This is a genomic window from Epilithonimonas sp. JDS, from assembly GCF_021261315.1.
Taxonomy (GTDB): domain Bacteria; phylum Bacteroidota; class Bacteroidia; order Flavobacteriales; family Weeksellaceae; genus Epilithonimonas.
This window is the reverse complement of the sequence record NZ_JAJSAX010000001.1, coordinates 1,326,107-1,383,777: the sequence shown is the minus strand read 5'-3', so window position 1 is coordinate 1,383,777 and position 57,671 is coordinate 1,326,107. Positions and strand designations below refer to the sequence as shown.

The window sequence follows — 57,671 nt, the reverse complement described above, 5'->3', positions numbered from 1 at the left end:
TATCAGGATCTGTTCCGCTTCCGGGAACTTGAACAAGTAACTCTTTTGGTGTATCCGCTGTCGCCACATTTCCGTTGATGTCATAACTGGCGTAAGAACTCTCCTGCCCTTTTATCAAATTGAATTTTTCATAACGGAATTCTGTCCCCATCGCAAGATTAAAACCTTCCAAAAAGTCAAATGCTTTGCTTGTGCTGATTCCGGTTACATTTTGAGAAAGCGAATGTCCGCCCGCATCAAAACTAGTCGGAGAATTCACTCCCAGCGTTGCATTGATGGTATTATCGATCTGATAAATGAATCTATTGTTGCCAAAAGCATTGTAGAAATCAAAGTCCCAATCGCCCAGTTTGAACTTCAAACCGTTATCAAATGTAAAATCTGAGATCTTTGTATTCTGGATCGGGTTAAAACCATCCGGATAAATTTCCGGAATATTCCCGTCTGCATCCGCCGATCTCGTCCAGGCATAAGCTTTTGTATTACGGTAAGAGAATCCGGGTTGGGAATAGAACGTCAATCCGTCTGTTAATGGCACTTCAATATTTCCAAAGAAATAGATATTGTTCGATTTTGCATCTCCGAAACGCTGTCTCGGTGCGTCGTATTTCTCCGGATTCGCATTTCGGATTGCATAATCTTTATTTATTAATTCTAATGTAAAGTTACCGAAACCGCCTTTGGTCCCGATTTTTGTCCCAAGATTTCCGCTGAAATCGAATGTGTTTCCGTCTAATTTTTTATCAGAAACAACGTCATTATCTCCAGGACTTTTAAAAAGATTGGCGCCATAGAAAGCACTGCCTTCGAAACCGTGATTTCTGTCATTAAGAACTACATTGATCACACCGGCAATCGCATCAGAACCGTATTGGGCAGAAGCACCATCTCTTAAAATCTCAACTCTTTTGATGGCTGCAACAGGAATTGTGTTCAGATCCGAACCGCTATTTCCACGACCTCGCGTTCCAAATATATTGACCAATGAGGATTGGTGGTATCTTTTTCCATTAAGTAAAAGTAAAGTCTGATCTGGTCCCAAACCTCGTAGTGTTGCAGGATCTACGGCATCTGCGCCATCAGAACCTGATTGTTTATTAGAATTAAAAGAAGGTGCAGCAAATTGCAAAAGCTGATTCACATCTACCTGCCCTGTTGACTGGCTGATTTGCTTAACGTCTATCACATCTACCGGGACAGCAGTATTGGTGACGGTTCTTTTTTTGTTTCGGGTTCCTATGATATTTACCTCATCTACGGTCGTTTCTCCAGAGAGGCTGTCTTTTGTTGTTTGTGCAAAATAAAGCGTGCTTGCTCCAAGGAAAAAAACAACACTTATTTTTTTGATTCGCATATTCATTTGTTAAATTTTAATCAAAAATATAATAATTTTAAATACATATTAAATAAATCATACACATCACTCCAATTTATATCAAATATTAATAATAGACCCCAAATAAAACAAGGTTGCGCATAATAAAATATGATTTTATATAACACAAACCCCTATAATCAAATAATTAAACAGTATTATCTGGTGGCATTATTTTTTCATTGACCTTAAAAATAAAAGTTATGATAAAATCCACATTACCAACTCTTTTCTGCTCCTTCTTTCTTTTTTATTCGTGCCAATGGAAAGGCCAGCCAAGCAAACCGACCGCACAGGAAGAAACGCCAAACACCGATTACAAACCTGCTTTCCCAGGACAAACCAGAATTACTCCCGTAAAAACAACAACACCTTTTAATGTCGAAGTTCTGAATACATCATTAGGTAAACCTTGGGGAATTATCAATTTGCCAGACGGAAGATTCTTGATCACAGAAAAATCTGGATTTATGAATGTTGTTTCTGCAGACGGAAAACAGGTTTCTAAAATTAATGGATTCCCAAAAGTAGATGACAAAGGACAAGGCGGAATGCTGGATGTGGCTTTGGATCCGGATTTCAAAACAAACAATATTATTTATTTTAGTTTTTCTGAACCGTATGAAGGAGGAAATCATACCGCTGTTGCAAAAGGGAAGTTATCAGCTGATCTGAAAAACATGTCTGATGTAAAAGTCATTTTCCGGGCGACACCAACTTATGATGGCGATAAACATTATGGCAGTCGACTGGTTTTTGATAAGGACGGAAACCTTTTCGTGAGCACAGGCGAAAGATCCGATAAGCAGACTCGAGTTTATGCCCAGAAAACGGATAATTATTTAGGCAAAATCCTGAAAATCACAAAAGATGGGAAACCAGCTCCAGGAAACCCTTTCATCGGGAAAGTAGGTTACAAACCTGAGATTTTTGCTTACGGAATCCGCAGTCCGCAAGGTTTGGCTTTGGACGAAAAAGGACAACTTTGGGATATTGAAATGGGACCAAGAGGCGGCGATGAAATCAATCTCATCCAAGCAGGAAAAAACTACGGTTGGGGCGATGTAAGTTATGGAATTGAATATACGGGTGGAAAAATCAATAATGGAACTACGCAGAAAGCAGGAACAGAACAGCCCGTTTATTATTGGGATCCCGTGGTTTCACCAAGTGGCGTGACCTTTTATACTGGAAACATTGAGGAATGGAAAAACAACTTATTCATCGGCTGTCTCAGTGGTGAACACATCAACAGAATCGTCATCAAAGACAACAAAGTGGTTGGCGAAGAACGCTTGTTGCTTGACCAAAAAGAAAGGTTTCGTGATGTCTTGAACGGAATGGATGGGAATCTGTATGGAATTACTGATAGTGGAAAACTTTACAAAGTTTCGAAGAAATAAAACTTAAAAATCCTGTTCGTTCAGGATTTTTTTATGCGGTCTACTTTCTTAATCCCTTGAAAATCTTTCAAATAAAATGGTTCGAAATAAGCAGTATCTTCAAAATCTTTTTGATTGAATTTCTCAACAGATTTTTTGATCAAACCTTTTGCTGATGGATAAATATCGGATTTGAATTCTGCATTTGGAAGTCCTCCTCCAGCTCCTCCAAAGGAGGAGAGCAAATCTTGGAATTTTTTTGCGCCATCACCGATAAACAAAACTTTCTTGTCAGCCAGTTCTGAAAAAGAATTTTCATCGAGTATCTTGGCTTCAGTTTCCTTTATCATTTCGCCAGAAGTTCCATCAAAAAATGCGGTGTAAACTTCCATTCTTCTAGCGTCAATCAAAGGGATAATCAATTCAAAACCTTGATTGACATATTCTTCCACCATAGAATCCAAAGAATTGATGGCTATCAATGGAAGCTTTAAACCATAGCAAAAGCCTTTTGCGGAAGCGGCGCCAATTCTAAGTCCCGTGTAAGAACCAGGACCTTTTCCAAGAGAAATTGCATCCAGATCCTTCAAAGAAATTTCTGCGCCTTCCAAAGCCCATTCTACAAAGGAATGTAAACTTTCGGACTGTTTGTAATTATCGGAAACTTCCTCACAAAGACAAAGGATTTCTTCGCCATCCGAAATGGCAACTGAACAGTTTTTGGACGAGGTTTCTATATGGAGGATTTTCATAATTGATAGTAATTCTAAGAATTAATTTTAAATTTTCTTTCCTAATTTCTTAACCTGTTTATCAAAATCAGAAACTATTTTTTGCGTTTTGTTGAATGTATCATACTCTGTGACGGCTTTTTTATCTGCAACAACTTTTGCTACTTTTCCATTTCCTTCCAGCACTTTATATTCATTAAAGTTCAGAAATTTGTTGACGCTTTCCGCTAGAGATTCCATTGTGAATGTATTTTCTCTTTCAATCAAACCTTCGATATAATCAAAATAGCCTGTCACGGTTCTTTCAAGTTGCTGGATTTCTTTTTCTTCCAGATAATTTTTAGCAACCACGACATCAGACTTCAAAATCCTGCCGTCTGGAGAATGTTTCCAAGTCGTCAAGCCCATATTTTCCTTTTCGCTGTCTGCTTTTTTATAAATAATTTCTGCAGCTGTGCTTCCAGTAATCGCAAAATGGAATTTGTTCTGAATCGAGGCGTAAAAGTTTTTTGTCACATCAGAATTCTTATTATAATCAATGCTGCATTCTGCAAAAATGTCTGTCACTTGCTGATAAATCCGCCTTTCACTTGCTCGAATCGAACGAACTCTCTGCAATAACTCTTTAAAATAATCTTTGCCGAAAACCGTTTGTCCTTGCTTCAATCGTTCATCGTCCATCACAAAACCTTTGATGATAAATTCTTTCAAAGTTTGCGTTGCCCAAATCCTAAACTGCGTTGCCTTCGCAGAATTCACGCGGTAACCGACAGAAATAATAGCATCTAGATTATAGTATTCTACATTTCGTTTTACACTTCTATTGCCTTCCTGTTGAACTGTTTCCAAAATGGAAATAGTTGCCTCGGGATTTAGTTCATTCTCTTCAAAAATATTGGAAAGGTGCTTGCTGATTGCAGGAACATTCACATCAAACAAAGCGGCCATCGCTTTCTGTGTGAGCCAAAGCGTTTCGTTTTGCAAAAAAACATCTACCCGAACTTCATCGTTGGGCAAATCGTAAATTAAAAATTGTTTAGCTTGATTTTCCATTTTTGTGTCTTATAAATCTTAAAACAAAAATATAATAATATTTACGATTTCAAAGTCACACTTTGCCGGCTCCATAGTTTCCAAATCCCTTTTTGTCGAATCCAAAATTCCAGGACAGAAAGTTTCATTTCGAAGATTTCGTTTTTGTAAAGTCCTTTTACCGCGATGATTCTTCTGATGTTTGCAAATTTATTTTTAATTTTAAATTCTTTCAATTCAGTTTGATTGACGGATTGATATTTCACTTTTCCGGATTCAAAATCTGTCTTGAAATCTTGATAATTCTGAACCCAACCGTTGGAATGTCCAAATGAAACATCATCAGAAAACAAAGTCAGAATTTTTGAATCGTTATTTTGCATCAAAGAATCAAGCTTCGAAACTTGCGTTATTAATGCTTTTTCTTTTTTGGAATAAGTCTGCGAAAACCCAAAAATAAAGTTGAGTGAAAGAATAAGAGTTATAAATTTCATTCTTAAACTAAACATTTCGGTAAATCGTTCTTGGTTCAGCCTGCGCTTTCGGATAAATGGTGAATTCCGCGATTGAAACTCTTTCCGGAACATTGATGCAATAAGCAATCGCATCGGCAATATCTTCCGCAATCAATGGCTCGTAACCAGCATAAACAGTTGCTGCTCTGTCACCATCTCCTTTAAATCTCACTTTGGAAAAATCAGTTTCCACAGCACCAGGCTGGATATTCGTCACACGAATTCCAAATTCTGTCAGCTCAATTCTCATCCCTTCCGAAATAACATCAACTGCTTTTTTGGATGCGCAATACACAACACCATTTGCATAAGTTTGTCTTGCCGCGACCGAACTGATATTGATGATTTGTCCGTTCCCTTTTTCTTTCATTAGTTTAATGATTGGCTGAGAAACATAGAGCAAACCTTTTACATTGCCGTCCATCATTGCGTTCCAGTCATCGGGATTTCCTTCTGCAATGGAATCTAATCCGTGAGCATTTCCAGCGTTGTTGATGAGAACATCAATAGTTTTCCAATCTTCGGGAAGTGAATTGATGGCTTCAAAAACCTCATCAGAATTTCTGACATCAAAACTTAATGTGAAAATTTCTGTTTCTTTTGATAATTCTGATTTCAATTCCTCGAGAACGGTTTTATTTCTTCCGCAGAGAATAATTCTGTTTTTTTGTTTTGCTAATAGAACTGCAGTGGCTTTTCCTATTCCGGAAGTGGCTCCGGTGATGAATATTGTTTTCAATTTACTTTTGATTTAGATGTACAAAATTAAACCAAAGTCGCAAGTATTTTTGAATTTGAGCCTAAAAAAAGTCGCAAATAAAACTATGCGACTTTCTTAAGGTTTTTATTGAAATAAATTTATGCCTCTGCGATAAATCCTATTTCTGACTATCAGCCTGGAAATCCAAACTCACAGAATTCATACAGAATCGCGTTCCAGTCGGAGGTGGACCATCATTGAAAACGTGTCCTAAATGCGAATCGCATCGTTTACAAAGAACTTCGATACGTTCCATTCCGTGGGTGGAATCTCGCTTGTAGCTCACGCCTTCTTTGTCCGCCTCGAAGAAACTTGGCCAGCCACAAGTGCTTGCAAATTTAGAACTTGAGCGAAACAAATGATTGCCACAAACGGCGCAATAATATTCGCCGAGTTCATCGAATTCATTGTATTTTCCGGTGAACGGATATTCTGTATTGGCTTCTCTTGCGATGGCGTAAACTTCTGCCGGAAGGATTTTTTTCCATTCTTCGTTGGAGACGTTTAGTTTGGTTCTATCGGTTCTTGAATAGTAAGGATTGTTTGTGTGTGTATTATCTTCCATTGTCTTTTGTTGTGGTTGTTTGGTTAAGTCCACTTTTTTCTGCGCACATTGTTGCAAAAATAAGGTCATTAATATTAAAAAAACTAATTTTTTCATTTGAGTAAATTTACGAAATCAAATATTAGATTCCATTATCATAAGTTAGTTAAACAAACGCACTCATCCCCGTAATCGAACGTCCGACAATCAACGAGTTGATTTCTTTGGTTCCTTCGTAAGAATAAATGGCTTCTGCATCGGCAACAAATCTGGCGACATCGTGTTCCAAAAGAATTCCGTTTCCGCCCATTACTTCTCTTGCCTGAGCGACAACATCACGCGTTCTCAAGCTACAGAAAACTTTTGCCAATGAAGCGTGCTCGTCTTTCAAAATATCTTGGTCCTGCATTTCCGACAATCTGAAAACCAGAGTTTGCATCGCTGTAAGATTTGACAACATCTCTACCAAATGTCCCTGAATTAACTGGAAAGACGCAATCGGTTTTCCGAATTGTTCACGTTTTCTGGTGTAGTCCAAAGCGCTTTCATAAGCACCTCTTGCGCAACCAGTCGCCATCCAAGCAACGCCAGCTCTTGTCATTTGAAGGACTTTCGCAGTGTCTTTGAAACTGTTGGCGTGTTCCATTTTTTGAGAATCTGCAACGAAGCAATCTTTCATTGTAATCAATCCGTTTTGGACGATTCTGAGCGCCATTTTTCCCCGGATTTTTTCGACGGAGAATCCAGCGGTGTCTTTTTCAACAATGAAGCCTTTGACCTGATTATCTTCTACATCTCTTGCCCAAATAACCGTCACGTCTGCAAACGTCGCATTCCCAATCCATTTTTTCTGTCCATTTAGAATCCAGCCACCTTCTACTTTTTGACAAGTCGTGGTCAATCCGCCGGCCGCGCCGGAACCAACTTCTGGCTCGGTCAATCCAAACGCGCCGATCAAATCGAATTGTTGCATTCCTGGGAGGTATTTCTGTTTCTGTTCTTCGGAGCCGCACATATAAATTGAACCCATTGATAATCCGGATTGAACACCGAAAAAGGTTGCCAATGATGCATCAACTCTGGCAATTTCCATTGCGATAACGCCTTCCATCAGGAAAGGTAAATTTGGGCAACCGTAACCTTCATAAGTTACACCGCAGAGATTTAGCTTTTTGAATTTTGGGATGAGTTCGTGCGGGAAATCGTCTGTCAGCCAATATCTGTTGACCAAAGGTTTGGCTTCTTTTTCCATAAACTCACGCACTTTCAGTTGGATGGCTCGCTGTTCGTCTGTCAGTTTCAAATGCAGTTCGTAAAAATCGCCGTTGATGGGTGGCAATTCTCTTTTCTTGCCAGAAGAATCCAGCATTTTGGTCAAACTATTCAATTGATTTTTATCGAGTTTTGAAAACTGATGCATCAATTTTGGAAGGTCGACATTTTGTGAGATTTGGGAAAGTTGGTCTATGTCGATATTTTTTAAAAGGTTGAAAACGCCCTTAATCTTGGAGATTGTGCTGTTCATAGATTCTGTTTTTATAATTAATGCAATTAATATTCCTAAAAAGAACTTAGAATTCTAATCTTATCGACTATTTTCTGAAAATCTATTTTACAAAAACCTGATTGTCAATATTTTAAAATCTGGATTGATTTACAATTAGTTTCGGATTGATTTGCAGAATTACTTTCATTTTAATTATCAATTTTGGGAAAGAAGGTTTCAAACCATTGGCAAAACTTGATTTGGAAACGAATCCCGCAACCCGACTTGAGTGGATCCCGATGTAAAATCGGGAGGGAAAGGAATGCGGATAAAGCTGCCCAAATCAATATCAATAATTAACTCAAAAATAATCTATTATGAAAACGAAAATCTTATCAATAAGCCTAATGGCCTTACTTTTAATCGGATGTAAAAAGGGCGAATACGCAGAATCAGCTTACGCAACTGCAGATAGCGCGGCGGTTGTTTCTGATGAAGTTTCTGTTGCTGCAACGCAAACCGTGGAAGGCAAACAATTTGTGAAAACGGCGGAAGTGGATATGGAAGTGAAGGATGTCTATGGCGCGACGATATCAATCGAGAAACATTTGATTTCGCTTGGTGGATTTGTGACGCAGAGCCGAATGGAAGCGCAGACTTTGTCGGAAAACACTTATAACATTTCCGATGAATCGTCTATGTTGATTAGGAAATTTCAGAATCAGAATAGAATGCAAGTGCGCGTTCCGACCGAGAAATTGGGAGAATTTTTAGATTTCATTAATGATAAAAAAGTGTTCCTGAATTCCAGAATTATTTCTGCCGAAGATGTGACAGCAAATATCAAACTGTCTAAAATGGAAGCTGAAAGACAAGCGAAAACCAGCACCAACATTTCTCAATTGAAAACCGGAAAAGACAAGGTAAAACTTGATGACGACAATATGTCTCAAGCCAATTCTCAAAAATATTCTGACGAAATCCTTGCCGACCAACTGAAATATTCTACGGTGGATATTTACATCAAAGAACCAAGTACAAGTGTGGCGAAAATCCCAATTGTCAATACCAAAAACATTGATAATGAGTACAAATACAATTTCTTCTTCGATGTTAAAAATGCTTTTGTGGAAGGCTTCTATTTGATTCAGCAGATTTTTGTTTTCCTGATTTCTATCTGGCCGATTGTTTTGCTTGGCGGATTGATATTTTATTTTTGGAGAAGGAGAAAACCTACTATCAAACCATAATTTTGTCATTCCGTAGGAATCTCAACAGTTTAGATTCCTACGGAATGACAAATTGTATGTTATTTTTATTTCCTAATTTTGCAAAACGATGTTGAGAAAACTGCAACTTTTTTTTATGATTTTCTGTTTGGGGATTTTTGTATTTCCGAAGCAGAATTTCAATGCGCAAGTGGCTCAGAGTTCTTGTTGCGAATCTCAATCCAATAATTCTGACTGTTGCGAGAAAGAAGATGCATCATCTAAATCTTGCAGTCACGATTCGAAAAAGGAAAAAGACTGCAAGGATAATTGCACGACTTGCAAAACCTGCAGTTCTGGATTCGTATTTTCTGTTGTGTTGAATAACTTCGACAACAAATTGAGAACGCCAATTTTCCAAATCGAAAATCAATATTCTTACTATTCTCAATCGCCGTTGGCGCGAGCATTCATTATTTGGCAACCGCCTAAACTTGGTTAATTTTTATTGAATTTTATCTTTATAAAGTCTTCGAGAGCCTCAGACTGACAGGTTGATGGCTTCAAACGCAGGACTGACAAGTACAATTTTAGAAATGTCACTCTGAGCGGAGTCGAAGAGCTTCTCATCAAACAAATTAAAATTAATCAAAATGAATTCTATCATAAAATCAGGAATTTTGTTCCTATCTATATTTCTATTTTCAAATTTTTCTGCACAGACAAAAACCTTCAAAGCCAAAGTAGAAGGCAACTGTGGAATGTGCAAAGACCGCATCGAAACGGTTGCAAAATCCGACAAGAACGTAAAATCTGCTGTCTGGAGCGTGAGCAAAAAAACCTTGACTGTTAGTTACGACGCTTCCAAAACCGACAAAAAAGCAATCCTAAAAAGCATTGCCGAAGTTGGTCACGACAACGAAATGTTCCGTGCGTCCAACAAAGTCTATGACGATTTGGAAGTTTGTTGCCAGTACGACCGTCCGGACAACAGCAAAAAGTTGGCGAAAAACTGCGACCCAAAACAAGTTTGCGAACTTAAATAATCCATCAAAATTTTTGACGATGAACAATTTAAGTAAAAAACTGATGTTTTTTGTGCTGTTGCTGACGTCTGTTTTTTCCTTTGCACAAGCTGTTACAGAACAGTTTTTGGTAAAAGGAAACTGCAATATGTGCAAAGCCAGAATAGAAACTACTGCGACAAAAGCAGGTGCAATCTCCGCCAATTGGAGCGCAGAAACCCAAACCTTGACAATGGTTTTGGACGAATCCAAAGTCACTTGCGACACAATTCTAAAACAAGTGGCAGAAGCCGGACACGACAACGAGAAATTCAAAGCGTCGGAAGATGCGTACAAAGCTTTGCCTGCTTGTTGCCTGTACACGAGAGGTTCTGATAAAAATGAAAATGTCCACACAGATTCTGACTCGGATGCAAAGCAAATCGAAGGTGTGAAAATTACCCGAGAAAAGGAAGCAACCGCAATCAGCAAAAAGGAAGCAGGCTTGATTTTCAATATCAGTTCCAAGGAATTGTTGAAAGCGGCGTGTTGTAATCTCTCCGAAAGTTTTGAAACCAACGCCACTGTGGATGTTTCTTTCAGCAATGCGGTTACCGGAACCAAACAATTGAAAATGTTGGGATTGGACCAAAAATACACGCTTCTGACCAAAGAGCAATTGCCGGAAATCCGTGGTTTGGCTTCGGCTTATGGTCTGAATTTCATTCCTGGAAAATGGATTGGCGGAATCCAATTGACGAAAGGTGGAAGCACAGTTGTGAACGGCTACGAAAGTATCACAGGACAAATCAACACCGAACTTTTGAAAAGTCACGACGATGATAAAAAATCGGAAACAGAAATCAATTTATTCTCCGATAACAACGGACGAGTTGAAGCGAATGTGACCAGCACTTCACCAATTTCTAACAAATGGAATCAAAGTGTTTTGTTACACGGAAACGGAACTTCTGGTGACACAGATATGAACGATGACAACTTTCTTGACCGACCAAAAGGAAGTCAGCTAAATGTAGCTTATTTGTTGAATTACAATGACTTGGAAAGCTCTGGATTCGCTTCGCATTTTGGAATTAATTTTTTGCAAGATGAGCGAACTGCCGGACAAATTGGATTTAACAAAAGGATTCCGCAGAAAGACCAATCGCTTTACGGGGTTGGTATTGATATTTCGAGGTTTCAATTGTGGAACAAGACGGGTTATATTTTCAAAGGGAAACCTTACCAGAGTTTGGGTTGGATGAACCAATTGACTTATCATCAGCAAGATAGCTTTTTCGGATTGAGAAATTATTATGGAAAAGAAACGTCTTATTATTCCAATTTGATTTTCGAAAGCATCATCGGAAATACAAATAATAAATATAAAGTTGGGGCAAGTTTTCTTTATGATAAATACGATGAAGATTACCTTTTGGACAATTACAAAAGAACCGAAACCGTTCCAGGATTGTTTGCAGAATACACTTTGACCGGCGAAAAATTCACTTTGGTAACGGGCGCTCGTGTGGATTTTCACAATCTTGCAGGAACTCAGTTTACGCCGAGAATGAATTTCAAATATGATTTGACGCCGACAACGATTTTCAGAATTTCGGCCGGAAGAGGTTTCCGAACTGCGAATATCTTTGCAGAAAGTCAGTCTTATTTTGCTTCGAATCGAGAAATTCAAGTCATCAATAATGGTGGCGAAATCTACGGTTTGAAACCAGAAATCGCTTGGAATTATGGTGTGAGTTTGCAACAGGAATTCAAATTGTTTGGAAGAAAATCAACTTTATTAACTGATTTTTTCAGAACAGATTTCCAAAATCAAGTCGTGACGGATTTGGATGAATCGGCTCAGAAAATTTTATTTTATAATCTTGAAGGAAAATCATTTGCGAACAGTTTCCAGACGCAATGGGATTTTCAGCCAGTGAAAAACTTGGAATTCAGAATTGCTTACAAATATTATGATGTAGCTTTGGATTATTTGAGTGGAATGAAAAAAGTCCCGTTTATGGCGAAGCACAGAGGATTTGCGAACTTGGCTTATTCAACCAATAAAACTGAGAAAGGCAGATTCTGGAGTTTTGATACAACATTAAATTTAGTCGGAAAACAAAGACTTCCAAACACAAAATCAAATCCTGCAGAATTCCAGATTGGAGATTATTCACCAAGTTATTCCACTTTGAATGCTCAGATTTCCAGAAACTTTTCTGAGAAAATCAGGGTTTATTTGGGTGGTGAGAATTTGACGGGTTATCAACAGAAAGTTGCGATTTTGGACGCCGGAAATCCATTTGGAAATTACTTTGACGGCGGAATGGTTTATGCGCCGGTGATGAAACAGAATTTCTATGTCGGTGTGGATTTTAAGTTCTAAAAACTTTAGAAATCTTAATAAAAAAACCTCGTCAGATTTGGCGAGGTTTTGTTTTTTTACTGATTGTCTTTATTATAAAATTCGGTCATCAAATCATTCGCTTTTTCAAAATCATTTTCGGAGACTTTGAGCTGAACGCCTCCACTTGTCGTGTTGAACAAATTGTAAGTATTTGCCAAAATATTCCCGAAGACAAAGGTTTCTACACCGTTGGTTTCTAGGAAAATCTTGAGCATTTCCGCTTCTATTTCTGTGTTGAATATTTTAATTGTAATTAATTCCATTATAATTGTTTAAGAATTTCCCGATTGATTTCATTAATCAACTCCGGACCTTCGTAGATAAATCCTGTGTAAAGCTGAACAAGACTCGCGCCAGCATCAAGTTTTTCAATCGCGTCTTGCGCAGTATGGATTCCGCCAACACCGATGATTGGGAAAGATTTTCCACTTTTTTCTGATAGAAATCTAATAACTTCTGTAGACCGTTTTGTCAATGGTTTTCCGGATAGTCCGCCTGTTTCGGATTTGTTTTCTGAGATTAAATTTTCTCTCGACAAAGTTGTATTCGTCGCAATCACGCCAGCGATTTGAGTTTCTTTAATAATATCAATAATATCCAAAAGTTGCTCATCCGTCAAATCTGGTGCGATTTTCAGAAGGATTGGCTTTTGTTTTGGCTTTTCTAGATTGAGATTTTGAAGCGTTGACAACAATTCTGTCAAAGGTTTTTTATCCTGAAGTTCGCGGAGATTTGGCGTGTTTGGCGAACTGACATTCACGACGAAATAATCAACGTAAGGAAATAATTTTTCGAAACAGATTTTGTAATCGTTGACCGCTTCTTCGTTTGGCGTCACTTTATTTTTTCCGATATTTCCGCCGATGAGAACGTTTTTATTTTTCTTTAATCTTTCGATTGCTTCGTCCACACCGCCATTATTGAAACCCATTCGGTTGATGATTGCAGAATCTTCCTTCAATCGGAACAATCGCTTTTTATCGTTTCCAGCCTGAGCTTTCGGTGTCAAAGTTCCAATTTCTATGAATCCAAATCCGAGGTCGGAAAGTTCATCGAAGAGTTTGGCGTCTTTGTCAAAACCTGCGGCCAAACCAACCGGGTTTTTGAATTTCAATCCGAAAACTTCACGCTCGAGACGTTTGTCAACAATTGGTTTTGGTAAAAATAATTTGGCCAGAAAACCAAAATTCTTGAGAGCAGAAAAGGTAAAGTGATGAACTTCTTCTGGGTCGAATTTGAAAAGAAGCGGACGAATTAGGCTTTTATACATCGGAGAAAAGTTTTACAAATTTAAGTTTTTGTGAGGATAATTGATTAAAAAAATCACTAATAATGAGTTAAAGACAAAGGCACAAAGGTCAATTTTGAATGTACTGCGTTTTTACGGCACCAAGTATTTAAAATCTTCGATTTTCCTTGTGTCCTAAAACTGTTATGAATGAGATTATTTTTGTGCTTTTGTGTTTTCTAAGCTGCATTTTCATAATTCAAAAAAATAAAGCAAAATCTTTATATCTTTACTTAGATTTTATCCAAAACCTTCAATGATTTCACGTTCGTATTATAAAAGTTTAATTTATATATTTTTCCTTTTGTTTCTGCCTTTTCAAGTATTTGCAATCACGCCAAAAGATTGCGAAAAGATGATCATTGAAGGCGTGGAAGCGATGAACAAAAAGGATTACGCCAAATCTCTGGAAATCTTGACCAAAATCCGAAAAATTGCACAGGAAAATAAATGGTACCGCGAGGAATTCTTGGCTACGAACAACATTGGCGCAAACTATTATATGCGTCTGGATTACGGCGAAGCGCTGAATAATTACCTTGATGCTTACAAAATTGCTGTTGCACATTTGGATGAAAAGTCAGAAATGACTGTTCTCAACAACATTGCGATTCTCTATTCCCGAGACAAAAAAACCGAGAAAGCCGAAGAATATTTTACCAAAGCTTACGAATTGGCTGGAAAGGTTAACAACAACACTTCCAAAGGTTTATACGCCATTAATCTTACCATAGTCTCCAACGAAAAGAAGGATTATAAAAAAGCCAAACAGTTCATCGATGAAGCTTTGAAGCTGACAGAAAATTCGCCTTATGCTTTATTGGCAAAAGCAACTTTGGTGGAAACCTTGGTCAATCTGAAACAATATGATGAAGCAGAAAAAATCTCTGCGGAATTGCTGCCAAAATTAAATGGCATTGAACATTCGGAATATAAGACGCAGATTCTGTACAACTTATCAGCGATTGCGGAACATAAAAATGATTTGCCTAAGTCTTTTCATTACCTAGAAATGGCGGAGAAAAGCAATTTGAATTATGATTTTAAGGAAAATCTGTACGAGCGATTCAGTCTATTATATAAGAAAGCGAACAATATTGAGCGCGCTGTTGCTTATAAAGATTCGGTGATTGTGATTAAAGATTCGGTGAATCAAATCAAGAATGGACAGCTTTTCGAGAACAGTAAAATCAAATTCGAACTTCAAAAATCTCAGAAAAATCTGGCGGAAAGTCAGGAAAAACTGACGACCGAACGTTCTTTTTTCATCAAAGGTATTTTGCTGGCGATTTTCATTGTCATCATTATTTTTTGGGCTTTGAGGAATAGCATTGTTAAAAATAAACAGCAGAAAATCATCGAACAAAGTAATGCCGAAATTGCAAAACTCGAACTCGAAAAAGAAAAAAAGAATAAGGAAATCCTTGAAAATCAGTTAAAAGAAAAAGAAGTTCTGGCTCTGTTGGAAGAGGAAAAATATAAAAATGAAATCGAAGCCAAGAATCGGAAACTTACTACCAAAGCTTTGCAACTTACTACAAAAATTGAATTGATAGACGACCTCGTGAGAACGCTTTCCAGACAAACGGATAACGATTTCGAAAATCAGGACGTCAGCAATATCATCAAACAACTGAAACTTTTCCAAAGACAAAGCAGAGAAGAGGAAAGTTTTTTCATCCATTTTGAAGAGGTGAATCAAGGTTTCATTAACAAACTCAAAACACTTCATCCCGACCTCAACTCGAATGACCTTCGTTTTCTTTCTTATGTTTATATGAATCTGTCGATGAAGGAGATTTCTTCCCTTTTGAGCATCACAACCGAGGCTTGCAGGAAGCGAAAAGAGCGCATCATCAAGAAAATGAATCAGGATGACAATATAGATCTATATAACTACATTACAAGCATTTAGCTAATTTGTCACACTATTTCTGAATCATCGTCCAACTATTTCCGCCGTATTTTTTTGCATTGCTAATTTTTATCACAACATTTGAGTATAAAATTAGATATATGAAGAAAATTACTTTTTTAGCTGGCTTTTTGTTTGTGCTTTTTACAGGCAATGCCAACGCTCAAACAGAAGTTTTGAGCAAAAATGAGTTCGGAAGAATTTTCGATCTTACTTATAGCGTAAAGGATCAAAATACGATCTACGCCATTACCATCACGAGCCACATTGTAGTTTCGCACGACAATGGAGCGACTTGGGAAGTGTTCTATTCTATTCCTGCAGCTGGTGGTGGCATCAGTTTATCAAAATTGAATATCAGTAAAGATGGAACTTTCCTATCTTTTACCGCGACTCAAGGTGGTGTTGGAGAATTACATATTCTGGATATTCTTACAAAAACCCTTACCAAAACTTATTCTTTACCAAATCTGGATGAAGTACCTTTTATCAATGCGTACAACTTTTTCGGAAGTGATAAAAACAGCCTGATTGTGAGTTCTCAGTTCCCATTTGGCTGGGGAACGGCAAACAGAGTTTACACAACCAGCGACGGCGGCACAACCTGGAAAGAAGTTTATTATTCTCCTGACCACAACAATATCATTACCAGCTATGTAGCTTACGGCCCGACTGATAAAAATAAATTATACGTTGCCAACGGAAACGGAAGCGAAGGTGTTTACGGCGGATTGAGAATCTCGACTGACGGCGGCGATAATTTCACCGAAAAACTTGCGGGAAGTGTTCTTAGCACTTTGGAATTCAATCCGAATAATCCAAACGAAATCTATGCTGGTACAGGAATCAGTTTTGGAGCAGCGACAGAAAAACTTCACCATTCTGCTGACGGTGGCGAAACTTGGGAAGATGAAAATATCACTTTCGGAACCAATGGAATTTTGAATGACATCATTGATATTCAGTTTGATCCGCACGACAACAACCACGTAATTGTTTTGGAAGAAGACGAAATCATCTCCACAAAAGATGGCGGAGACACTTGGCAGAATGTAGAATATCCTTATGATAATCTGGACAGTTATTATTACGGGATCAAAGCGAGTTTCAATCCGTTCAAAGCAGGAGAATTGGCGATTACTTCCAACTACAAACCTTTGTTTTCTACTGATAATGCAGCGACTTTGACTCAGATTCAAACACCTTTTTACAGTTCTACTGGAGGCGTTAACTTGTTTGAAAATGCAACTTCCAGACATTTGTACTACAGTGTTCAGGGCGGTTTTGTCCACAGAAATCTTGCAAACAATTCCGAAACGGCGCACAATATCGTTCCGCTTAATATCTTTAGTACTAATAATGGAACTGCTTACCTTCCGGATTCTAAAAAAGAAGGCCGTATGTATTCTTTCGCAGGCGGTTTTATGGGATCAACGTTATCACTGAGTGATGATTTTGGATCAACTTTCAGTCCGATCTTCAGTACTTTCTCTGCTGGTCTTACAAGTGTGATTCCGGATCCTCAGGTTACCAATCAGATTATGACCACTTTCAACAATTGGGGTCAGGGCGAACTGAATAAGATCAATTTTAATGATCAGAATAATATTGTTGTGACCAATATTGCTTTGCCAACAGCAAATCCGGTTTTCAAATTATTACATCCAAATAACATTTCTACTGAATTTTTCATCCTGATCGGGTCAGAAATTTATAAAACCATTGATGGCGGCGAAAATTGGACAGCGGTTGCAATAGGTGATGATGTGACTTCTGACACAGCAATTTACGATATTGTTCAAAATCCAAAAAACCTGAATCAGTTGGCTTTGGGAACCTCATCCGGCGTTTTTGTTTCGAATGATAAAGGCGTAAGCTGGAATCTGGTTTCGCAGTTTGTGGCAAACAAAGTGTTCTATTCCGATGTTAATTCCGGCGTTCTTTTGGCAACGACTTACACAAGTCAGTTCGACATTTTCGACATTCATTATTCTGTTGACAATGGCAGTAATTGGAGTACAGTTCCGAGAGCTGATCTTTTGCAGACCGAAAGTAATTCTGTGACAGTTGATTTCTCCGACAAAAAAGCTTACATCTACATTGCCTCAACAGATTTGGGTCTTTTGGGATACAATCTGAATCTCGAAGTTCTTGCAAACAACGAAGTTTCGAATGAGAAAGCAAAAGTTTTGGTGTATCCAAATCCAACTGTTGACGTTGTGCACATCGACAGCAAAAATCTGAAATCTGCTTCTCTTTACGATATGAATGGCAAGAAACTATTGGAAAGCAACAAGACTGAAATGAATGTTTCCAAACTTCCAAAAGGCGTGTACGTTCTTAGAATCGTGACTGCCGATGACCAAGTTGTGAGTAAAAAAATCATTAAAAAATAAATCTAATTCTTCATAATTCTGAAGCGTCCCGAAATTTTGGGACGCTTTTTTTTGTCCAAATGTGTAACATTTTCTTTTACTTAGACTCTAAATTTCAAAACAAGACAATGCAGGTTTTAAACTTCGAAGAAATATACCACGATTACTGGAAACGGATTTTCCGCCTCTGTATGGGTTATGTGAATGACGATGATGCAGCGAAGGATCTTTGTCAGGAAACTTTCGTAGCTGTTTTCCAGCAATTGCCAAAGTTCCGCCAGGAAGCTGCTGTCGGAACCTGGATCTACCGGATTGCGACCAATATTTGTCTAAGGCAGATTAATATTGAGAAGCGAATGCCAAAAAGCGAATTGCCTTATCAACTGAAAGATCATTCTGAAAAAGACCAAAAGGCGGAGCAGGATAAAATGACGGATTTTCTTTACCAATGCATTTCGGAGTTGCCAGAATTGGAAAGAATCATTATTTCACTGGAACTTGAAGAGATGAAACAGGCAGACATTGCAGAAGTCGTTGGAATATCTCCGGCAAATGTGAGAGTTAAAATACACAGAATCAAAGAAAAATTAACCCAAAAATTTAAGAATTATGTCAACTGAAAATATTAATTTCCAAGACATTTGGAATAAGAAAAATACGGAAATTCCCAACATTCAGGAGATAAAATCTACTGCTGATAAATACAAAAAGAAACAGCTGCAATCTACGCTCTGGCATATTTTCAGTCTTTCTATTACGGCTGTAATGATTGTCCTGATTTGGTATGTGATAGATTTTAAAATGTTTACGACGACTCTGGGAATCGCTTTGATTTTGATTGCTTTGGCACTTTACATTTATTTGTTTTCTCAGAATGTGAATGTCATTCGCACAATTAATCCTTCAATCAATAATCAGGAATATCTGGCTTCTTTGAAAAAATTGCAAAAGCAGCAACTTTATATGCAGACGAAAGGCATCAGTATTTATTATGTTTTGTTGACAGCTGGTTTTGCTTTTTACTTTTACGAATTTGCCATGAGAATGTCAACGCTAGGCGCAACATTGGCTTATGGATTAACATTTTTGTGGTTAGCAATCGCCTGGTTTTTCTTAAGACCAAGACAGATTAAAAAACAGAATGAAAAAATCTCCAAGGTGATAGATTCTTTGGAATCGATTGAGAAAGACCTTGAAAATTAAAACCGGCAAAATCATTATTGTATTTACGAAGATTGAACCGCAAAATTTGAAACTTTAAAAAGGAAGTAAAATCTTGTGAGTCACAAAAATATGATAATTGTCTTGGCAATCGACTAGCGAAACCTTTGAAATTAAACCTAACTTTACCATCAAATTAAGGTTATGGATGATTTTATGGCTGCCCGTTCTCAGATGGCAGTTTCTCTGGGATTCCACATCATATTTTCGTGTGTCGGGATGGTAATGCCTTTTCTGATGGCGTTTTCTCATTACAAATATCTCACAACCAAAGACGAAGTTTACAAAGGTCTTACCAAAGCCTGGAGCAAAGGTGTTGCGATACTTTTCGCTACAGGTGCCGTTTCCGGGACGATGCTGTCTTTTGAACTTGGATTGCTTTGGCCAAAGTTTATGGAGCACGCAGGTCCTATTTTCGGAATGCCTTTTTCTTTGGAAGGGACAGCATTTTTCATTGAAGCGATCGCCATTGGTTTCTTTCTTTACGGATGGGAAAAATTCAACAAATGGTTTCACTGGTTTTGTGGCGTTGTCGTAGGTGTGAGCGGATTGGCTTCCGGAATCCTCGTGGTTGCAGCCAATGCTTGGATGAACAGTCCGGCTGGTTTCGATTATATTAATGGACAATATCTGAACATTGATCCCATCAAAGCAATGTTCAACGAGGCTTGGTTTCCACAGGCTTTTCATATGACTGTGGCAGCATTTGCAGCAACTGGATTTGCAGTGGCAGGAATTCACGCTTTAATGATTTTGAAAAAGAGAAATATCAGTTTCCATACAAAAGCGTTCAGGATTTCTGCTGGTTTTGCGATTTTCGGAGCTTTATTAGCACCAATCAGTGGTGATGTTGCCGCAAAATCTGTTGCAAAGAGACAACCAATAAAACTGGCGGCGATGGAAGCGCACTTCGAAACCGAAAAAGGTGCAAGCTTCGTCATTGGCGGAATTCCGGACGAAGAGAATGAACAGATAAAATACGCAATCAAAGTTCCGAAAGTGTTGAGTTTCCTGGCTTGGGGCGATTTTGATGCCGAAGTGAAAGGCCTGAAAGATTTCCCGAAAGATGAATGGCCGCCTGTTGCTGTGGTTCATTATGCTTTCCAGATTATGATATTCTTTGGCAGTGTGATGATGGGAATTGCTGGATTATATCTAATTGCGAGTTTCTGGAAAAAGGAATGGCTGACAAAATCCTGGTTTCTGAAGATTTTCATTGCTGCAATTCCGTTTGGCTATATTGCTCTGGAAGCCGGCTGGACAGTCACCGAAGTTGGCAGACAGCCGTGGATCATCTACGGAATCATGCGAACTATTGATGCTGTGACGCCGATGCCGGGAATCCAGTATTCGTTTTACTTTTTTACATTGGTTTTCCTGTCGTTGTCATTAATCATAATTTTTCTTTTATTAAGACAAATCAAGATGGTTCCGAAGTTGTATGACCCGACTGATCCTAATTATAATCCTAAAACCAAATAAAATGATCTACGTTGTAATTGCATTTCTTTGGGTTTCGATCTGTTTATATTTAATAACCGGCGGTGCAGATTTTGGCGCTGGCATCATCGAATTATTTTCGAGAAAATCTTATCGCGACAAGACAAAATCAATTATGTTGAAATCGATTGCACCAATTTGGGAAGCCAACCATATGTGGCTCATTATTGCGATTGTCATTCTGTTTGTTGGCTTTCCAACCATTTACACCACGGTCTCAACTTATCTTCACATTCCATTAGTCTTAATGCTCGTAGGAATTATTGCGAGAGGAACTGCTTTTACTTTCAGAAATTACGATGCAGTGCACGACAGCTGGCAGAAACTTTACACTCAGATTTTTTATTATTCCAGCCTACTAACGCCTTTTTTCCTGGGAATGATCGCCGCGTCAACTATTTCAGGGTCTATTGACACGGATGCAAAAGATTTCCTTGGACTTTATATTTTCAGCTGGCTCAATTGGTTTGGCGTTTGCGTAGGACTTTTCACAGTGGCACTTTGCGCATATCTAGCCTCATTATTTTCTCTACATCAGGCCAGATTCAGTGATGATGTTTTACCGATTATGATCCGAAAAACAAGGCAAACTGCATTTTATGTAATTGTCACAGGCATTTTTGTTTTCGTTAGCGCCTATTTTTCCCACATTCCTTTATTACAATGGATTTTTTCCAAAGCTTTGGGAATCATTGCCATCACGTTGGCAACGATCAGTTTACTTTTTACAAATGATGCTATTAAAAAGAGCAATTTTTTGCTGGCTCGGATTCTTGGTGGTTTTCAGATCATTATGATTCTGGTGGCTGCAACTTATCAGCACAATCCGGATATTATTCTCTTTGCAAACGGCGGTTCATTATCTTTGTTCGATGAAAGTGCGGCGCCAAAAACCATTGCTGCATTGGGCTGGGCCTTGCTTTTGGGAAGTATTTTTATATTGCCTTTTTTATTCTATCTGTTGTTTTCATTTGGCGAAAAAGGGAAATAAAACACGGGAAACAACGTTTTAGAAACTATATTTTGAATTAATTATGAAAAAGATTTTTGCATTGGCAGCAATTAATTTCTGCGTGTTTGGTTTTTCACAAGCTTGGACAGGCGCTGGAGATCAGAAAGCACAGGCCGGAATCAACGCTTGGGGACTTGGGACTGGAATCGCTGCGAGCTATGACTATGGACTGAACAGTTTGATCTCTGTTGGCGGAGGTGCCAATGTTTATTTTAATGAAGACGAGGACAATCCTTTTATCTTCGGACGGGTAGGATTTCACTTGCAGGAGACTTTGGCTTTACCTCCAGAACTCGATATTTATCCTGGAGCGAATGTCGGCGTTGCCGGCCGAAACTTTGGATTGGGCGTTTACATTGGCGCAAGATATTTCTTCACGGAAAACTGGGGCGCATTTGTAGAAGCCGGTAATAATGGAAGTTTTGGAGTTTCCTATTCCTTTTAGAATTCAACCAATTTAATCGTATAAAAAGCATCGGAAATCAGATGCTTTTTGCTTTTTTAGAAATGATTAAAAAATATAGATTATCAGATTTGGACAATTATAAATGAGCAAATTCTTTACCGATTAACAACTACAATTGAATACTCCTGATTATTATGCAATAATTTTGATTAATTGTTGTTTTTTTTTCAAAATATCGCAGAAGATTGTTTTTTGCATTGTTTTTTGGATAATTTTTCAAGACAAAATATGACAGAAATCAGCTTATTTGTTTTGATTAATATATAACAATTGTTAAAATTAAAAAATAAATAGCTTGACTTTCAATGACTTAAATTTTAATGTGTAATATTTGTTAACAAAATATTACGATATATGAAAAAAGTGTTAATATAGGAAAAACATTTTTTGCGGTTGTGCAATCGATTGCATCGAATCATTAATAATCTAAAAAAAGTCAAAGTTATGCCACATGAAAAACTATCTAGATCGCAGCTAGATTTTCGGAAAACAATTGCCGTTTTCTTTTTGTTCTCATCAGCCGTTGCATTTGCTCAGGAAACCGGGACAAGTGACACGATAAAGAGCAGCGAAAAAAAAATTGAGGAAGTCGTAATTGTTGGTTACGGAAGTGTTAAAAAAACCGATTTAACAGGATCTGTAAGCACCATCAGTTCTGAAAAAATTACGGAAAGAAACAATACCAATCCTTTGGAAGCCATCCAGGGAAGTACGCCAGGTGTAAATATCACCTCCAATACAGGACGTGCCGGAGACGGTTTTAAAGTAATCATCCGTGGCGCTAACTCTTTGACTGCCAGCGGAAATCCTCTATTCGTAGTAGATGGCGTTCCGTTAGATAATATCGATTTCCTAAATCCTCAGGATATTGCCAGAATGGACGTGTTGAAAGATGCAGCGTCTGCTGCAATTTACGGTTCCAGAGGTTCAAGCGGTGTTGTCATCGTAACCACAAAAAGTGGATCAACTGCAAAGCGAGGAATCTCTATACAACTTGAAACTTCTTATGGTGTAAAGAGCGCTGTCAGACTACCTCAAATGATGACAGGTGAAGAATGGTATAAATTCCATCAAGTGGCTTACATGAGTGCTACTCCGCTTACACAGACTCCAGAACAATTGGCAGGATTGGTAGGAACAAGAAGTCCATTATTGGTAGCAAGAGGTAAAAGCGGTTATACTTTTGACTGGTATAATGCGGTTCTAAGACCGGGAGCGACACAAAATCATTATATTAATCTATCTGGCAGAGCAGAAAACGGATTGGCCTACAATATGTCATTCGGTGTTCAAAAAGATGAAGGATTGATTGATAAAGATTCTCAGGATAAATACAACTTCAAGCTTGGGGTCACTCATAAGATTAATGATAAATTTTCTACTGGTGCCAATGTTACCATTGCAAAAATAACAACGGAACTGGGAAGTGATCTTGCAATGCAAGAAGCTTTCAGACTAAGTCCTTTGATGTCACCGTGGGCGATTGACGCAAATGGTAACGAATTAGTAGGAACCAAATTCTTCTTACCTGGAAAACTCACTTACCCTGACGGAACTTGGGCTATCGATAAAACCAGTACCCCAAATCCTTTGAGTGAAATAGCAAATTCGTCTCAAACAGAAAAGATATGGCAGGCTTTAGGAAATGTATTCTTCCAATATCAAGCTAAAAAGTGGTTGTCTTTCAGAACAACATTCTCCACAGGATTTTCCACTTCACAACTTGGTATTTCTAATGGTGCACAAACCAATGCCGGCGTTCTTGTAAATAACAAAAATTCTGCTTCAATATTACGATCTGACAACTTCAATTATACCTGGGATAATCAAATCGATTTGAAACATACCTTTGGAGATTCTCACGACTTAAGCTTATTACTATTGCAGAGTATTTTCTATAATGAGGATATGGCATCGTATTCATATGCTTACGGACAACCTTTTGATACAGGAATATATAATTTAGGATCAGGAACACAAACTAGTTTCCAAGTGACATCAGCCTTTCCAAAATATACATTGAATTCTTATGCCGCGCGTCTGAACTATGCTTATAAAGGTAAATACTTGGTAACTGCTTCTACAAGATATGATGGTGCGTCCGTATTATCTCCGGGAAACAAATGGGAAAGCTTTCCATCTTTAGCTTTGGCTTGGAGACTAAGCAAAGAATCATTCCTAGAAAGCAGCAAAGTTGTATCTGACCTAAAGTTAAGAGCAAGTATTGGCTACACTGGAAACAACAATGTGCCTCCTTACACAACACAAGAATTATTAAACCAACAAACATTTTATGCCAATGGCACCACTGTAGTTTCCGGCATGCAGGCGCAAACATTAGCCAACTCAAATTTAACTTGGGAAAAAACAAGAGAATTGAATTTTGGATTAGACTTCGGATTCTTGAGAAACAGAATTACTGGTACTGTAGATGTTTACGACAGAAAATCGAAAGACTTGATCTTCAGGCAACAATTACCTGCGGAGACAGGAAGGGGAAATACTTATGCCAATGTAGGATCTGTTAGTAATAAAGGAGTTGAGGTACTTTTAACAACAAGAAACATTCAAAGTGAAAAAATTACTTGGGAAACCACGTTCACTTTTACCAAAAATGTAAACGAATTGACTTCAATCTATGGTCAAACTGTAGCTAATGATATTGGTAATAATTTAATATTAGGATCTAGTTTAAATCCGAATTATAATTATGTTTATGATGGCGTTTGGCAAGAAAGCGAAGCGGCATTAGCAGCAACATATGGTCAAAAACCAGGTATGGCAAGACCAAAAGACATCAATGGCGATGGAAAATTTGATGCCAATGACAGAGCGGTAATCGGAAGTTCTGTTCCAAAATGGCAGGGAAGTTTTTATTCTAAATTAACTTTTGGGCATTTTGATTTCAATTTCTCGGTGATTACAAATCAAGGCCAAACCGTCTTGAGTACATTCCACAGAAACTTTGCTGATGTAACGGACAGAGGAAGACAGAAAATCGCAATGGACTATTTTATTCCAACTAACGGCGCAGGAATAGATGCCAATCCCAATACAGAAAATCCAAAACCTGGACCGCAAGCTACAGGCGCTGGTGCATTTTGGGCCTCAGGAATGGCATTTTACAGAGATGCGTCATTCGTAAAAGTTAAAAATATATCTTTGGGTTATACATTCAGTTCAAATCTTTTGAGCCAAATGAAAATCAATAGTTTAAGAATCTATGTGAATGTTTTGGATCCATTCGTATTTACAAAATTTGATGGTTATGATCCGGAATGGGCGTCCTCTGCTTTCGGTATCAACAGACCCGCATCCGTCACTACACAATTTGGTTTAAGTGCTAAATTTTAAAATAAATCTTATGAAAAAATCAATATTTATATTAGGCATCGTTGCAACATTATTTAGTTCTTGCAGTGATTTTATAGAAGAAGAAAGTTTGTCATTCGTTACCGCAGATGAAACATATACAACCGCTTCAGGTTTTCAGTTATTAGTCAATACAAATTACGCTTGGCTGAAAAGCATTTATGGTGGTGATCCGTGGTTATTCGTTGCCGGTACCGATATGTATGCAGAAGGCAGAACTGCAGAACCCGCAGGACTAAGTCAATATTCACAACTTATTCCATCGGCTGAAGGCGTAGACCAACTTTACACTACTTGTTATCAATTGATACAATCGGTTAACAAAACCGTTTATTACTCGACAATTACAGAACAAACGGCAAAGGTACCAGTACTGGTAGGGGAAGCAAAGTTTTTAAGAGCTAATGCTTATTTCTTATTGGTTCAAACCTATGGTGGCGTTCCTCTTGTGACAGAAAACTTTGCAACTCCTGCACCTCTGCAGTTTGACAGAAATACAGCTGAAGAGATTTATGATTTTATCATCAAAGAGTTGGAAGCTTCTTTGGCAAGTGTAGAAACCGCAGCTTACAGCAGCACAGGAAGAGTTAACAAAAGAGCCGTAAACGATTTGTTGGCAAAAGTATATTTAACTCGAGGTTACGAAACCTTTGGGAAAGCGACTGATTTTGCAACAGCTGCCACTTACGCAGATGCGGCGATTAGTGGACAATCATTAACAATACCTTACGGACAGCTTTTCACGCCAACAACTGATTTGAATGCGGAAACAATCTTCTCCGTTCAGTATGATCCTGCGTCTACAGCCACGTCTCCTACTACTTTGGGTAATAAACAATTCTATTACTTCAGTTCTTACCTTGGTGGTTCTGAGACCAACGGAGGTGCGCCTTTGAGAAGTTATAATCTTTGTCCTACGGCTTATGCTTTGGGTCTATATACCAAAGAAGATTCCAGATGGGCGGCTACATTTATGACTGTTGTTTACGAAAGATATTATGATTTCTATAGAGTCGCAGACCAAAGCACCCTAAAGATCAAACATTTTTACTCTCCGAAATGGTTTACTGCTGCAGATAAAGCGACATGGATGACAGATAATGCAGCAAAATTAGCAACAGGCTTTGTTTATCACGACTGGGGAACTTATGACGCGGCTTATACATTGATCAAAAACCTAGACTATCAGACTATTCCTGTTAAGAAATTTGATGATCCAGCACTTACAACACCTGCCAGCACAGGACCTGTAAGTACCAGAGATATTATTACTGCCAGACTTGGAGAGACTTATTTGGTGGCTGCCGAAGCTTATCTGAAAGCCGGAAATCCTGCAACGGGTTTAGAAAGACTGAATGTTGTAAGAACCAGAGCCAAAGTTCCTTCTGCAACTGCCGGAGAATTCAACATCGATTACATCCTGGACGAGAGAGGCAGAGAGATGCTTGGAGAATACACAAGATGGTTTGACCTGAAAAGAACAGGGAAACTTGTTGAGCGCACGGTTAAGTACAATTACAAGATCACAAATGCATCACAATTTGCAGGAAATAACGGACAGCAGAAAATATTAAGACCAATACCACAAACCGTTATTGACCTTAATCAAAACAAAAACTTTCCGCAGAATCCAGCGTATTAATTACACTACAACTTTAATTATAATAGAAAGACCGGAACTATGCCGGTCTTTTTCTGTATTGTAAATATTTACTTATTTAATTTCGATTGGATTATTATAAAATGCAATCTGCTTTTTTAGGCGTACTTCCTGTTGTTTTAGGGCTTGCAACAAATCAGCATTTTTCTCATCAAACATCTGCATCATTTGGGACATTGGATTTTTTTCATAATCCTTTAGCCGCTTTTGAAAGCCTTCTTTGCCCAGTTTCACAGATTTTCCCATTTGAAATTCCAAATTGTTTAGTTTATTTGTGTTAATATCTTGATTAAGCTTTTTGTTACCAACCAAAATCCAGGAATAGTATCTTTCCTTATCTTGAAGTTTTACAATCAATCCCGGCAAACCTGAGAATTTGTATGGTCCGTCCTGAATTGGGATTTCTGTTGTGAACCAAGCCGTCCAGTTCCTTCCGCCATAAGAAGTTGTCGCCATTTGTGTTTCGTAATCTCCAATTTTCTCAATGAAATTAGTGATATTCCACTTTAGATCTGGTTTTTCTTCGTAATTGTAATATTCGCTCATTCCAATAAAATCATTGAAAATCAGCTTTCCCTTTTTTAATTTATTGACTCTGAAACTCCACTTTTTGAAATTAGAAGAAGGCGGATCTATAAACTCTTCACCAGCTTGTCTTGCCTTTTTCACACCTGCAATATATGTTGAATCAAATTCCAACTGCTTGTAGCTTAAGAAAAGTGACTCATCTTTTACAACATCCAAAACCATCATTTCCTTTTCTGGTTGTATAGAATCTTTGTGCGAATAATAAGTCATTTCATAATAAAAACGATGGACTTGCGAATTCATCAATCCTAAAATTAATACGAAACCAAATGTGAAACTTTTTTTCATCGATTATTTCAGCTTAAGATTCTTATTCTGCGGAGGAAGCGGAACATAGCCATCATCATTGATGACTTTAGGGAACTCGTGGTTTTCCCATCTTGTTTTAGCAGCTTCGATTTTTTCTTTTTCCGAGGAAACGAAATTCCAATAGATATGTCTGGGTTCCGGAAACGGCTCGCCTCCGAAAATGTAAACTGTAGAATTGGGCTTCAAAACGAAATGACAAAGCTTTGCATCTTTCGCAATTAAAATATGTTTTGGGTTGTAGAGGTTGCCTTCACTTTCAATATTTCCTTCTAATATATATAGAGAAGATTCTCCGAAAAGATAATCACCCAAAATAATTTCTTTGTCTTCCACAGAAGTATTTTTCACTTCAAGGAAATAAAGTGGCGAATAAACCGGAACCGGCGATTTACGACCAAGGATTTCTCCGGCGATCAATTTATAATCCACTTCATTGTCTTTCCAGCTTGGGATGTCTTCTTTATTAATGTGACAAAACTCCGGTTCCATATCTTCGAGTTCTTTTGGCAGAGCAACCCAGATCTGCAATCCGTGAAGATTTTTTTCGGATGTCCTCATATATTCCGGTGTTCTTTCGGAGTGGGCAACGGCTTTTCCGGCGGTCATCCAGTTCACAGCGCCTTCTTTGATCTCGATTTCTGTTCCGATGGAATCGCGGTGCATAATGCTTCCTTCAAACAAAAAAGTCAAGGTTGAAAGTCCAATGTGCGGATGAGGCGGAACGTCCAGGTTTTCATAATCTTTGAGTGCTGCAGGTCCCATATGATCGATAAAAACAAAAGGCCCAACGCTTCGCTTCTGAGAAAAAGGGAGCAATCTTCCAACCAGGAAGTTTCCAATGTCGGCTGCTCTTTCCTCGATTATCATTTGAATATTTGACATAATTTCATTTTTAATTTGAGACTTAAAATTACTGATTTAAATTTATATCTAATGTAAATTTATAGAATCTCCCGCAGCCCGACTTGAACGGATCCTGATGTAAAATCGGGAGGAAGTGGAAGGCGGATAAAGCTGCCCAAATCATAATCAAATTTTAGAAAACCGGATTATTGATGACAAAAAGACGCGTATTTTACATTGGTATACTTTCTGACGAATTGATTACCTTTGACAACTTATAATTTTAAAACATATTAATGGAATTAGCATTAAAGATATTTCAGTTTATCCTGAGCATTTCTATCCTTGTAACTTTACACGAAATCGGGCACTTCCTGCCGGCGAAATGGTTCAAAACCAAAGTAGACAAATTCTTTTTATTCTTCGACCCTTATTTTTCCATTTTCGCAATGAAAAAGATCAATGGAAAATGGCAATATAAATTCCTTTCCAAAAACCAACCCACTGAAGAAGAGGTTGAGATTGACGGGAAAAAAGTACTTCAACCTATTGATGTTTCCACACTTCCTGAAAACGATTGGAGAAAACACGAGGGTGTGAAATACGGAATCGGCTGGGTTCCTTTTGGCGGTTACGTGAAAATCGCCGGAATGGTGGACGAAAGTATGGATACGGAGCAATTGAAAAAACCCGCTCAGCCTTGGGAATTCCGTGCGAAACCAGCTTGGCAAAGGCTAATCATTATGCTTGGCGGTGTGACGGTTAATTTCTTTTTGGCTTGGTTAATTTTCGGTTCGTTGTCTTATTTCTATGGTGAGGAAAATTATGACACCGAGAAATTGGGCGGAAAAATGTATTATTCTGAACCTTCACTGAAAATGGGTTTTGAAAACGGTGATAAAATCTTGAAAGTTGATGGTAAAACGCAAAAGGATTTCGACAAATTATCTTTGGATGTTTTGTTGAGTGACAACATTACTGTTCTAAGAAACGGAAAAGAGGTGACTTTCGCTACCAATGATGCCGGAAAAGCATTGGTTTTGCAGGCAGAAACGCCGAAAGCTTTCCTGATGCCTAGAATTGTTCCAACTGTAGATACGATTAATCAAAAATCGACAATGGATGCAGGTCTTAAGATTGGAGATAAAATCGTAAGTATTGATAATCAAAAAATCGAGTACTACGACGAGTTAGCGCCTATTGTTTCTAAAAAAGCAGGTTCAAAAGTTGACTTAGTTGTGGATCGTGGACAGACGTTGGTTCCAATTTCAATTCCTGTGGATAAGGAAGGAAAGATTGGAGTTGGCTCATTCAAAGATTACAAAAAAATGATCACGCTGAACCATTACACATTTGGTGAATCAATTGGAAGAGGTTACACGAGAACGATTGAAAGTTTGACTTATCAGGTAAAACAATTCAAATTGATTTTTAATAAAACGATTAAAGGTTACAAAAAAGTAGGCGGACCGATTGCAATCGTAAACAATATGCACGTAGACAAGAACAAAGACGGCGGTCTTTCTATCAACTGGCACGAGTTCTGGGCTTTTACGGCTAAGTTTTCGATCTGGCTGGCATTCCTTAATTTGATCCCGATTCCAGGCTTGGACGGCGGTCACGTTTTGTTTACATTGTGGGAAATCATCACGAGAAAACCAGTTCCTCAGAAAATTTTGGAAAATGCACAAATGGTGGGTGTAATTTTCTTGTTGGGACTGATGGTGTTAATATTTGGAAATGATATAGTTAAGCTGATAGTGCAGGCTATAGGCTAAAAAAAATAAAAAAAGTTTCAAAAAAAGTTTTGGAGTTTTTAAAAAAGTTTCTATATTTGCACACGCTTAAAGCAAAAAGAAACATTCCTCTTTAGCTCAGTTGGTTAGAGCATCTGACTGTTAATCAGAGGGTCGCTGGTTCGAGCCCAGCAAGAGGAGCAAAACCATCCCGAAGTTTCGGGATGGTTTTCTTTTTTTAGATATATTTGATTTAAAATTACAAATGTTTTATATCTATATTCTATTTTCAGAAACATCCAATCTTTTTTACACAGGATATACGGCTGATGTTGCTAGACGCTTACGTGAACATAACGAAACATCAGTTAATACTTTCACTTCAAAACACAGACCTTGGAATCTAGTTGGGTTATTCGATGTAAAAGGTAATGAAAGCGATGCGATAAAAATCGAAAAATTCATCAAACGACAAAAATCAAAAATATTCATTGAGAAAATTCTAAAAGAAGACACGATTCTTGAAGGAATGTTAGCTCACCTGATTAGAGTCCCGAAGCTTCGGGATTAATAAGAGGGTCTTCTGAGGCTTAGTCCCGAGAATTCGGGAAGCAAAACCATCCCGAAGTTTCGGGATGGTTTTCTTTTTTATGACTTTCACCCTTTATTCTTAAACCAACACGTTCATCTGCATCAATGCAAACACAACAATCATTAGCAGAACGACCAGGATAATGTGGCTCAAAGTAGATCTTATCAAAACATTCACAGAATTCATCGATTTAAAAAACTGAATATTCGTCCAAAAATTTAGTCCAATATCAATCAGATAAATGACCAGCATCACCATATTAATGCTAAGCGAATGTTTTATCAGGAAAATAAAGGGTAAAAATAAAATCTGGACAATCAGCCTCTGACCAGCTTTGAAGGTATTCAAAATCAAATATTCCGTAAAGTTGTATCCTTTGTTGTAAAAACAGACAGCCGTTCCAATGGTATAAAGCGGAATCGTAGCCAACGTAAGCCAGCCAAAATTCTTCAGCATAAACTCATCCAGATGGAAAGAATTCTTTTCCACATTGATTTTGGCAGCCGAATCGCTGGACAATGTAAAAAGATTGATATGAAACCAATGACAAAGCAGAATGTAAAATCCGGCCAAGATCAGGATAAATGACAGCGGTTTGATGTGATTCACACGCTTGCCTTCTAGATATTCCCTGATAGCGTGACCAGGCCTTATAAAAAGCTTCTTGCTGGTGTACAACAAACCTGCATCGATATGAAAAAAACTGTGCGGGATCTCATGTCTCAAAAAGTGAAAATCGATTCTTTCCGTATCAGCAGTTTGTCCGCAATTGTTGCAGAATTTTCCCTCAAAACGATGTCCACAATTTTTACACGTTTGCATAATTTCCAGTTTTAGTTAGTTTTCTTATTTTTCGCCTCGATCCAGCGACTCATATATTTTGTCGAATTCAATTGATGATGCTGCAGGATTTTCCCCAGATAATTTTCAATTCTGTGATTTTCCAGATTTTCCATTACTTCCGAAACTTTACTAATGAAAGAATCCGCAAACAAATCTTTCCTGAACAAAGAATCCAAAATCTGATAACCGTTTTCCTGAGCCTTATTCCAAAGATTTTCATTTTGATAAAGTTCAACCGCTCTATCAACAAAAACCTCATCAGAATCCTCGATAAAACCATTCCAATGCAAATCGCCGTGCATCGCTTCTGCGCCATTTGAACTTGTCACATTTGGCAATCCAAATTTCATACTTTCCCAAAGTTTCCCTTTCAATCCAGCGCCGAAAGGAATTGGCGCGAGAAGAACTTTTGCTTTATTAAAAATATCTTCAACAGAATTCGCTCTTCCTTTCACCAGAAATCCATCTTTCTCGTTATTAAATTCCAAAACCTTCTGACTTGTGTAAGCGCCATAAATATGAAGCTCAGCTTCCGGGAGTTGTTTCTTGATCGATTTCCAAATCTGTTTCAACTTCAAAACCGTTTGCCAATTCGGCTCGTGCAGGAAATTGCCGATGCTTACAAAATGTTTTCTGTCTTCGAAATATGTTTTACTTTTCTCAAAACCTTCAGTCAAAAACGGAATGTAAAAAAGTAAATTCGGATTGATTTTAAAATCATCAACCAACAAATTATATTCAAATTCTGAAATAATCAACGACAAATCACAACGCAAAATCGATGCAATTTCCCGCACAAAAATATCATTAATTAAATCCTTTTTCTCGACAATTCTCTTTTCAACAAAAGCCTTTCGCCTTGCTTCTCTCAAAAAATGAAGATCTTCCGTATCAATGATTTTCGCAGCATTCGGACAATTTTCAGAAACGCGCCAACCGAATTGTTCCTCAGTCACATATCGGTCAAAAAGAACAACGTCAGGATTAAGGCTTCTAATTTTCTCATCAAAACTTTCATTATTAATTTCAATCTTCTGAATCTCAATTTTTTCTGAAAATTCTACATTATTTGAAGCTGTCAAAAAAGTGATTTTGTAATCTGCTTCAGAAAAAAGCTGGATGAGCTGCATCATTCTGTGACCAGCTGCAGTAGAAGCTGGCTCAGGAATTACGAGACCAATAATAACGAGGTGTTTCATCTTTAACAAAAATAGAAATTCTTATTTGAATATTTTGGGCAGCTTTACCGTCTTCCGTTTCCTCCCGATTTTACAGCGGGATCCATTCAAGCCGGGCTGCGGATTCCAAATCCAAATCACATTTGGTTCAAATCAATTTTTCAACATCAAACATCACCATTTTCAAAAAAAATTATATTAATTTTGAAGTATGCGAATAGAAAACGAAATCAAGTTGGGGTTCAAAGATGTGATGTTTCGCCCGAAACGATCCACACTCAAATCCCGCAGCGAAGTTACGATAGAAAGAGAATTCACTTTTCTGCACACCCAGAAAAAATGGAGCGGCGTTCCTTTGATTGCTGCGAATATGGACACAGTCGGAACTTTCAAAATGGCAGAAGCCTTGTCCAAAGAAAAAATAATCACAGCCATCCACAAGCATTATTCAGTAGAAGAATGGAATCAATTCCTAGCTGGAAAATCCGACGAATTCTATCAATACATCGCACTCAGCACCGGAACCGGAAAAGCGGACGAAGAAAAAATAAAAACGATTTTGGACGTCAATCCGAAGATCCAGTTTCTTTGTATCGATGTTGCGAATGGTTATTCTGAGCATTTTGTGCAATTTGTGAAGAAAGCCAGAGAAAATTTCCCAGATAAGATCATTATCGCTGGAAACGTCGTAACCGGCGAAATGGTAGAAGAATTGATTTTGGCCGGCGCAGATATCATCAAAGTAGGAATCGGTCCAGGTTCGGTCTGTACAACACGTGTAAAAACCGGCGTTGGCTATCCGCAACTTTCCGCCATCATCGAATGTGCTGATGCAGCGCACGGATTGGGCGGACAAATCATTGGCGACGGCGGTTGCAAAGTTCCCGGCGATGTGGCAAAAGCGTTTGGTGGCGGTTCAGATTTTGTGATGCTCGGCGGAATGTTTGCCGGACACGACGAAAGCGGTGGCGAAATCGTAGAAGAAAATGGAAAAACTTTCAGATTATTCTACGGAATGAGTTCTCAAACTGCGATGGACAAACATTCCGGTGGCGTAGCAGAATATCGTGCTTCCGAAGGAAAAACTGTGAGGGTAGAATACAAAGGTCCAGTTTCTGAAACGGTGAAAGATATTCTCGGTGGCGTTCGTTCGACTTGTACTTATGTTGGCGCATCGAAACTGAAAGAACTTTCTAAGCGAACGACTTTTATCCGTGTTCAGGAGCAGGAGAATCAGGTTTTTAACGGTTAAGAAACTAATTTACAATAAACAAAAACAGCCAAATTGTGGCTGTTTTTTTTATTTAAGTTTGTCTAGTTCTCTTCTTAAAGCAATCGAAGCTTTTTTGACTTCTATTGTCCAATCATCGGCTGCATTCCCATCAGCTCCGTCAGAAATATATTTTAGACACAGAAAATCGATGCCTTCCTGTTCCGCTACTTTCGCAAGTGCAAAAGCTTCCATATCTATGACGTTGTATTCCGGATTGATATGTTCAATTTCGAATTGGTCGCCGGAACCACAGATTCCGTTTGGAAGATTTTTTATATTTAATCCATATTCAAGAAGAATCGGTTCTTCTGAAAATGGTGTTTCAAACTTCTGAAAACCTAGAGCCCGAACATCCATATCTCTCTGAATAAAACGATGGCAATTAACAATACTTCCTCTGTCAAAAGTCGTGCTTCCTGCAGTTCCAAGATTGATAATCAAATCCGGATTAGATTTCTGAATTTCTTTTGTCAGATTATAAGTCGCTTTAACCTTTCCTATTCCCACGAATAATTTATTGAAATTTTCAAACTCTTTTCCAGCTTCCGATTCCAAAGCAAAAACCAATAAAATGTTACTATAAATTTTTCCGTTGATTCTCATAATTCTTACAAAGCAAATTTTTCTCCTCTTAAATCCAGACTATTGATTATTTTAAAACAAAACCTTTCCTTCCTTTTTAAGCTCTTCCAAATATTGAACTTTACTGTCTCTGTAAAACAAATTCATCGTCTCAAAAGGAATCATTTTCAGGTCTTTGTTGACGATGTGAACACAGGATTTCTTGACCGCACGGACATCAAAATCGTGGGCGTCCATAAAATTCATAATGATGATCCTGAACAAGTTGTCATAGTCCAAATTAGGCGCAGAAACCTCTGGCAGACAACACAATAACTGATTGACTTTCGGCTGAACTTTGTCCACGGAAATGCCTGTACTGAAGATATCCAAAAGCTGCATCTGCAAACCTGTATCCTGTTCATAAACGATGGTATTTTTGGTTTCGTTGTTTAGAAGATCGGCTGGATTGATGTATCTTGTTAATGGAATAATTTCGTTTTCTAATTTCAAAATATAACCCATTGCGAGGGAATCGGGATTGCACGGAACCGGAATAATGTCGTCTCCGTTCAGAAGTGGAAACTGATCAAGGATCTCCTGACGAACTTCCGTCAATGTAATTTTTTCGTGCGCCGAATCCTGTCTGTTTCTGCCGGCAATCTCGACTGGTTGAAAGGTGATTCCGCGGACACATTTTTGTTTTAAGGCAAATTCTATAATTTTTCCAATTTCGTCTATATTTTTTCCTTTTTGAAGAACGATGACGAGTGTTGTGGAAAGATTCAATTCATTGAGTTTTTCTAAAGCTTTCATCCTCACATTAGTCAAATCTTTCCCCCGGAAATCTTCTAAAACTTCCGGTTTGAAGGAATCAAATTGGAGATAAATTTCAAATTCTGGCGCGTAGGTGGCGAGCTTTTCTGCAAAACCGGGATCATTCGCGATTCGGATGCCGTTTGTATTAAGCATCAGGTGTTTGATCGGTTTTGTCTTCGCAATATCCATTATTTTGAAAAACTCCGGATGTATCGTTGGCTCTCCTCCACTGATCTGTACCACGTCTGGTTCGCCTTCGTTGTGAACAATGGTGTCAAACATCGCCTCAATCTCTTCCAAAGTTCTGTGACTTCCGTAGTGCGGTGATGACATTGCATAACAAGTGGGGCAAGTCAGATTGCAACGATCCGTAACTTCCACGATGGATAGACAGCTGTGTTGCTCGTGATCCACACAAAGACCACAATCATAAGGGCAACCAAACTCTACATCTGTCCCAAAGTGAACGGGCGTTTCGGAAGCTTTGTTGTAGTTTCTGATATTCTTATAATAAGGAACATCAGTCGCAATTTTGGTCTTGAAAAAGCCGTGATCCGGACATCTTTTGGTCATAAAAACCGCATTGTCCTCAATGATGATCTTTGCGCCGACACGCTTTAGACATTCCGGGCAAAGACTGATCGTGTAATCGTAATAGGTGTAATCTCTAACTGGCATAATTTTTAACTTACAGAAAGTATTCCTCCGCAAACCATTCCACTGATAAGGCCGCAGATTAAAAGTGTGATCAGCATCGTTTGCCAAAATTGTTTGGTTGTGAATTTGCGATTATCCTTTGATTCATAAATTAGTTTTGCAATAACTGTGATGATCACGGAAACAACTACAGAAATAATGACTATCACCGCAATAATCATCGCTACTAATCCGCCCAGACCTCCGACTTCCAATAGGGTTAATGATTTCATTTGCTTCGTTTTTGAATTGTTTTGTTGATATTATAAATGTAATATAAAATTACCAATAAACACACAATCTGGATTGTTCCAAAGTTTCCGATGACTTCTTCCCTTGGTTTGACAAAATCAAGAAAAAACCTGAAACAGAAATAACTCAGCATAAAGATCTGAAACAGAAATCCCGATGGATACTTATTTTTCCCTTCAATCATCTTAAGTTCAAACCAGAGGAATAGAAGAAATGCAATCTCATAAAGCGCCACCGGATGTCTGAGATATTGATCTCCCAAATGCATTCCGAAAATTGAATCGGTCGGCAAACCATAAGTTTCCTCATAAATTCCTGTGAAAAAACAGCCAATTCTGCCAATGATCATTGCCAATAATAGCGGATAAACAATCAAATCGCCTGTGCTTTCTTTGTGTCCTACGATTTTCTTTGCGAGTTCTACACCTATCAGTCCAAAGGCTAATCCGCCAACAATTGTGTTATTGGTCCAGAATCTGACAAAGTTAAAATCATGACTGAAAAGTACACTCGGTTTTTCTAAATTTCCAATGATCTTAGAACCAATCAATGCGCCAGCTGTTGCGCCAATTAAAACTGCCAATGAAACATTTAACGGTAATTTCTCCTTCGATTTTCTTTTTAGATAAAAATAATAACGCATTGCCAAAAAAATCCCTACAGATTCCAAAACAGGATGCAGGAGAATTTCGTTACCAAAAAGTTCAAACGTTACAGGAAAGTAAATAGGCATATAATGAAACAAAAAATGCAGCTCTCACTGCATTTCATTTTTATTTTAAATTTTATTAAGTCAACATTCCGCCGTCAACATTCAGGACTTGACCGGAAATATATGATGACATATTGCTACCGAAGAAAACGCACGCATTGGCAACATCTTCAGGTTGTCCGCCACGTTTCAATGGAATCCCATCTCTCCAGTTTTGAACAGTTTTTTCGTCCAATGCAGCAGTCATTTCGGTTTCGATGAAACCTGGCGCGATGGCGTTGCAACGGATGTTTCTGGAACCTAACTCCAAGGCGATGGATTTTGTGAAACCAATTACTCCAGCTTTGGAAGCAGCGTAGTTTGCCTGTCCTGCATTTCCTTTCACGCCAACCACGGAGGTCATATTGATGATGGAACCGGATTTTGCTTTCATCATTGGTTTGATAACGGCTTTGGTCAGGTTGAAAACGGAGTCCAAATTCACTTTGATAATGGTGTCCCAATCGTCTTTTGACATTCTCATCAACAGATTGTCACGTGTGATTCCAGCGTTGTTTACCAAGATATCAATCGCTCCGAACTCTGCCAAAACATCATCTACCAATTTCTGAGCGGCATCGTAATCTGACGCATCTGACTGATAACCTTTGATTTGAGTGGTTTTGCTGAGTTCTGCTTCCAATTCTTTGGCTTTCTCAACAGAACCGGCGTAAGTGAACGCAATCTTTGCTCCTTCTTTGGCAAAAACTTCAGCAATTCCTCTTCCGATTCCTCGGGTTGCACCTGTGATGATTGCAACTTTTCCTTCTAATAGTCCCATATAGTTGTATCGTATTTTCTAATTGTTATGGCAAAAATAGTATTTTAAGAATTATTCACAATCTTTTGGTTTACTTTCTACGTGTTTTTGAAGCTCATCATTCCATTTATAGCAATGCGCTTTTACCAACTTCATCTGATTTTTTTCTACCTTATAAATATTCTTGATGATGGATGCACCTGCGCAACATTGGTTGGTTTCGATGATTTCCTTTTTTTGAGAATCGAATTCTAAAGAAGTTCCGTAGAAATCACTTGCAAAAAATTGGTTCTTTTTTGAATCGAATAAAAAATAAGTTTTGCTTGTATTGGGACCTGCGTAAGATTGTGTGCAACTTGGAAAATCCTCATAACCATCGAAATTATAATCGTCCACCGAAACGTCATAAATGCCATCAAATCCACATTCTTCCATCTTCATTCTTTGAAAAATCTGATTGTCTTTTTTATTGATAATCAAAAGGTAAGATTGTTCGTCTTCCTGAATTCCCCTGAAATAAAACTGCTTTGTACTTTCAGCCTGCAAGAAAGATTTTTGGTTTTCTTTCTTCTTTAAATGAACATCCAGCTGTGTTTTCGTTTTGAGATTTGTCCAAGTTCCAAAATATTCTTCTTTTAAGCCTTCGAAATTTTCAAAAACGAATTTTCCTGTTTTAATTTTTCCTTCAGATTCAAACAAAACAAGATTCTTATCTTCAAGTTTTCCTATTACAGAAATGGGTTGATTATATTTTGAATACATATAAACTCCATTTGTAGAATTCTCTTCAACATTCAAAACCATTTCGACGGGATAATTTCCAATCTTCCCTTCATAGCTAATTTGAGCAAGGAAAAAGGTAGGAATCAACAGAAAAAAGAATCTCAGCAAATTCATTTTCTAAAGAGAATTATTCACAATCAAAACAATCTCACCTTTCAAAGTTTTGCTTTTCGAGAATGCAATCAACTCATCAATATTTCCGCGCTTTGTTTCCTCAAATTTTTTGGAAATCTCCCTGCTCAAGCTGACTTTGGTCTCATCCCCGAAGAATTCTTTGATTTGCTCCAAGGTTGTATTTATTTTATGTGGACTTTCGTAGAGAATGATGGTTTTCTTTTCTTCTGCCAATTGTTTCAGTTTGGTTTGTCGTCCTTTTTTTTGTGGAAGGAAACCTGCGAAATAGAAATCGTGATTCGGTAATCCGGAAACTACAAGCGCGGGAACAAAGGCTGTTGCACCAGGCAAACATATCATTTCCAAATCTTTATCCGCACAAGCTTTTGCCAAGAGATAACCTGGGTCAGAAATTCCTGGTGTTCCGGCGTCCGTGATAATCGCAATCGTCTGTCCGTTTTCCAAATCATTAATGACCTTTTCTGTCATATTATGCTCATTGTGCAAATGATAGGACTTCAAAGGTTTTGAAATCTCGTAATGCTTCAGAAGAAATCCCGAAGTTCTGGTGTCCTCGCATAAAATATAATCTACTTCTTTCAGCACTTTTACCGCACGGAAGGTCATATCTTCCAAATTCCCGATTGGCGTTGGTACGAAATATAAAATTCCACTCATTTATAAAAATCTATTTTCTACCAAAGTCCACAATCTCTGTGCATAACTATCCACTTTTTTCCAATCTCTTTCGTAATAGATATCGCTCAAAAATTCTTGAGCTTTATCAAGCGAAGTAAAAGAATTAAGAACCGTAACCACTTGATTCAATTCACTTTGACTTCCATCAAAAAGATGTTGAGAGAAAGCAATTCTGTCATTAAGGTCGAGCTTAAATTCCGGTTTTGGTTTTGGCGCTTCCATATAATCTGTTGGCACATTATTTTTCAAAAGGCTTCCCGATTCTTGTTTTGGCTGATGTTGCTCCATATCTTCCAAATGGTCATCATCAAAAAGTGATTTGGCCACTTTCAAACCTTTGATATTTGCGAGCCTGAATTTTTTATCTGGATGTTCGTCTTGCGTTTCGTAATCTTGTCTTGGCTTTTCCTGTGGAACTGCGTTTTTGGAAAGCTCCACGATTTTTCTGCGGTTCTCTTCCAATTCTTTCAGTTTGGCTTCTTTCTCAGCAAGTCGTTCTTCGTAATTTTCTTCTTTTGGGGCTTGGATTTCTTCTTTATTCATCGCAAAAGAGAACTGGCTGTCCTGCATTGGCTCTAATTTCTGAGAACTGTCTTGCAACAAATTTTCCTCAATTTCAGAAACAAATTCGTTTTCTTCAACTTGTTCCTCAACCTTATTTTCTTCAGAATTTATTTCGTCAAAATTCGAAACAGATTCATTTTCTACAAATTGAGAATTTTCAGAGTGAATTTCTTCCTCAATCTTCTCTTCTTCAGAATCGATTTCAGCGAAGTTTGAAACTTCTTCTACCAATTCATTTTCCTTGGAATCAATTTCTGAAAAACTGGAAACTTCCTCTACAGATTCATCTTCTAAAACTGAAATTTCTTCAGATTGAAATTCCTCTTCAACTTCATTTTCTTGAGATTCGATTTTTGCAAAATTGGAAACTTCCTCAACCACATTTGCCTGAGAATGTTCTTGCTCATCAATTTCTTTAAATGAATGAACTTCCTCAACTTCCGGAACATCATCAAAAATATCGTGAACTTCAGTTTCTGCCACGATGATTTCCGCTACTTTGTTCTCATCCTCAAATTCCTCAACAGAATTCAAATTAGAATCAAGGTTTGTTTCTTGATTTTCAGTAACTTCTAACGATTCATTTGTGGTTGGCGAAAAACCAAATTCATTCGAAATTTTCAGAAAAGAGAATTTTTGATAAAGCTGATTCAGCTGATTTTCTTTGGTCAAAAGATTTTCATAGGAATCAGAATTCGACAATTCTGCCAATAGAATCTTGATTTCACCGAAAATTTCTTCGTATGGATGTTGCAAGTTTTGCATAATAAATCTTATTAATTTTTACTTAAATTTGATGTTTATAAATTTAAGAACAATTTTGTTCTGTAAAAGGATTTCGTTAAGTTTTTCTTAATTGAATTTTAAAACAATTTTTTGCTAAATTAATAATGTTTTTAGAAAATACAATCAATCATTCCAAACAAAGTGGTTGGATGGAGGTTATTTGTGGGTCGATGTTTTCCGGCAAAACGGAGGAACTCATCCGAAGGCTTCGCCGTGCAGAAATGGCTGGTCAAATTGTGGAAATTTTCAAACCGAAAATCGACACAAGATATTCCGACGAAGATGTGGTTTCTCACAATCAAACTAAAATCAGAAGTACGGCTGTTGAAAGTCCATCCGAAATACTTTTGCTGGGTTCAAATTGTCACGTGGTGGCGATTGACGAAGCGCAATTTTTTGACGAAAGCATTGTTGAAGTTGCTAATCAATTGGCAAACAACGGAATAAGAGTCGTAATTGCAGGTTTGGATATGGATTTTCTTGGAAGACCATTCGGCCCAATGCCAAATCTAATGGCAACCGCAGAATATGTGACGAAAGTTCACGCAATTTGCCGACGAACAGGGAATTTGGCCAATTATTCTATGAGAACTTCTGCCGGACAAGACCTTGTGGAATTGGGCGAAACGGAAGCTTACGATGCAGTCAGCAGAAGAGTTTTTGTAGAAGAAGTTATCGAAAAAAATAAATAGTTTATTCTTTGTAAATCAATGAATTACACCATCAAAGAAATTGCAGACATTACCTATTCCGAAGTCATCGGAAACGGCGAAATCAAAATCAAAAATATTGCTTTTGACAGTAGGACGATTTATTCTACGAAGCACACTGCGTTTCTTGCTATCAATACCAAAAAAAATTCAGGTCAGAAATATATTGATTCTGTCATCGAGAAAGGAATTGACACGATTATTACTGAAAATCAAATTGATAATCCTTCTATCAATCAAATCATTACAAAAAATTCGGTTGAGTTTTTACAGACTTTGGCAAAATATCATTTTGAACATTCTGACATCAATTCGATTGGAATTACCGGAAGCAACGGTAAAACGATTTTGAAAGAATGGCTGTATCAATGTCTGGCGAATGAATTCGTAACGGTGAAAAGTCCGAAGAGTTTTAATTCTCAAATCGGGTTGCCGTTATCATTACTTCAAATCGATAAAAAACACGAGTTGGGAATCTTCGAAGTTGGGATTTCGAAGCCAAATGAAATGGAAAATCAGGAAAATATTTTCCATCCAAAAATTGGATTGTTGACGCATATTGGTTCTGCGCATTCTGCGAATTTCAGTTCTGAGGAAGAATTGATTTATGAAAAATTAAAGCTATTCAAAAACTCAGAAATTATATTTTATAATGCTGATAATTTATTGACAGTCAAAATTATAAATCAATTATATTCAAGTAAAAAATTAATATCATACGGATTAGAGATTAATAATGACATTCATATTATTTCTGATGTGAATGACAGAACCCAGGATATTCAAATCAAATATTTTGATGAAATCATCACGCTTCCGATTTTTCAAAGAGACGAAGCAACTTTAACAAATGTTCTCGCATTAATCGGGATTTTGAAAGAATTAAAAATTTCTAATTCTGACATCAAAGAAAAAATTGATGCTCTGAAAGCGATTGAAATGCGTCTGGAAAGTATTGAAGGCATTAGAAATAATCTGATTATCAATGATTCTTATAATCTGGATTTGGATTCTTTGAAGATTGCCTTTCAGTTTATCGGTGAATATAACAAGCCAAAAAAATCCCTGATTCTAACGGACATTTTGGATTCCAGCGATAATTCACAGGAACTTTATGCTGAAGTTTCGGAGCTTGTGAATGAGCAGAAATTTGATAAAGTCTTTCTAATTGGAGAAGAAATTAGCGCGTTTTACGAACTTTTTAAATCTGAAACTTTTACTTTTAATAATACAAATCAATTCATTGATAGCAAAGTAATTAATGAAATTGAAAATCAAGTTATTCTTCTAAAAGGTGCAAGAAAATTCGAGATTGAAAAAATCAAAGAAATTCTTGAATTGAGGAAACACGATACAGTTTTGGAGATTAATTTAAATGCGATTCTTCATAATATCAATTTCCATAAATCTTTGCTAAAACCGGAAACCAAAATGATGGCAATGGTAAAAGCAAATGCTTATGGATTGGGAAGTTATGAGATTTCAGAATTCTTACAATTGCATCACATTGATTATCTTGGCGTTGCTTTCGCAGACGAAGGCGTTGAATTAAGGAAAAAAGGAATCACGACGCCAATTATCGTAATGAATCCCGAGCAACACAGCTATGATGCTGTGATTGAGTATAATTTGGAACCAGAAATTTACAGTCTGAGAGTTTTAGAATTATTCAATGAGCAATTAATCAAATCCGGAAATCAGCAAAAATATCCGATTCACATTAAGCTCGAAACAGGAATGCATCGGCTTGGTTTTAAGGATTTTGAATTGGATGAATTAAACGAAAAATTAAATACAATGAATGTCAAAGTTCAGAGTATTTTCAGCCATCTCTCGTCGTCTGATGTTCCAGAAGAGAAAGAATTTACATTAAACCAGATTAAAACTTTCGAGAAGAATTCAAGTTATCTCATCAATCAACTTGGATATAGACCTTTAAGACATATTTTAAATTCAGCGGGAATCTCAAATTATTCTGATTATCAATATGATATGGTTAGAATCGGAATCGGAATGATTGGCGAATCTTCTAACAAAAAGATTAAAAAACAACTTCAGGACTCGGTCAGTTTCAAAACTGTTGTGTCTCAAATTTCTGAGGTAAAATCTGGTGAATCAGTTGGTTACAGCAGAAAATTCAAAGCGGAACACGATACAAAAATCGCTACAATTCCTGTTGGTTATGCAGACGGAATCCCGAGAATGGTTGGAAATAAGGTCGGAAATGTTGGCATTAATAAAAAACTTTGCCCAATTGTCGGTAACGTTTGTATGGATATGATGATGATAAATGTGGATAATGCAAATGTAAAAGAAGGCGATTCTGTGGTGATTTTCAATTCGCATCCAACCTTGGAAGAATTTTCAAAATATTGTAATACAATTACTTACGAAGTTCTAACTTCTATTTCTCCGCGAGTAAAAAGAATTTATATAAAAAATTAAAATGATTAAGAAACTCTTTTATCTGGTAATTTTCTTGGCTTATCTGACGATAAATTCTCAGATAAAGGAAAATCTTGTCATCCCAAAAAATCCTCGTATCGGACTTTCTCTGTCCGGCGGTGGAGCCAAAGGTTTTACGCACGTTGGTGTGTTGAAGGTTTTGGATTCTCTTGGTGTCAAAATCGATTACATCTCCGGAACCAGTATGGGCGCAATTGTCGGTGGTTTGTACGCTTCTGGCTACACAGGAAAAGACATTGAGAAAATCGTAATGGATACGGATTTCTATTCGTTGATTACCGACCCCAAAACGCGTCAGGAAACCTCATTTTTCAATAAAAGTGTGGACAAATATCTGCTGACAATTCCGCTCAGAAATGGTAAAGTTTCCTTTCCATCGTCCATCAGCACTGGCCAAAGGAATATTTATCTTCTCAAAGAATTGATGAAAAACGTTTCTAATATTGACGATTTCTCCAAATTACCTATTCCTTTTATGTGTGTTGCTACGAACATAGAAAGTGGCGAGATGAAGGTTTTTGAAAAAGGTGATTTGGTGTCTTCCATATTGGCTAGTTCGGCTTTTCCTTCGCTTTTGGAGCCTGTGAAAATTGGTGACAGTATTTATGTTGATGGTGCAATGAGCGTCAATTATCCTTCAAAACCTTTGAAAGATAAGGGAATTGATATTGTGATTGGCGTGGATTTAAATCAACCTTTAACAAAGCGTGACAATCTGAATAGCGTAATTTCAATCCTTAATCAAGTCATAGACTTTGGTATTCAAAAAGAAACCAAAAATCAATACAAATATACGGATATCAATATCAAACCAAATCTTACAGGAATCACAGCAACAAGCTACGACAGCAAGCGTCAAATCCTTGACAGTGGTTATGTGGAAGCCTTAAAATACACAGATATCCTGAAAGAATTACCAAAACGGAATTTTGAAAGGGTCAGGTCTTCCATCAACCCCATCTTCTCTAATGTCTACAAAATTGACAGCCTCGTGGTAGATAACGCCAAAATCTACAGGTCAAACTACATTCGTGGAAAAATGGGGCTTAAAATCCCTTCTATGCAGACTTATGGAAGCATCAACAAGATGTTGGATAAGCTTTATGCGACCAACAATTACAAGTTCATCAATTATGATATCGTGCAGGAAAACAACAGCAATTATCTCAAGCTGAACGTTACCGAAGATGAAACCCGCCATTTCCTGAAAATCGGTCTGCATTACGATGAGATTTTCAAAACCGGATTGCTTCTAAATTACTCAGCAAAACGACTGCTATTTAGAAATTCGAATCTTTCTTTGGATATCGTCGTGGGAGATAAACCTCGCTATTATTTCAACTATTTTATCGATAATGGCTACATACCAGGATTCGGGATTTACTCCTCAGCTATGAGTTTTGATTTGAAAAATTCGGATAACAACACGGTAGAAAGTTGGGACTGGTTCAGAAACGAAGTTTTTATCCAATCTGTATGGAAAGATAAATTTGCAATGGGAGGCGGACTCAGCTATGATTATTTCGAAAGCGATAAAAATGGCGCAGATAAAAAAGACGCCAAATTTATGAATCCGTATGTCTTCCTTAAAAGCGATACTCAGAATGACAAAGATTTCCCTACGAAAGGATTTTATTTCAATGCTGAAGGGAAAATCATTGACTTGTTTAGCGACGAAATAGATAAGAAACCATTGCTCGTGAAAGCAGACATCAAAATGAATTTCTACATCTCTAAGCTTTTCACGTATCGCCTGAATTTATACGGAGGTATCACAATTGGAGAAAATCTCCCATCATTTTATCAATATAGGATTGGTGGAATTTTTGAACAGAACATAGTTAATTTTAAAAGATTTGCAGGTTTTCAATTTGGATTGCTCAATGACAACAATATTTTTCTAGCATCCAATGATTTTCAATTGCGCTTCGGCAAGAATTATTTTCTGGTCGGGAATTTCAGTTTTGCAAACCTTTTCGACTCCATCAAATTCGAAGATGCAGTCAAACTTAATTACAGTTCAATCGGTTTGACGGCGGGCTACAAATCGCCCTTCGGGCAAGTAAAATTGAATCTGAGCAAATCACTCAACAACCACAAAGCTATTTTCAGTGTGATTTTAGGACACTGGTTTTAACATTATGATAAACTATTTTTTCGAAAACATCGACCCAAAAAAGATAGATTCCAACATTTCAATTTGGCTGGAAGATTTGATTCTTTCCGAGAACAAAAAACTCGGCGACATCAATTACATCTTTTGCGACGACGAGTATCTTCTCAAGGTAAATCAGGATTATCTCGACCACGATTACTACACCGACATCATCACGTTTGACTATGTGAAGGGGAAAACCATCTCAGGAGATATTTTCGTATCTTTGCCCCGCATTTTGGACAACGCTTCTACCCTATCGCAGGATTCAGAAAAGGAGTTCCGCAGAGTTTTGGCTCACGGCATTCTTCATCTCTGCGGTTACAAGGACAAAACCGAGGAAGCAGAATCCACAATGCGCCAAAAAGAAGATTTTTATATCACCAGATATTCAAATTTTTAGGAGCTAATCCTGCTTTCCGCTATATCTTTTTTGTTTTTTCAGAACATTTGTCAATCCAATAGAAGTGATTGCATAAAAAAACAAAAAAGGATGCCGCTGCAATCAGGGCTAGTTACGATTAGTATTTTAAAAGAAATTTTAGATAATGTTTCACGTGGAACATATCGATTTAAATTATCAAATTTTATTGCTATTAGCGAATAGCTTTTAGCCAAAAGCAAATAAAATGATTACAGAAATATACGACGTTATCGTCGTTGGTGCAGGCCACGCAGGTTGTGAAGCTGCAGCAGCTGCAGCCAATTTAGGCTCCAAAACCCTTTTGGTCACAATGAATATGCAAACCATTGGACAGATGAGTTGCAACCCGGCAATGGGTGGCATTGCCAAAGGACAAATCGTCCGTGAGATTGATGCAATGGGCGGATATTCCGGAATCATTGCGGACAAATCAGCCATCCAATTCAAGATGCTGAACCTTTCCAAAGGTCCGGCAATGTGGTCACCAAGAACCCAAAACGACAGAATGGTTTTCGCTGAAGAATGGCGTTTAGCACTTGAAAACACACCAAACCTTGATTTTTTTCAGGATATGGTTAAAAGCTTAATCATCGAAAATGGTAAAGCTGTCGGCGTTGTTACAGGTTTAGGAATAGAAATCAAATCAAAGTCTGTAGTTCTCACAAACGGAACATTCCTTAATGGTTTGATTCACGTTGGAGACAAACAATTAGGTGGTGGAAGAATGGGCGAACCAAGAGCTTTCGGAATCACAGAGCAATTGGTTTCATTAGGTTTCGAATCTGGAAGAATGAAAACAGGAACTCCTCCAAGAGTTGACGGAAGAAGCCTCGATTATTCCAAAATGGAAGAACAAAAAGGCGACGAAAATCCCCAGAAATTCAGTTATTTAGATACGCCTAAGTTAACCAAACAATTAAGCTGTCACATCGTTTACACCAACGAAACCGTACACGATATTTTACGTGAAGGTTTTGACAGAAGCCCAATGTTCAACGGAACGATTCAAAGTACGGGGCCAAGATATTGCCCGAGTATTGAAGATAAAATAAATCGCTTTGCAGAAAGAAACAGACATCAATTATTTGTAGAACCAGAAGGTTGGAAAACCGTGGAAATCTATGTAAATGGTTTCAGTTCTTCACTTCCGGAAGATGTCCAAATCAAAGCAATGAGACATATTCCAGGTTTTGAAAATGTGAAAGTTTTCCGTCCTGGTTACGCAATAGAATATGACTACTTCCCTCCTACTCAATTGTACCACACACTTGAAACTAAGTTGATTCAAAACCTATATTTTGCTGGGCAAATCAATGGAACGACTGGTTATGAAGAAGCAGCCGGACAAGGCTTGATGGCGGGTATTAATGCGCACAACAAAGTTCACGACAAGGGTGAATTCATTCTCAACAGAGATGAGGCTTATATCGGCGTTCTAATCGATGATTTGATTACAAAAGGAACAGAAGAACCTTATAGAATGTTCACTTCCCGTGCAGAATATAGATTGCTTCTAAGACAAGATAATGCAGACATTAGATTGACAGAAAAAGCTTATAATCTTGGTTTGGCAAAAGAAGAAAGATTAAGAAATGTTCAGGAAAAAATCACAAAAAGTGATGAACTGGAAGCTTATTTGAGAGAAACTTCTATCAAACCTCTAACTATAAACCCAATATTAGAATCTATTGAATCTTCTCCAGTTGACCAAGCTTACAGAGCTTCTCATTACTTAACCCGTCCTAATATGACATTGGATAAATTAGATGAGATTCAAACTATCAAGGATATTACTTCAGCCTACAAAGAAGAAGTCCGAGAACAGGCTGAAATCAATATCAAATACAAAGGTTACATCGAGAAAGAAAAGGAAAATGTAGCTAAGCTTAACCGTTTGGAAACATTTAAAATTCCCGAAGATTTTGATTATTCAAAAATAGCATCTTTATCAACAGAAGCTAAACAAAAAATGGCAAAAGTAAGACCAGTTACTATCGCTCAAGCCGGTAGAATCAGTGGTGTTTCTCCTTCTGATATCAATGTTTTACTGATTTATTTAGGAAGATAATAACCAATGTTCCACGTGAAACATTATTATTCAAAGTTCAATATTCCGAGTTTATCACTTTGATTATTGAACTTTAAACTTTGAATTAATATATGAAAATTAAAGACCATTTTCTCTCTCAAGAAGAATTCGAAATTATAGAAACTGAAACAAAAGGTGTTTTCAAGACGTCTCCTATTCCATCGAATATTTCCAAATATTATGAGAGTGAAGATTACATTTCGCATCATCAGGACACAGGAAGTTTGAAGGAAAAAGTTTATAAATTTTTACAATCTTTCAATTTGCAGTACAAGAAAACGATTCTTCTGGACAGAATAAAAAAGGATTCTAAAGTGTTAGATTACGGTTGCGGTGCGGGAGAATTTGTAAAATATATCGAAAATGATTTTGAAACTTTCGGGTTTGAACCAAATTCGGACGCAAGAAATGCAGCGAAAAATAAGACGTCAAAGGCAAAACTTATTGATGATTTAAGTTCAATAGAAAATCAAAGTCTGGACGCCATTACACTATGGCACGTTTTCGAACACATCGAAAATCAAAAAGAAATGCTGGAGATTTTTCATTCAAAATTAAAGGAAAAAGGTTTGCTGATTATCGCAGTTCCAAATCCGACTTCTTACGATGCGAAACATTATAAAGAATTTTGGGCGGCTTATGATGTACCAAGACACATCTATCATTTTTCAAAAAACGGAATGGAAAATTTGATTTCTAAAAATCCAGATTGGAAATTAAGAAAAATCAAACCGCTACTACTCGATTCATTTTATATCTCGATGTTGAGTGAAAAATATAAGAAATCACCTCTTTTTTGGCTAAAAGCTGTCATCCACGGAACGATTTCTAACGTAAAGGCACTTTTTAACACCGAATTTTCGAGTTTGATATACATTATAGAAAAAAGATAGAAAATCGATTTTTGAGCAGTTTCTGAAGGTCAATTTTCAGACATTTTGTTCAAAATTTGTTAATAATTAAAAAAATCTAGAAATTTGGCCGAATTTCTAAATTTTACAAAAGTCCTTGAGAATCGCTTAAAATATTTTTCTTGAACATAATTCAAGTACAGACAAAAATAAAACCGACAAATTGCTTTGTCGGTTTTTTATATTTTAGAAAATATATTCTTATTTGTTGATTGCGGCAACGCCTGGAAGTTCCAAACCTTCCAAACTTTCCAACATTGCTCCTCCTCCAGTCGAAACATAACTTACTTTGTCAGAATATCCGAATTGTTTCACAAAAGCAACACTGTCTCCGCCTCCAACTAAGGAGAATGCGCCAAGTTTAGTTGCTTCAGCAATACTTTCACCTAAAGCTTTAGTTCCTTCAGCAAAATTTGACATTTCAAAAACACCGATTGGTCCATTCCAAAGAATCGTTCTTGAGTTTAATAAAACATCATTGAAAATTTCTCTTGATTTTGGACCTGCATCCAAACCTTGCCAATCCTCAGGGATTTCTCTGATGTCAGCTACTTTCTTCTCAGCCTCGTTGTTGAAATCATCAGCAATCACAACATCAGTTGGAAGATAAACTTCTACATTATGTTCTTTTGCTTTCTCAAGAATTTCAAGCGCTAAACTTAATTTATCGTCTTCAACAATTGATTGTCCGATTTTTCCGCCCAATGCCTTGATGAATGTGAAAGACATTCCACCACCGATGATTAAGTTATCAATTGCTGGAAGAATATTTTCTATAATTGTAATTTTTGTAGAAACTTTCGAACCTCCAAGTATCGCAGTTACAGGCTTTTCACCAGATTTTAGAACTTTATCGATGGCAATTAATTCATTTTCCATCAGTAAACCGAAAAATTTAGTAGAAGGGAAAAACTCAGCGATTACAGCTGTAGAAGCGTGTGCTCTGTGCGCAGTTCCGAAGGCATCATTCACATAAGTATCACCTAATTTTGATAACTTCTCAGCAAAAGCCTCATCACCTTTTTCTTCATCACTATGAAAACGAAGATTCTCCAACAAAAGAATTTCGCCAGGTTGAAGTTCAGCGGAAGCTTGCTCAGCCTTCTCTCCTATTGATTCGTCCACAAATTTCACTTCTCTACCAAGAACTGAAGAAACTTCATCCAGAATATTTTTAAGAGAATATTTGTCGTTTACTTCGCCTTTTGGTCTTCCAAGGTGCGTCATTAAGATTACAGAACCGCCATCAGCAAGGATTTTATCAACGGTAGGTTTTACAGAAACAATTCTGGTATTGTCCGTCACTTTCAGATTTTCGTCCTGAGGAACATTGAAGTCAACGCGTACTAAGGCTTTTTTGTTTTTAAAATCGAAATCTTTTATAGTTTTCATTAAATAATATTTTTAAAGTTTTTATTAAAAAGAACAGAATAAATCCTGCCCTCTTTGTTTCACAAATTTAAAACTTATTCTTCCCTTTCAAAAATTTAATTTGCAAAAAGAATCCACAAACCTTCATTACAATATTATACATCTCTTTTTCTTTTTATAAAAAAATAATATTGTAGTCTATTGTTGTAGTGCGGTAGTATGCGGAGAAATAAAACTTTATTTTTTCATCACACGAAATGTGGATTAATGAGTAGGTTTTTAACATTAATTTAATATTGATAATCAAATCATTAAGATTGTTATCAACAAATGTTTGTAATTAATTTCCGTTGCCAATATTAGAAACCATTCTGGGGATAAACTTCCTTGAAGTGAACCAAAACTAATTTGAAATAAAGAATTGAAGTTGTCAGAAAATAGTCCATTACTAAAAATTATCAGTTGTAAAAAGAAATACTTGACAGAAGTTATCCACAGGTTTTCTAACAATTTCTAACATTCTATTATCTTTTTTATTAATGATTGTAAAATTTGATTATTTAATTATCATTATTAATTTTATATTGTTGATATTTAAATAATTAATCCAGAGTATTATTGATAATTGTATTAAAATAGTATGCCAACATTAATAAAATATGTATTAATTTTATCCTTGAAATAAATCTATAAATCAAAAGAAATGAAAAAGATTGCAATAGCCTGTGACCACGCGGGTTTTGAGTATAAAGAACTAATCAAAAAATACCTCGACGGGAAGTATGAAGTCCAAGATTTTGGCACCTACTCTGCTGATTCTGTTGATTATCCTGACTTTGTGCATCCATCTGCAACGTCTGTAGAAAACGGAGAAAACGAATTGGGAATTTTGATTTGTGGAAGCGGAAACGGCGTACAAATCACAGCTAACAAGCATCAGAAAATACGATGTGCACTTTGCTGGATGCCGGAAATTGCGTCTTTGGCAAGACAACACAACAATGCGAATATGATTTCGATTCCTGCGAGATTCATTTCAAAAGAATTAGCATTCGAGATTGTAGATAAGTTCCTGACCACGGATTTTGAAGGTGGCAGACATCAGAACAGAGTTGATAAAATCGCATTTTGCTAAACATAAAAAGCCTGTAATTGCTAAGATTACAGGCTTTATTTTTAAAGTTATATCTTTGCAACGCATTTCACAGAGAAAGTCTTTCTCACGAAACCATAAATTAATACAAAGGTTTCCCAAACTCCCCTATTTTATTTTATCTTTATTAAAAATTAAATCCACATTTTGGATTAATTTAGAACAATGCAAGAAATATCTTTACTAATTTCCAAAATCGGAGAAACCCAAAGTTTCTTCAAAAACCAAGCTCAAAGACAAGTGAATATAGCATTGACTTTGAGAAACTGGTTGATTGGTTTTTATATTTCAGAGTATGAACTCAATGGGAATGACAGAGCGGAATATGGCAAGAATTTGTATAAGGAAATAGCAAGAAAATGCAGAGATATTCCCGGAATGTCCGAAAGAAATCTTTATTGGTTTTCTACTTTTTATAAAACATATCAAAACATTTTGCAGTCACCGACTACAAAATTATATATTGTTGATAATCAATTGAATGAAATTTTGCAGTCACTGACCGCAAAATCTAAAGAACAGTATTTTGATTCAGATAATTCTTACATAGACAAGCTTATTAATAATTTAAGTTTTACACACATCGTAGAATTTTTGAAACTGGATGATTCCACCAAAAGAACTTTCTACGAAACAGAAGCTATAAGTAATAATTGGTCGGTTCGGGAATTGCAAAGAGCCGTCAATTCTATGCTTTTCGAGAGAACAGGTTTGAGTAAAGACAAGGTAAAAGTCTTGGAGGAACATCAAAAATCTGAGAAACCTCAGGCAGAAAACTTTTTCAGAAGTCCTTATATTTTGGAATTTTTGGATCTTAAGGAAGAAACTTCTTACACAGAAAATCAATTAGAGTTGAGTATTATCAATCATTTGCAAACTTTTCTTTTGGAAATGGGCAAAGGTTTTTGTTTTGAAGCAAGGCAGAAAAGAATCACTTTTGATAATACGCATTATTACATAGATTTAGTTTTTTATCACCGGATTTTGCGTTGTAATATTTTGATAGACTTAAAGTTGGGCGAATTTTCTCACGCCGATGCGGGACAAATGAATGTTTATCTGAATTATTATAACGAAAACGAAAAAAACGATGGAGACAATCCACCAATAGGAATTATCCTTTGTGCCAATAAAAACGAATCCTTAGTAAAATATGCTACAACAGGACTTTCTCAGCAGATTTTTGTGAACAAATATTTGGTAAGCCTTCCAAAAGAAGAAGACCTGAAAAGGATTATTGAGGAGGAACAGGATAAATTTTAGATGAGCATAATCATCTTAACAAACAATTAAATTAAATGAAAAACAAAAAAAATACATCTCATAAAAACGAACAGAAACTTCTGGATTTAGGAAGAACAATCCTTCGTTTTATGAATCAGAAAACATCCAAAATCTACAATTACAAACAGATTGCGGATGGCATAGATTACAAGAATCCAAGACAAAGAGAACTTGTAATTCAGGCGCTTCACAGATTGCAGGCGCTACAGAAAATCAAAGAGACCGAGAAAGGAAAATACATCGTCAATCTCAATATTGAAGGGACTTTGACAGGCGTCATAGATTTCAACCAATCCGGAAACGCTTATGTAAAAGTAGAAGGAATGCCGGATGACATCTTCGTACATCAGAAAAATGTGAAAGATGCTTTGCAAGGCGACAAAGTCCTTTTGGTAACCTACAATTTCAAAGGTAAAAAAGTAGAAGGTTCCGTTGCAGAAGTTTTGGAACGTGCAAAAGATACTTTTGTTGGGATTTTCCAGCAGATTGCAGAGAAGGATTTCGGATTTGTAGTTTTCGAAAAGAGAACGATGAATACCGATATGTTCATTTCCAAAAATCATTTCAACGGCGCACAAGACGGCGACAAAGTCATCGTGAAAATGCGCGAATGGCGACCAGGAAGTAAAAATCCGGAAGGAGAAATCGTTACCGTTCTTGGAACACCTGGCGACCACGAAACAGAAATCCACGCGATTCTTGCCGAATATGGTTTGCCTTACAATTTCGAGCCAGAAGTGGAGTACGACGCAGACCAAATCGACAGAAGCATCAACGATGAAGAAGTCGCAAAACGTTGGGATATGCGTAACATTTGCACATTTACGATTGACCCGAAAGATGCCAAAGATTTCGATGATGCCTTATCGATTCAGAAATTAGAAAACGGATTGTGGCAAATCGGTGTTCACATTGCGGACGTTTCGCATTACGTGAAACCAGGAACTATTCTGGACGATGAAGCTTACAAAAGGGCAACGTCTGTTTATCTGGTCGATAGAGTAGTGCCGATGCTTCCGGAGGTTTTGAGTAATGATGTTTGTTCACTGCGACCGAATGAAGACAAATTCACATTCTCAGCCGTGTTCGAACTGGATGAAGATGCGAAAATCCACAAACAATGGTTTGGAAGAACGGTAATTCACTCAGACAGAAGATTTTCATACGAAGAAGCTCAGGAAAGAATCGAAACTCAGGAAGGCGATTTGACAGCAGAAATTCTTCAACTTGATAAATTAGCCAAAATCCTCAGAGCCGAAAGAATCAGAAATGGTGCGATTACGTTTGATAGGAGTGAAGTAAGATTTAATCTTGATGAAAACAGCAAACCAATTGGCGTTTACTTCAAAGTCAGCAAAGATTCCAACCATTTGATTGAGGAATTTATGCTTTTGGCCAACAAAAAAGTATCTGAATTTATTTCATTAAACAAAAGAAACGAACCAACTGGAAACACTTTCATCTACAGAATCCACGATGATCCGGACCCAGCGAAATTGACTGCTTTGAGAGATTTCGTCGGAACTTTCGGTTACAAAATGGACTTGGCAAACACCCAAACCGTGGCGCAATCATTAAACAGATTATTGAGCGATGTCAAAGGAAAAGGCGAAGAAAATATGATTGAAACGCTGGCAATGAGAAGTATGAGCAAAGCCGTTTATTCCACAGACCCGATTGGGCATTATGGACTTGGCTTCGAATATTATTCGCATTTCACATCGCCAATTCGTCGTTATCCGGATTTGATTGCGCATAGATTGCTTCAGCATTATTTAGACGGCGGAAAATCGCCGAATAGGGAAGAAGTGGAAACGCAGGCTAAACATTGCTCGGCAATGGAAAGACTGGCTTCTGAGGCGGAAAGAGAAAGCATCAAATTTATGCAGGTCAAATTTATGGAAGACCACGTGGGCGAAGTTTTCACGGGCGTTATTTCCGGCGTTGCAGAATACGGTTTCTGGGTAGAAATCCCTGAAAACGGTGCAGAAGGTATGATAAAACTCCGAGATTTGGTGGACGATTCTTACTCATTGGATGCGAAGAATTACGCGATTATCGGTTCCAGAACCGGCAACACTTTCCGACTTGGAGACGAGGTCAAAATCAAAGTGGTAAAAGCCAATCTGATTGCGAAACAACTCGATTTCAAAATAGTGGAGTAGAAAGATTAACCACATAGACACATAGAAAAAGCTAAAGTAGAAAAACTTCTATTTTAGCTTTTTCATTTTAAAACGATGTTCTATATCATTGAAGATTTCAAGTTTACATTTTCAAATCACATTATTTAAAAAGTAAAATGTATTTTTGTCTTCGTCTTTCACAAGATACATTTTGCTTTTCACAAAAAACTAAGAATGTTAGAACTCATTTTATACGCAGTCGGCCTGGGAATTATGCTGAGTTTGGTGTTCATCGGACCCATCTTTTTCCTGCTCATAGAAACCAGCTTTTCGAGAGGTCCCAGACACGCGATTGCCTTGGATATTGGCGTGGTTACTGCGGATTTACTGTGCATAGTTGTCAGTTATTATGCCAGCGCGGATTTAGTGAGCCTTATCGACAAACATCCAGGGTTCTACCGGATTTCCGCCTTTCTGATTCTCATTTATGCCATTTATATGCTTCTTTCAAGGACCAAAATGCACATCGAAGGCGAAGAAAAACTGATCGACCAAAACTACATCAAAACATTCCTCAACGGATTTTTACTCAATTTGCTGAATATCGGCGTCGTCCTTTTCTGGCTCGTAACGGTCGTTTCCGTCCGAAATGCCTATCCAAAAGTCGAGGATTTCGTCCTGTACATTGGAATCGTCATCGGAACTTATTTGTTGATAGATTTGTCCAAAATCATCTTAGCAAAACAATTCCACGACAGACTCAACCAGCGTGTGGCCAACAAAATCCGAAAAGCAGTTGGATGTATCTTAATGATTTTCAGTGTATTTATATTTATGCAAAGCTTCAAAAAATTCAACAAATTCGAAGAAAAATTAGAAAAAGCAGAGAAGCAACAGCCGAAGATTAAATAAGAATTATTTGGGCAACTTATCCGCCTTCCGCTCCCAATCTTTTTTGCCGACGATTTGTCTTCAAAAGAAAACGAAGAAAAAGCAAAAAAGGATTTCCGCTCAAGTCGGGTTGCGGATTCTAAATAGAACAACAGTCAATTTAAAACACCATTTTGTCATTCCGAAGGAAACCTAACGAAGTGGTTCGATGAAGTCAGTCTAAACAGTCTAGATTCCTTCGGAATGACAAACTCAATTAATCTAGATTCTTTGATGAGCGAAGCGTCCTTGCGAATCTTAAAATATTTTCAATAAAATAAAAAAATTCTTTTCGACCTTTGCGTTAAAATTAACACATCAAACCAACACAAATGCAAAACACCATTTTCCCAAAATCCCTAAAAAAAGGAAACAAAATCGCCATCATTTCACCAGCTGGTTCTGTTGAAGAAACTCAACTGGAGAAAACCTTAGCTTTAATCAAAAGCAAAGGTTACAAACCCGTTTTAGGCGAAAATCTCTACACAAAATTCCAAAACGGCTATTCATACGCAGGAACAGAAGAACAACGGATTAAAGACATCAATTGGGCTTTAAACGACCCAGAAATTTCCGCAATCTGGGCTTCGCGAGGTGGTTATGGTTGTCAGCATTTGGTTCAGTATCTGGATTTGAAGGAATTCAA

The 57,671-nt window shown here is 37.3% G+C and carries 50 protein-coding genes and 1 tRNA gene (2 of these 51 running past the window's edge); 29 read left to right on the top strand and 22 right to left on the bottom strand.

What is annotated here, in order from left to right:
- Positions 1-1,360, bottom strand: the 5' portion of a protein-coding gene (locus LUD75_RS06530; protein WP_232704848.1) for a TonB-dependent receptor. The gene continues 1,109 nt to the left of window position 1, outside the view; only the first 1,360 of its 2,469 coding nucleotides appear in the window; it begins with the start codon at positions 1,358-1,360; the stop codon falls past the left edge of the window.
- A gap of 218 nt (positions 1,361-1,578) precedes the next feature.
- On the opposite strand from LUD75_RS06530, the gene LUD75_RS06525 reads away from it, so the two are divergent.
- Entirely contained in the window at positions 1,579-2,778 is a 1,200-nt protein-coding gene (locus LUD75_RS06525; protein WP_232704847.1) for a PQQ-dependent sugar dehydrogenase, read from the top strand.
- A gap of 20 nt (positions 2,779-2,798) precedes the next feature.
- On the opposite strand, the gene tsaB is transcribed toward LUD75_RS06525, so the two are convergent.
- The 6 genes from tsaB to LUD75_RS06495 form a co-directional block, all read right to left on the bottom strand.
- The gene (gene tsaB / locus LUD75_RS06520) at positions 2,799-3,509 is read right to left on the bottom strand and encodes a tRNA (adenosine(37)-N6)-threonylcarbamoyltransferase complex dimerization subunit type 1 TsaB (protein ID WP_232704846.1); all 711 of its coding nucleotides are present in this window, start codon (positions 3,507-3,509) and stop codon (positions 2,799-2,801) included.
- A gap of 27 nt (positions 3,510-3,536) precedes the next feature.
- Entirely contained in the window at positions 3,537-4,541 is a 1,005-nt protein-coding gene (locus LUD75_RS06515; RefSeq protein WP_232704845.1) for a virulence RhuM family protein, read from the bottom strand.
- 41 nt (positions 4,542-4,582) lie between these two features.
- Entirely contained in the window at positions 4,583-5,014 is a 432-nt protein-coding gene (locus LUD75_RS06510; RefSeq protein WP_232704844.1) for a nuclear transport factor 2 family protein, read from the bottom strand.
- A 7-nt stretch (positions 5,015-5,021) separates the two neighbouring features.
- The gene (locus LUD75_RS06505; protein ID WP_232704843.1) at positions 5,022-5,774 is read right to left on the bottom strand and encodes an SDR family NAD(P)-dependent oxidoreductase; all 753 of its coding nucleotides are present in this window, start codon (positions 5,772-5,774) and stop codon (positions 5,022-5,024) included.
- Positions 5,775-5,913: 139 nt separating this feature from the next.
- Complete coding sequence (gene msrB, locus LUD75_RS06500) at positions 5,914-6,456, bottom strand: peptide-methionine (R)-S-oxide reductase MsrB (protein WP_232704842.1); 543 nt, start codon at positions 6,454-6,456, stop codon at positions 5,914-5,916.
- A gap of 49 nt (positions 6,457-6,505) precedes the next feature.
- A complete protein-coding gene (locus tag LUD75_RS06495; RefSeq protein ID WP_232704841.1) occupies positions 6,506-7,864 on the bottom strand; it encodes an acyl-CoA dehydrogenase family protein in 1,359 nt (452 codons plus the stop codon).
- 338 nt (positions 7,865-8,202) lie between these two features.
- Between LUD75_RS06495 and LUD75_RS06490 the strand changes: the two genes are divergently transcribed.
- From LUD75_RS06490 to LUD75_RS06475, 4 genes are all read left to right on the top strand, one after another.
- The gene (locus tag LUD75_RS06490; protein WP_232704840.1) at positions 8,203-9,075 is read left to right on the top strand and encodes a DUF4349 domain-containing protein; all 873 of its coding nucleotides are present in this window, start codon (positions 8,203-8,205) and stop codon (positions 9,073-9,075) included.
- 115 nt (positions 9,076-9,190) lie between these two features.
- On the top strand, positions 9,191-9,535 hold the full coding sequence (locus tag LUD75_RS06485; protein ID WP_131450806.1) for a hypothetical protein: 345 nt from the start codon (positions 9,191-9,193) through the stop codon (positions 9,533-9,535).
- Between the two features lie 151 nt (positions 9,536-9,686).
- The gene (locus tag LUD75_RS06480) at positions 9,687-10,079 is read left to right on the top strand and encodes a heavy-metal-associated domain-containing protein (RefSeq protein ID WP_232704839.1); all 393 of its coding nucleotides are present in this window, start codon (positions 9,687-9,689) and stop codon (positions 10,077-10,079) included.
- 43 nt (positions 10,080-10,122) lie between these two features.
- On the top strand, positions 10,123-12,429 hold the full coding sequence (locus tag LUD75_RS06475) for a TonB-dependent receptor (RefSeq protein WP_232704925.1): 2,307 nt from the start codon (positions 10,123-10,125) through the stop codon (positions 12,427-12,429).
- A 56-nt stretch (positions 12,430-12,485) separates the two neighbouring features.
- On the opposite strand, the gene LUD75_RS06470 is transcribed toward LUD75_RS06475, so the two are convergent.
- Both LUD75_RS06470 and LUD75_RS06465 read right to left on the bottom strand, forming a co-directional pair.
- Entirely contained in the window at positions 12,486-12,713 is a 228-nt protein-coding gene (locus LUD75_RS06470; protein WP_232704838.1) for a DUF2007 domain-containing protein, read from the bottom strand.
- On the bottom strand, positions 12,713-13,720 hold the full coding sequence (locus tag LUD75_RS06465) for a quinone-dependent dihydroorotate dehydrogenase (protein ID WP_232704837.1): 1,008 nt from the start codon (positions 13,718-13,720) through the stop codon (positions 12,713-12,715). Before LUD75_RS06465 ends, LUD75_RS06470 begins: the two co-directional genes overlap by 1 nt.
- Before the next feature lie 274 nt (positions 13,721-13,994).
- On the opposite strand from LUD75_RS06465, the gene LUD75_RS06460 reads away from it, so the two are divergent.
- The 9 genes from LUD75_RS06460 to LUD75_RS06420 all read left to right on the top strand — a co-directional run bounded on the left by LUD75_RS06460 (position 13,995) and on the right by LUD75_RS06420 (position 27,241).
- On the top strand, positions 13,995-15,653 hold the full coding sequence (locus LUD75_RS06460) for a tetratricopeptide repeat protein (RefSeq protein ID WP_232704836.1): 1,659 nt from the start codon (positions 13,995-13,997) through the stop codon (positions 15,651-15,653).
- 101 nt (positions 15,654-15,754) lie between these two features.
- Positions 15,755-18,049: a T9SS type A sorting domain-containing protein gene (locus tag LUD75_RS06455; protein ID WP_232704835.1), complete on the top strand. Its 2,295-nt coding sequence runs from the start codon at positions 15,755-15,757 to the stop codon at positions 18,047-18,049.
- A 107-nt stretch (positions 18,050-18,156) separates the two neighbouring features.
- A complete protein-coding gene (locus LUD75_RS06450; protein WP_232704834.1) occupies positions 18,157-18,648 on the top strand; it encodes a sigma-70 family RNA polymerase sigma factor in 492 nt (163 codons plus the stop codon).
- Positions 18,638-19,231 carry a hypothetical protein gene (locus LUD75_RS06445; RefSeq protein WP_232704833.1) on the top strand — a complete coding sequence of 198 codons (594 nt, stop codon included), beginning with the start codon at positions 18,638-18,640 and terminating at the stop codon, positions 19,229-19,231. Before LUD75_RS06450 ends, LUD75_RS06445 begins: the two co-directional genes overlap by 11 nt.
- A gap of 162 nt (positions 19,232-19,393) precedes the next feature.
- Positions 19,394-20,731 (top strand): cytochrome ubiquinol oxidase subunit I, encoded by a 1,338-nt coding sequence (locus tag LUD75_RS06440; protein WP_232704832.1) that lies wholly within the window; start codon positions 19,394-19,396, stop codon positions 20,729-20,731.
- 1 nt (position 20,732) lies between these two features.
- The gene (locus LUD75_RS06435; protein ID WP_232704831.1) at positions 20,733-21,740 is read left to right on the top strand and encodes a cytochrome d ubiquinol oxidase subunit II; all 1,008 of its coding nucleotides are present in this window, start codon (positions 20,733-20,735) and stop codon (positions 21,738-21,740) included.
- 43 nt (positions 21,741-21,783) lie between these two features.
- Positions 21,784-22,206, top strand: a complete 423-nt coding sequence (locus LUD75_RS06430; protein WP_232704830.1) for a DUF6646 family protein — start codon at positions 21,784-21,786, stop codon at positions 22,204-22,206.
- A gap of 465 nt (positions 22,207-22,671) precedes the next feature.
- Entirely contained in the window at positions 22,672-25,581 is a 2,910-nt protein-coding gene (locus LUD75_RS06425) for a SusC/RagA family TonB-linked outer membrane protein (RefSeq protein WP_232704829.1), read from the top strand.
- A 10-nt stretch (positions 25,582-25,591) separates the two neighbouring features.
- The gene (locus LUD75_RS06420; RefSeq protein ID WP_232704828.1) at positions 25,592-27,241 is read left to right on the top strand and encodes a RagB/SusD family nutrient uptake outer membrane protein; all 1,650 of its coding nucleotides are present in this window, start codon (positions 25,592-25,594) and stop codon (positions 27,239-27,241) included.
- Positions 27,242-27,313: 72 nt separating this feature from the next.
- Here LUD75_RS06420 and LUD75_RS06415 read toward each other — a convergent pair whose 3' ends face one another.
- On the bottom strand, positions 27,314-28,135 hold the full coding sequence (locus LUD75_RS06415; RefSeq protein ID WP_232704827.1) for a GLPGLI family protein: 822 nt from the start codon (positions 28,133-28,135) through the stop codon (positions 27,314-27,316).
- A gap of 3 nt (positions 28,136-28,138) precedes the next feature.
- A complete protein-coding gene (locus LUD75_RS06410) occupies positions 28,139-29,038 on the bottom strand; it encodes a pirin family protein (RefSeq protein ID WP_232704826.1) in 900 nt (299 codons plus the stop codon).
- Positions 29,039-29,295: 257 nt separating this feature from the next.
- Between LUD75_RS06410 and rseP the strand changes: the two genes are divergently transcribed.
- From rseP to LUD75_RS06395, 3 genes are all read left to right on the top strand, one after another.
- Entirely contained in the window at positions 29,296-30,777 is a 1,482-nt protein-coding gene (gene rseP, locus LUD75_RS06405) for an RIP metalloprotease RseP (RefSeq protein ID WP_232704825.1), read from the top strand.
- A gap of 85 nt (positions 30,778-30,862) precedes the next feature.
- A tRNA-Asn gene (locus LUD75_RS06400) sits at positions 30,863-30,936 on the top strand.
- A 64-nt stretch (positions 30,937-31,000) separates the two neighbouring features.
- Positions 31,001-31,306 (top strand): GIY-YIG nuclease family protein, encoded by a 306-nt coding sequence (locus tag LUD75_RS06395; RefSeq protein WP_232704824.1) that lies wholly within the window; start codon positions 31,001-31,003, stop codon positions 31,304-31,306.
- Between the two features lie 99 nt (positions 31,307-31,405).
- Here LUD75_RS06395 and LUD75_RS06390 read toward each other — a convergent pair whose 3' ends face one another.
- Complete coding sequence (locus LUD75_RS06390) at positions 31,406-32,149, bottom strand: DUF3667 domain-containing protein (RefSeq protein ID WP_232704823.1); 744 nt, start codon at positions 32,147-32,149, stop codon at positions 31,406-31,408.
- An 11-nt stretch (positions 32,150-32,160) separates the two neighbouring features.
- Positions 32,161-33,369: a glycosyltransferase gene (locus LUD75_RS06385; RefSeq protein ID WP_232704822.1), complete on the bottom strand. Its 1,209-nt coding sequence runs from the start codon at positions 33,367-33,369 to the stop codon at positions 32,161-32,163.
- Positions 33,370-33,559: 190 nt separating this feature from the next.
- Here LUD75_RS06385 and LUD75_RS06380 point away from each other — a divergent pair, with 190 nt between their 5' ends.
- Entirely contained in the window at positions 33,560-34,600 is a 1,041-nt protein-coding gene (locus LUD75_RS06380; RefSeq protein WP_232704821.1) for a GMP reductase, read from the top strand.
- Between the two features lie 48 nt (positions 34,601-34,648).
- On the opposite strand, the gene LUD75_RS06375 is transcribed toward LUD75_RS06380, so the two are convergent.
- From LUD75_RS06375 to LUD75_RS06340, 8 genes are read right to left on the bottom strand one after another with little or no spacing between them, the layout of a single operon-like run.
- Positions 34,649-35,224, bottom strand: coding sequence for a nucleosidase (locus LUD75_RS06375; protein ID WP_232704820.1), 576 nt, complete (start codon positions 35,222-35,224; stop codon positions 34,649-34,651).
- Between the two features lie 51 nt (positions 35,225-35,275).
- Positions 35,276-36,679 carry a radical SAM protein gene (locus LUD75_RS06370; protein WP_232704819.1) on the bottom strand — a complete coding sequence of 468 codons (1,404 nt, stop codon included), beginning with the start codon at positions 36,677-36,679 and terminating at the stop codon, positions 35,276-35,278.
- Positions 36,680-36,684: 5 nt separating this feature from the next.
- A complete protein-coding gene (locus LUD75_RS06365; RefSeq protein ID WP_232704818.1) occupies positions 36,685-36,930 on the bottom strand; it encodes a hypothetical protein in 246 nt (81 codons plus the stop codon).
- Entirely contained in the window at positions 36,927-37,682 is a 756-nt protein-coding gene (locus tag LUD75_RS06360; protein WP_232704817.1) for a prolipoprotein diacylglyceryl transferase family protein, read from the bottom strand. Before LUD75_RS06360 ends, LUD75_RS06365 begins: the two co-directional genes overlap by 4 nt.
- 55 nt (positions 37,683-37,737) lie before the next feature.
- The gene (gene fabG / locus LUD75_RS06355; RefSeq protein WP_034973620.1) at positions 37,738-38,481 is read right to left on the bottom strand and encodes a 3-oxoacyl-[acyl-carrier-protein] reductase; all 744 of its coding nucleotides are present in this window, start codon (positions 38,479-38,481) and stop codon (positions 37,738-37,740) included.
- 51 nt (positions 38,482-38,532) lie between these two features.
- Positions 38,533-39,357: a hypothetical protein gene (locus LUD75_RS06350; protein WP_232704816.1), complete on the bottom strand. Its 825-nt coding sequence runs from the start codon at positions 39,355-39,357 to the stop codon at positions 38,533-38,535.
- Positions 39,358-39,360: 3 nt separating this feature from the next.
- Positions 39,361-40,035 (bottom strand): 16S rRNA (cytidine(1402)-2'-O)-methyltransferase, encoded by a 675-nt coding sequence (gene rsmI / locus LUD75_RS06345; RefSeq protein ID WP_232704815.1) that lies wholly within the window; start codon positions 40,033-40,035, stop codon positions 39,361-39,363.
- Positions 40,036-41,385: a hypothetical protein gene (locus LUD75_RS06340; protein ID WP_232704814.1), complete on the bottom strand. Its 1,350-nt coding sequence runs from the start codon at positions 41,383-41,385 to the stop codon at positions 40,036-40,038.
- A gap of 125 nt (positions 41,386-41,510) precedes the next feature.
- On the opposite strand from LUD75_RS06340, the gene LUD75_RS06335 reads away from it, so the two are divergent.
- The 6 genes from LUD75_RS06335 to LUD75_RS06310 all read left to right on the top strand — a co-directional run bounded on the left by LUD75_RS06335 (position 41,511) and on the right by LUD75_RS06310 (position 50,143).
- Entirely contained in the window at positions 41,511-42,098 is a 588-nt protein-coding gene (locus LUD75_RS06335) for a thymidine kinase (RefSeq protein WP_232704813.1), read from the top strand.
- 18 nt (positions 42,099-42,116) lie between these two features.
- Positions 42,117-44,561 (top strand): bifunctional UDP-N-acetylmuramoyl-tripeptide:D-alanyl-D-alanine ligase/alanine racemase, encoded by a 2,445-nt coding sequence (locus tag LUD75_RS06330; protein ID WP_232704812.1) that lies wholly within the window; start codon positions 42,117-42,119, stop codon positions 44,559-44,561.
- A gap of 1 nt (position 44,562) precedes the next feature.
- Positions 44,563-46,719, top strand: a complete 2,157-nt coding sequence (locus tag LUD75_RS06325; RefSeq protein ID WP_232704811.1) for a patatin-like phospholipase family protein — start codon at positions 44,563-44,565, stop codon at positions 46,717-46,719.
- Between the two features lie 4 nt (positions 46,720-46,723).
- Positions 46,724-47,140, top strand: a complete 417-nt coding sequence (gene ybeY / locus LUD75_RS06320; RefSeq protein WP_232704810.1) for an rRNA maturation RNase YbeY — start codon at positions 46,724-46,726, stop codon at positions 47,138-47,140.
- Between the two features lie 226 nt (positions 47,141-47,366).
- Positions 47,367-49,229 carry a tRNA uridine-5-carboxymethylaminomethyl(34) synthesis enzyme MnmG gene (gene mnmG, locus LUD75_RS06315; RefSeq protein WP_232704809.1) on the top strand — a complete coding sequence of 621 codons (1,863 nt, stop codon included), beginning with the start codon at positions 47,367-47,369 and terminating at the stop codon, positions 49,227-49,229.
- Between the two features lie 92 nt (positions 49,230-49,321).
- On the top strand, positions 49,322-50,143 hold the full coding sequence (locus tag LUD75_RS06310) for a class I SAM-dependent methyltransferase (RefSeq protein WP_232704808.1): 822 nt from the start codon (positions 49,322-49,324) through the stop codon (positions 50,141-50,143).
- Positions 50,144-50,362: 219 nt separating this feature from the next.
- Here LUD75_RS06310 and LUD75_RS06305 read toward each other — a convergent pair whose 3' ends face one another.
- Positions 50,363-51,553 (bottom strand): phosphoglycerate kinase, encoded by a 1,191-nt coding sequence (locus tag LUD75_RS06305; protein WP_232704807.1) that lies wholly within the window; start codon positions 51,551-51,553, stop codon positions 50,363-50,365.
- Positions 51,554-52,235: 682 nt separating this feature from the next.
- Between LUD75_RS06305 and rpiB the strand changes: the two genes are divergently transcribed.
- From rpiB to LUD75_RS06280, 5 genes are all read left to right on the top strand, one after another.
- Positions 52,236-52,667, top strand: a complete 432-nt coding sequence (gene rpiB / locus LUD75_RS06300) for a ribose 5-phosphate isomerase B (protein ID WP_232704806.1) — start codon at positions 52,236-52,238, stop codon at positions 52,665-52,667.
- A 183-nt stretch (positions 52,668-52,850) separates the two neighbouring features.
- Positions 52,851-53,948: a PDDEXK nuclease domain-containing protein gene (locus LUD75_RS06295; protein WP_232704805.1), complete on the top strand. Its 1,098-nt coding sequence runs from the start codon at positions 52,851-52,853 to the stop codon at positions 53,946-53,948.
- A gap of 35 nt (positions 53,949-53,983) precedes the next feature.
- Positions 53,984-56,134 (top strand): ribonuclease R, encoded by a 2,151-nt coding sequence (gene rnr, locus LUD75_RS06290; RefSeq protein ID WP_232704804.1) that lies wholly within the window; start codon positions 53,984-53,986, stop codon positions 56,132-56,134.
- A gap of 195 nt (positions 56,135-56,329) precedes the next feature.
- The gene (locus tag LUD75_RS06285; RefSeq protein WP_034963621.1) at positions 56,330-57,007 is read left to right on the top strand and encodes a LysE family transporter; all 678 of its coding nucleotides are present in this window, start codon (positions 56,330-56,332) and stop codon (positions 57,005-57,007) included.
- Between the two features lie 350 nt (positions 57,008-57,357).
- A protein-coding gene (locus LUD75_RS06280; RefSeq protein WP_232704803.1) for an LD-carboxypeptidase crosses the window boundary here: on the top strand, positions 57,358-57,671 show its 5' portion. The gene runs 616 nt beyond the window's last position; only the first 314 of its 930 coding nucleotides appear in the window; it begins with the start codon at positions 57,358-57,360; its stop codon lies beyond the right edge, outside the window.

Coding starts and splice junctions, on each gene's coding strand:
- LUD75_RS06380 (WP_232704821.1), top strand. CDS start 33,560: ATGCGAATAGAAAACGAAATCAAGTTGGGGTTCAAAGATGTGATGTTT.
- LUD75_RS06435 (WP_232704831.1), top strand. CDS start 20,733: ATGATCTACGTTGTAATTGCATTTCTTTGGGTTTCGATCTGTTTATAT.
- LUD75_RS06410 (WP_232704826.1), bottom strand. CDS start 29,038: ATGTCAAATATTCAAATGATAATCGAGGAAAGAGCAGCCGACATTGGA.
- LUD75_RS06515 (WP_232704845.1), bottom strand. CDS start 4,541: ATGGAAAATCAAGCTAAACAATTTTTAATTTACGATTTGCCCAACGAT.
- LUD75_RS06360 (WP_232704817.1), bottom strand. CDS start 37,682: ATGCCTATTTACTTTCCTGTAACGTTTGAACTTTTTGGTAACGAAATT.
- LUD75_RS06450 (WP_232704834.1), top strand. CDS start 18,157: ATGCAGGTTTTAAACTTCGAAGAAATATACCACGATTACTGGAAACGG.
- LUD75_RS06330 (WP_232704812.1), top strand. CDS start 42,117: ATGAATTACACCATCAAAGAAATTGCAGACATTACCTATTCCGAAGTC.
- tsaB (WP_232704846.1), bottom strand. CDS start 3,509: ATGAAAATCCTCCATATAGAAACCTCGTCCAAAAACTGTTCAGTTGCC.
- rpiB (WP_232704806.1), top strand. CDS start 52,236: ATGAAAAAGATTGCAATAGCCTGTGACCACGCGGGTTTTGAGTATAAA.
- LUD75_RS06350 (WP_232704816.1), bottom strand. CDS start 39,357: ATGAATTTGCTGAGATTCTTTTTTCTGTTGATTCCTACCTTTTTCCTT.
- LUD75_RS06310 (WP_232704808.1), top strand. CDS start 49,322: ATGAAAATTAAAGACCATTTTCTCTCTCAAGAAGAATTCGAAATTATA.
- rsmI (WP_232704815.1), bottom strand. CDS start 40,035: ATGAGTGGAATTTTATATTTCGTACCAACGCCAATCGGGAATTTGGAA.
- LUD75_RS06325 (WP_232704811.1), top strand. CDS start 44,563: ATGATTAAGAAACTCTTTTATCTGGTAATTTTCTTGGCTTATCTGACG.
- LUD75_RS06465 (WP_232704837.1), bottom strand. CDS start 13,720: ATGTATAAAAGCCTAATTCGTCCGCTTCTTTTCAAATTCGACCCAGAA.
- LUD75_RS06490 (WP_232704840.1), top strand. CDS start 8,203: ATGAAAACGAAAATCTTATCAATAAGCCTAATGGCCTTACTTTTAATC.
- mnmG (WP_232704809.1), top strand. CDS start 47,367: ATGATTACAGAAATATACGACGTTATCGTCGTTGGTGCAGGCCACGCA.
- LUD75_RS06455 (WP_232704835.1), top strand. CDS start 15,755: ATGAAGAAAATTACTTTTTTAGCTGGCTTTTTGTTTGTGCTTTTTACA.
- LUD75_RS06425 (WP_232704829.1), top strand. CDS start 22,672: ATGCCACATGAAAAACTATCTAGATCGCAGCTAGATTTTCGGAAAACA.
- LUD75_RS06510 (WP_232704844.1), bottom strand. CDS start 5,014: ATGAAATTTATAACTCTTATTCTTTCACTCAACTTTATTTTTGGGTTT.
- LUD75_RS06385 (WP_232704822.1), bottom strand. CDS start 33,369: ATGAAACACCTCGTTATTATTGGTCTCGTAATTCCTGAGCCAGCTTCT.
- LUD75_RS06375 (WP_232704820.1), bottom strand. CDS start 35,224: ATGAGAATCAACGGAAAAATTTATAGTAACATTTTATTGGTTTTTGCT.
- LUD75_RS06390 (WP_232704823.1), bottom strand. CDS start 32,149: ATGCAAACGTGTAAAAATTGTGGACATCGTTTTGAGGGAAAATTCTGC.
- LUD75_RS06495 (WP_232704841.1), bottom strand. CDS start 7,864: ATGAACAGCACAATCTCCAAGATTAAGGGCGTTTTCAACCTTTTAAAA.
- LUD75_RS06365 (WP_232704818.1), bottom strand. CDS start 36,930: ATGAAATCATTAACCCTATTGGAAGTCGGAGGTCTGGGCGGATTAGTA.
- LUD75_RS06475 (WP_232704925.1), top strand. CDS start 10,123: ATGTTTTTTGTGCTGTTGCTGACGTCTGTTTTTTCCTTTGCACAAGCT.
- msrB (WP_232704842.1), bottom strand. CDS start 6,456: ATGAAAAAATTAGTTTTTTTAATATTAATGACCTTATTTTTGCAACAA.
- LUD75_RS06370 (WP_232704819.1), bottom strand. CDS start 36,679: ATGCCAGTTAGAGATTACACCTATTACGATTACACGATCAGTCTTTGC.
- LUD75_RS06285 (WP_034963621.1), top strand. CDS start 56,330: ATGTTAGAACTCATTTTATACGCAGTCGGCCTGGGAATTATGCTGAGT.
- LUD75_RS06480 (WP_232704839.1), top strand. CDS start 9,687: ATGAATTCTATCATAAAATCAGGAATTTTGTTCCTATCTATATTTCTA.
- LUD75_RS06485 (WP_131450806.1), top strand. CDS start 9,191: ATGATTTTCTGTTTGGGGATTTTTGTATTTCCGAAGCAGAATTTCAAT.
- LUD75_RS06420 (WP_232704828.1), top strand. CDS start 25,592: ATGAAAAAATCAATATTTATATTAGGCATCGTTGCAACATTATTTAGT.
- LUD75_RS06445 (WP_232704833.1), top strand. CDS start 18,638: ATGTCAACTGAAAATATTAATTTCCAAGACATTTGGAATAAGAAAAAT.
- LUD75_RS06440 (WP_232704832.1), top strand. CDS start 19,394: ATGGATGATTTTATGGCTGCCCGTTCTCAGATGGCAGTTTCTCTGGGA.
- LUD75_RS06470 (WP_232704838.1), bottom strand. CDS start 12,713: ATGGAATTAATTACAATTAAAATATTCAACACAGAAATAGAAGCGGAA.
- LUD75_RS06305 (WP_232704807.1), bottom strand. CDS start 51,553: ATGAAAACTATAAAAGATTTCGATTTTAAAAACAAAAAAGCCTTAGTA.
- LUD75_RS06525 (WP_232704847.1), top strand. CDS start 1,579: ATGATAAAATCCACATTACCAACTCTTTTCTGCTCCTTCTTTCTTTTT.
- ybeY (WP_232704810.1), top strand. CDS start 46,724: ATGATAAACTATTTTTTCGAAAACATCGACCCAAAAAAGATAGATTCC.
- LUD75_RS06460 (WP_232704836.1), top strand. CDS start 13,995: ATGATTTCACGTTCGTATTATAAAAGTTTAATTTATATATTTTTCCTT.
- rnr (WP_232704804.1), top strand. CDS start 53,984: ATGAAAAACAAAAAAAATACATCTCATAAAAACGAACAGAAACTTCTG.
- LUD75_RS06295 (WP_232704805.1), top strand. CDS start 52,851: ATGCAAGAAATATCTTTACTAATTTCCAAAATCGGAGAAACCCAAAGT.
- rseP (WP_232704825.1), top strand. CDS start 29,296: ATGGAATTAGCATTAAAGATATTTCAGTTTATCCTGAGCATTTCTATC.
- LUD75_RS06340 (WP_232704814.1), bottom strand. CDS start 41,385: ATGCAAAACTTGCAACATCCATACGAAGAAATTTTCGGTGAAATCAAG.
- LUD75_RS06335 (WP_232704813.1), top strand. CDS start 41,511: ATGTTTTTAGAAAATACAATCAATCATTCCAAACAAAGTGGTTGGATG.
- LUD75_RS06395 (WP_232704824.1), top strand. CDS start 31,001: ATGTTTTATATCTATATTCTATTTTCAGAAACATCCAATCTTTTTTAC.
- fabG (WP_034973620.1), bottom strand. CDS start 38,481: ATGGGACTATTAGAAGGAAAAGTTGCAATCATCACAGGTGCAACCCGA.
- LUD75_RS06430 (WP_232704830.1), top strand. CDS start 21,784: ATGAAAAAGATTTTTGCATTGGCAGCAATTAATTTCTGCGTGTTTGGT.
- LUD75_RS06415 (WP_232704827.1), bottom strand. CDS start 28,135: ATGAAAAAAAGTTTCACATTTGGTTTCGTATTAATTTTAGGATTGATG.